Origin of the sequence: Marinomonas phycocola (genome assembly GCF_047525455.1) — a bacterium.
Classification (GTDB): Bacteria; Pseudomonadota; Gammaproteobacteria; order Pseudomonadales; family Marinomonadaceae; genus Marinomonas.
The window spans coordinates 115,343-173,013 of the sequence record NZ_JBLIXL010000005.1 but is presented as its reverse complement, the minus strand read 5'-3'; the positions used below and the strand labels follow the sequence as shown (position 1 = coordinate 173,013).

The window sequence follows — 57,671 nt, the reverse complement described above, 5'->3', positions numbered from 1 at the left end:
GGCAGTCACCATCTACATAAACCAACAGAAATTAATCGAGGCAGTCCACATTGGCGCTAATAGCAGTGCCAAACGATTAGGTATCACTCTGTCTAGCCCACTTTGGAAAATGGACATAGACACAGCAAAGAAAGTCGTGGTCTCTGAGCTTGGTACAAACGAATTGGTTGCTGTTGATGTATTAGGCAGCGACAACAACACTCTTTTCGCTTTTGAACTAAACGATAAAACGGGTCAGATCATTGAAGAGCCGTTTAATGGTGAAAGTTATTTGACGAAAACCGAAACCATCTATTTTGAAATCAAAGGTGAGCGCTTTGAAGCTGGTAAATTAAACCTTTACTTTACCAAAGCCAATATTAACGACACTCTAAACAATGAGATTATCAACCGTCTCTTACAAGTGATTATCTTAATTTTGATCATGCTGATCATTCTGCCCCTCTTAATCAACAAAATTATTATCACACCATTGGATAATATGAAAAGTCGTGTTTTCAACATCGCTAAAGGCGAAGGGGATTTGACTCGGCGGGTGACGACAGACGGCAATGATGAGTTAAGTGAACTGGGGGAAGGCATTAACCTGTTTATTGATAACGTACATACTATTATTAGTGAACTAAGTGATGTTGTTCAAGTCATGGATAACAGCACAAAACAAGGAAAAGACACCACACTTCAACTGAATCAATCCGTTGACTTACTTAGTGACGAAGTCAAACAAATCGCCGACTCAATGAATGAAATTAGCCATACATCACGAGATGTCTCATCACAAACCAGTGAATTAGCAGGAACGCTTGGCGAAACGAACCAAGTGGCGGTTGATGGCAGCGCATTCATCGACTCCGCAGCAGATATGACAGGGTCATTATCTGAGTCTGTGAAGAACTCCAGTGTACAAATGGCGGAGTTGGATACCCACACTCAAGAAATTGGCTCTGTCGTAACCGTCATAGAAAGCATCGCACAACAAACTAATCTACTCGCATTAAATGCCGCAATCGAAGCCGCACGGGCGGGTGAACACGGCCGTGGTTTTGCCGTTGTGTCCGATGAAGTAAGGTCATTAGCGCAGAAAACTCAGAACTCGGTTAGTGAGATTATTAGCATTGTCGACCATCTACAACAATTGTCCAAAGTTACCTACTCTGCAATGGACAACAGCTTACAAAAAGCGGAATCCAGCGTGCAATCGGTGAAAAGTGCTGGCGAGTCGTTTGGCCATATATGTCAATCGGTTCAAAAGAATCTTACACGTTCCGATATGATTGCCACCGCAGCCGAAGAACAATCCGAAACACTGCATATGATCGAAAAGAACATTCAAGAAATTATTCGTATTAATGATGAAACTCAACGAATATCCTCTGATAACGCTCAATTAAATGAAGACATCGTAGACTCCAGCCAAAAACTTGCAACTTTGGTGTCCAAATTTAAAATTTAAATCAGAGAATACTCACGAATAAAGCATCAAGATAAAGGGCCTTTCTGATTCTCATATGAATCAAACAAGCGCCCTTTTTTGTGCTTCAAAATCAAGACATACACGACGGGCCTCATTTGACTGCGTAAACCATGTAAAAAATTTTCTTTCCTTCATCTGCTATGATGAAACACCGTTTATCACTTTTAGAAAAATCACGCCTAGAGGCTAAGTGATGAGTCCAAGAGCCAACAACTGCTGTCGTTATATTACGTTATGCACTACATAGTATTAGCATTCAATCGCATTTACAGCTAAACCGCCGCGCGATGTTTCTTTGTATTTGTCTTGCATATCCATGCCAGTGTCCCACATGGTTTTGATCACTTTATCCAATGAAATAAAGTGGTCTCCATCACCACGCAACGACATTTGAGTCGCATTAATCGCTTTCATTGCAGCAATCGCATTTCGTTCAATACAGGGGACTTGAACTAAGCCACCAACAGGGTCACAAGTGAGACCTAAGTTATGCTCTAAGCCGATTTCAGCTGCATTCTCTACCTGCTCTGGCGTACCGCCCAATATTTCGCAAAGCCCTGCTGCCGCCATAGCACAAGCCGATCCGACTTCGCCTTGGCAACCTACCTCAGCACCAGAAATGGACGCATTTTTCTTACATAACGCCCCAATTGCCGCTGCCGCTAATAAGAAATCCACCACATTCTCTTCTTGTGGATTTGGTATAAACTCCATGTAATACATTAACACGGCAGGAATAATACCCGCTGCGCCATTCGTCGGAGCAGTAACAATGGACCCTCCGCCTGCATTTTCTTCGTTCACTGCAAGAGCGTATAAATTTACCCAATCCATCGCACCTAATGTCGAGCTAATCACATTGGGATTGCGAGAGTGTACCAAAGATTGATGTAACTGCTTAGAACGTCGCCTAACATTTAACCCTCCTGGTAAAATGCCTTCTTTCTCAATACCTTTGGCAATACAGGCTTTCATAGTGTCCCAAATAGCACGTAGGCCATCTCTAACCTCCGCTTCGGAACGCCATACTTTCTCATTTTCCATCATCAATTGGCTGATGGTTAAATTATGTGTTTTGCATAGGTCAAGTAATTCAACCGCATTGTTGAAGTCATAAGGCAACTCTACCTGAGGAACCAGATGCACATCTTCTACGGCTTCACCTTCATCAATAACAAAACCACCGCCGATAGAATAGTAGGTATTTTTAAACAAGAGAATGTCATTTGAATCATAAGCAAAGAGCGTCATTGCATTAGGATGAAAATCTAAATTTTCTTCCACAAAGTTCATGTCTCTCTGCCATATGAATTCAATAGGAAACCGCTCCAATAACAACAAAGAGTTGTTTTCTTTTAGTTCATTTACCACGGGGATAATTGTTTCTGGATCAATGCTCTGTGGACGCTTTCCCATCAAACCAACAATAACGGACATGTCCGTTCCATGCCCTACACCGGTTGCACTTAACGAGCCATAAAGATCGACTTTTATCCGTGTTACATCCTGAGCAATGGCTTGTTTATCTAATGATTCCACAAACTGGGCGGCAGCAATCATTGGCCCGACGGTGTGAGAACTGGAAGGTCCCACACCAATTTTAAAAAGATCGAAAACAGAAATCGACATACACACCCCATGGCGTTAATGACGCCATAATAAAAATTAGCTACTAAAAACCACTGTACGACTACCGTTTAAAAAGACCCGTTTTTCAATGTGATAACGGATGGCATTAAACAACGTTATACGCTCAACATCTTGCCCTTTGGATATTAAATCTTCTGGGTAAAACGCATGGTCAACTGTTTGAATGCCTTGAGTAATAATCGGCCCTTCATCAAGATCATTATTGACATAATGTGCAGTTGCCCCCACCATTTTGACGCCTTTTTCCCATGCTTGATGGTAAGGACGCGCACCTTTAAAGCCCGGCAGTAAAGAGTGATGAATATTGATGGCTTTGCCGTTGAGCTGCTCGCACATCCAAGGGGACAGCACTTGCATGTAACGCGCTAATACCACCAATTCTGTATCGTATTCTTCCAACAGCTTAATAATTTGAGCTTCTTGTTCTGACTTCGTTTCTGCCGTAATAGGCAAATGGTAATACGGAATCCCATGCCACTCTGCCAACGATTTTAAATCAGGATGATTTGAAATAATGACGGGCACTTCAATATTCAACTGGCCTGTACGATGGCGATACAATAAATCATTTAAACAATGATCGTATTTGGATACCAAAATCGCGACACGTGGGCGATGCTCAGGTTCAGTCAACTCCCATGTCATCTCAAATGCTTCAGCACGAGGCGAAAATTCCTTATCAAACTGAATCGCATTAAACTTGTCGTCTTGAGGTTGGAACTCAATGCGAATAACAAATCGTTTTGATACGTGGTCATCAAAAGAGTGGATCTCATCCACGTAATTGCCCGCTTCAGCCATAAAACGAGTGACCACATCCACCGTCCCCAATCGGCTTGGGCAATTTGCGGTAAATATCCAAGGTTTCTTAATATGAACCATATTATTACTCCGAATAAGATGCGCAATTCATTAACACGTATGAAAAATGATACGCTAAAACGAGGCGCGACCCGCCCTGAATTAGAACGAGCCGCATTCATAGACAGAATTTAGGCTTCAATAACTAAACCAAACTCACGGCTAGCATCTTGTATCCATAACCAAATGTAATCAGAAAAGCTTCGACGAATAATCAATTCAAAACGTAAGTCACCTGTACGTCGCATAATCACCGTACTTTTCGCAAACAACGTTGAAACCACTTTTCCGACTGGAAATTCTGATTGATGCAAATCGACAGAAACGGATTTTTTCAACATTTCCACCACATTATCACCAGAAACTTCCAGTACCGTTGAACCACCACTGCTGTTGACTAAAGAGTAATGTCCTGGCATTTCTGCACGAAATTTGGTCTCTACATCAAAAGCGTCTAAACCTGGAACCAAAATCAGCCACTCATCTGGAGACAACCAACGAATTGAGTAATTTTCTGACTCAACTGAGGTTAATGGAGACAATGGCAACGCAAGGCCCAAAACTTTTTCTACAGCCGCTTTTTGCGCTTCATCATTCTGATTACAACGTAACGTTAAATGACCTAACAACTTGTGTTCACGTAAATGAACACCACCTTGTTTTGGCCCTTTTGACGCTAATGTGGCAAGGTCAGCATGATGTAACGGAGACTGCCCTTGTATCTCAGAAGAAGGCAATTGATTCATAACCTCCGCTTTAACCAGTACGGCTTTTTCTTCCTTTGGTGTTGTTTTAATCTCAGACATTTTGACGCTCCCCTTTTGGATCTAGGAAGATTGGGCTACAGATTTCCGCTTCGATTACAGAACCGTCAACCAATGGATAGAAGACACTTTCTCCCATTTTACTTAAGCCATCTTTCACAAAGCCCATCGCAATACTGTGGCCCAAATTTTCACTCCAATAGCTGGACGTGACGTGACCAACCATAGGCATAGGAATGGGTGCATTTGGATCCAATACTCCTTGAGAACCTTCAGGTATAACTTTTTTAGGATCTTTCGTTTTTAGGCCAACCATTTGTTTGCGTCCATCACGAATGCAATCTTGCCGAGCCATACCACGCTTACCAATGTAGCTAAACGGTTTCTTATTAGAGACACACCAGCTCATGCCTAAGTCATGAGGATGTACTGAACCATCCGTATCTTGACCGGCAATGATAAAACCTTTTTCCGCACGCAATACGTGCATGGTTTCTGTTCCATAAGGCGTTAAATTGTATTTTTCACCGGCTTCAAACAGTTTTTCCCAAACATGCATACCGTAATTGGCTTGTACGTTAATCTCGAATGATAACTCTCCTGTGAAAGAGATACGAAACACACGAGCCGGTACACCAGCGACCGTTATCTGCTTCCAATCCATATAAGAGAAATTGTCGTTCGTCACATCGTAATCAACCAACTCTGATAGCAACTTACGACTGTTCGGTCCAGAAATCGTCAAGGTTGACCAATGATCCGTCACGGTGTTGAAATACACATTCATCTCAGGCCATTCCGTTTGATGATAAAGCTCAAGCCATTCCAACACTCTGGCAGCACCGCCCGTTGTCGTAGTCATCAAGAAGTGTTGATCACCTAAACATGCAGTAACACCGTCATCAAATACCATGCCGTCTTCGCCACACATCAGACCGTAACGACACTTACCAACTGCCAATTTAGCCCATGCATTCGAATACACACGGCCAAGGAATTCACGTGCATCTTTACCTTGGATGTCAATTTTACCCAAAGTAGACGCATCCAAAATACCAACACTTTTACGAACAGCCACACACTCTCTGTTCAATGTTTCTTGCATCGTCTCAGCACCTTGAGGGAAGTACCATGGGCGCTTCCATTGACCCACATCCTCAAATTTCGCACCACGCTTAAGATGCCATTTATGCATCGCTGAATAACGTTTTGGATCAAATAACTCACCACAATGACGACCAACAATCGCACCAAATGTAATCGGCGTATAATTTGGGCGGAAAATAGTTGTTCCAGTTTCTGGTATGGTTTTATCCAATGCTTTCGCAGCAATAGCCATACCATTGATGTTGCCCAATTTACCCTGATCCGTACCAAAGCCCATTGCAGTATAGCGTTTCACATGCTCTATTGATTCAAAACCTTCACGACACGCCAACTCAATACCCGCCGCCGTGACATCGTTTTGATAATCAACAAACTGTTTTGGTGCTTTTGACGTCGATTTTACATGAGGAATGTGGAACAAAGACATTGGTGCATCTGGCGTTAAGTCCTCGGTCGTTGGCACGTCCACTTTTGCTGCTGTCATACCAAGTTCACTCAATGCTTTTTGCCCTGCTGATAGGCCTTCACTTAATGCATCAGCAAGATCATATTGACCATTAATACCACCCGCTGTAAGTTGCTTTTGAGCCGTTTTACCCGGCAAAAAACCAACAACCTCATCGCTCCAGATAGGACGGCTGCCAGTATGACAAGACAAGTGAATAACAGGGCTCCAACCGCCCGTCGTTGCAACCGTATCCGCACTTAATACTCTTACGGCACCCGTCAGTTTATTGCCATTTTGACTCAATGGCGCAATCGAAACGCCCGTGACACGTTTGCCACCCTGAACGTCGATCACCGCTGAACCAAGAATAATATTTAACCCACGGTCACGAGCCACTTGAGCACGTGCACCGTTCGACGCAGGACGAGTATCAACAATCGCTGCCACTCGTTGGCCAGCATCATGCCAATCCAACGCGGCCTGATAGCCATAATCGTTGGTTGTCATTAACACCAATTCTTTACCTGGAACCACACCGTAACGATTAATGTAGGTTGATACGGCACTTGCAACCATACAACCGGGAACATCATTATTACCGTATACTAATGGGCGATCATGTGCTCCCGTCGCCAATACAACCCATTTCGCACGTACTTTGTGTATACGTTGACGAACTTGCAGTACTGGCGCGATGTCCGCTAGATGGTCAGTACAACGTTCGTGAATGGTGACAAAGTTATGATCGTGATACCCATTCACGGTAGAGCGTGGTAATAGCATCACGTTGTCTAACGTTGATAGCTCTTCCACAACCACACTTACCCATTCAGTTGCCGGTTTACCATTAAACAATTCTCTCGTGTTTAACAGACAACCACCGAACTCATTATGCTCATCCGCAATAATTACGCGAGCACCACCACGTGCCGCCGTTAAGGCCGCCATTAAGCCCGCTGGACCAGCACCAACAACTAACACATCACAATGCTGGTTGATGTTGTCGTATGTATCGGGATCATTTTTTAACGGAGAACGACCAAGGCCAGCGGCTTTACGGATCACAGTTTCATAGTTATGCCACAAGGACTGAGGGAACATGAACGTTTTATAATAAAAACCTGGTGGCATTAGGTTTCCACCTAATTTACCGACCATCCCCATCAAATCAGTATCAACACTTGGCCAGCCATTTGTCGATGCAGACACCAAACCATTAAACAGCTCTTGTTGCGTTGCTCTAACATTAGGCACTTGCGTCGCTTCGGTTGCGCCTAATTGCAAGATAGCATTTGGCTCTTCTGCACCCGCAGCCACAATGCCACGAGGTCGGCTGTATTTGAAACTACGACCAACGACGTCAATACCATTCGCCAGCATTGCAGAAGCCAATGTATCCCCATGAAAACCTTGATATTCTTTTCCATTATAGAAAAAAGTGAGGGGCTGAGAGCGGTCGATTCGGCCCCCATTTTGAAGGCGGTTTTGCTGTGTCATGATTCCGCTCCTACTTTTCAGCGACGATAGATGGCTGTTCGCCGATCTTGTAAACTTCTTTAATTTCATACGTTTGGGTATCGCGTGTCATATTGAAAAATTTACGACACCCAGCTGCATGAACCCATAACTCATGATGAATACCACGTGGGTTTTTACGGAAGAAAAGATACGTGCCCCACTCTTCATCAGTGCAAGCATCAGGGTCAAGAGGACGAGGAAGATGCGCCTGACCTGCTGCATGAAACTCTTCTTCTTCACGGTATTCCGCGCAATGCGGACAATAGATATGAAACATATTTATCAGCTCCTATTAATGCGCTACGCCAGCGGCACCATGTTCATCGATCAAGGCACCATCATAGAAACGGAACATAGAGAAAGGTTCCGCCATTGGGTGCATTTCACCTTTCGCCAGAGACGCCGCAAAAACGTTGCCCGAGCCAGGGGTTGCTTTAAAGCCACCCGTTCCCCAACCGCAGTTAAAGAACAAATTTTTCACTGGAGACTTACTAATAATCGGGCAGGCATCTGGGCATGTGTCCACGATTCCACCCCATTGGCGGTTCATACGAACACGACTGAATATTGGGAATAACTCAACAATGGCTTGTACCGTATGCTCAACCGTTGGATACGACCCGCGTTGACCATAACCGTTATAGCCATCGATACCAGCGCCAATCACCAAATCGCCTTTGTCTGATTGACTGACATATCCATGCACATGGTTAGACATCACTACCGTATCTAAAATCGGTTTGATTGGCTCAGATACCAAAGCTTGTAATGGATGCGATTCTAATGGCAATTCAAAACCTGCCATTTTAGCAATCACACTGGAGTTACCCGCGACAACAGACCCAACGCGGTCTGCCATAATGTCACCATAACGATTGGTTTTTACACCCGTAATCGTGCCATCTTCAATAATCAGATCCGTCACTTCCGTTTGTTGAATCAAATCAACACCCAAAGAGTCTGCACCCCGAGCAAATCCCCAAGCAACGGCATCATGGCGAGCAACGCCCCCACGCGGCTGCCATGATGCACCCATTATTGGGTATCGTGTATTTTGCGAACAATCCATGTGCGGCACGATTTCTTTGATTTGCTGAGGGTCCAGAACTTCACCGTCGATGCCGTTTAAACGATTGGCATTTACGCGACGTTCAATATCTCGCATGTCTTGTAAGGTATGACCTAAATTCAATACGCCTCGCTGAGAAAACATGACATTATAGTTCAAGTCTTGCGACAACCCTTCCCATAGTTTCATTGCATGCTCATATAAGTGAGCGGATTCATCCCATAAGTAGTTTGATCGAACAATGGTTGTATTACGGGCTGTATTACCACCGCCTAAATAACCTTTTTCGATAACGGCTACGTTTGTTACGCCATGCTCTTTCGCAAGGTAGTATGCGGTCGCTAAACCATGACCGCCGCCGCCAATGACAATCACATCGTATTTTTTCTTAGGCGTAGGATTACGCCATGTACGCTGCCAATTTTCATGGTGTGTAAAACTGTGTTTTAGTAACCCAAACCCTGAATAACGCTGCATATCGTCAGCTCCTGTTTTAGCCGCCACTTATACCCATTAAAGCGGCTTCTGTTCTTATACAAATTAGCGATGCTGTTTAGCGATACACGGAGTAATCGGCATACAACGCTTTTACACGTTTTTACTTTTAAGGGAGTTTTATCAACCTGAGACAATAAAAAGACGCTCTGGGAAGCTCATTGTATTTTAAATAGTCATTTAGCAAGTTTGATCTAATATAGCGCTTACACCTTTCTTATCTATGCTTGCACACGACTCCCTATTGCGTAGACACGACATACAAGGACTTTTTAGCAGAAAAAAAAGTTGCGTATGAAGCGACTGAAGAGGGAATTTTTTTCTACGAAAATGGATTTTATGTATTAGAAGAAACATGACCTATCCACGTTTTTTCTTCCTGTATAATATCTAAAAACCATTTCTTAAACACACAAAAAGCTTCATGCTCTTGCTTACTTTCTGAGTACGTTAAATAATGCAACTTTTCTTTATAAACAGACTCAACCTCTCCAACGCGAACTAACCATCCTTGCTTTATCATAGGTACGACTAAGTGGTTCCAACCAAGGCTGACCCCTTGATGATTTAACACCATTTGAATCAACATGGTGTAATCATTCGCATTGAATAGATGGCGATCTCTATTTAGACGAATTTCACCTCCACCCGCTTGGCTATCTAACCAAACTTCCCAATCCACATGTTCTGCTACTTGAGAGCGCCCATATGGCGTTAAGTTTAATAAGGTCGCATTGGTCAATCCCTCTAATGTCGCGATATCTGGATTTTGTTTTAAATACAGAGGCGAACAAACCGGATAAATTGAATCATAAAACAATGGAATTGAATGGTACCCTTCCCGAGGGTCGCTGACTTTATTGATGAAAATATCAGGGTAAACACCAGGTTCCATTTGCAAGAAGTTGCTGGTTGTTACCACATTCACGTCAATGTAAGGGTTCTCAGCAAAAAAACTAGGCAACCGCGTCGACAACCAAAAAGCCGAAAAAGCGGGGGAACAACAAATGACCAACTCTTGTTTGCCCTTTTTATTATTTTGAATACGCTGAGATACTTGAGCAATGTTAACAAAGGATAAATAGGCTGCATTATAAAAAGTAACCCCTGCCTCAGTTAATTCTACTGCCCTACCTGATCGTTTAAATAACTCAACATCAAGAAAAGATTCTAACTCTCTAATCTGCCTACTTATGGCCGCTTGAGTGACACAAAGCGCTTCTGCTGCTCGGGTAAAATTTTGATACTTGGCCGCTGCAACGAACGCTTTCACAGCTCGTAATGAAGGCATTTTAATTAAGATCTGATCGGGTTCAACATGCTTTACCATGGCTAAAACCCTCCTTTATTCTCAAAAGACTTGGTGAGTTTGGCCACGACTATTTGACAAAATAGACATGATCACCGATCTCATTAGTCGTTATTTAGTACTCGATTTTCATGTCACTTTGAATGCTGGTACAACAAGAAAGAATGTAACCGTCTTCGATCTCTTCGTCGCTAATGCCACCACTGTGCAACATGTCAAACTCTCCAGAAATGACTTTCACACGGCAGGCTCCACAAATGCCGATTCCACAGGCTTTTGAAATGTTCACCCCCGCACTGATCGCCGCTTCATTCAAATTCATCCCACGATCTACTTCAATGGTTTCGTCCGAATCGGCAAAGCTTAAGAAAACTAACTCTTTAGGCTGTTGATCTTGGATTTCAGCCATATTGGCGTGCTTCTCTGCCAAAGCAACGTCTTTTTCTGGCGTCGCATCAAATGACTCTTCATGATAGCGCTTCATATCAAAGCCGCTTTCCTCAAGCATTTTTTTAACCGCGGTCATATAGGGCACAGGGCCACAACAAAAGATTTCCCTGTCTTGATAATCCTCCGCGATCAGTTTTAACATGTGAATATCGAGATGGCCTCGATAACCATTCCACGCTTGCCCTATTTCGGTTTTTTCACAAATTAGATGCAACTTGAACGTATCAATACGAGTCGACATGTAAGCCAATTCATGGCTATAAATCACATCTTTTGGTGTGCGGGCACTGTGTGCAAAAACCATATCGACACTTGAATCAGTATCAAACCACCAACGTGCCATGGACATCATGGGCGTGATGCCAACGCCACCAGATAAAAGAAGTACTTTATCCGACGGAAAATCCATGCAATTAAATCGTCCCACAGGCCCATGGATCGCAATTTGATCACCTGACCGCAAGTTATCGTGCAACCAATTTGAAACATATCCTCCAGGAGCACGCTTTACTGTAATAGAAAAGCTATAAGGTATCGATGGAGAGCTAGATATCGTGTAAGAGCGCATCACCCTTTCGCCATCTATTTCAAGCTCTAATGTGACAAATTGTCCAGGCTTATATAAAAATAGCACTGGGTGATTCATGTTAAATGTAAACGTCGTCACATCGTGTGTTTCAGCAATGACTTTTAAACATCGCACTAAATGACGCCCATTTATCCATCGCTGGAATACCATAGGGTCTAAAAAGTCAGTGGTATTTAATTCGCTCATATTTGTTCCTATTTAACTCACAATCGATATCAATCTATGCTCTACCACATCGACTGAGCTAGAAGTCTCCAAGTTAAAGTTCAATACCAGATTGCCATTCTTTCCAACGTATAGTGAGGTTGGCCCCTAGGGATAAAAATGGTTCTGGAGGCAATGTCTTCGGAGCTTGATAATCTAAAAACTCATTCAGCAAGCTAGACGTTCCCAGAACAGCTAATTCCGCAGCCATCATCCCAGATAAGGTCCCCTTCACTGTTCCTAATCCGTTTTGGCAACAGGCAGACCACACTCGTGTCTCCACCTCTCCAAAAGCCGGCATGGAATTCCACGACAAGCATAATCGCCCACCCCAGCGGTGCTCCATCTTGACCTCATCAAGCATAGGGAAGCGAGCTGCAAAAGAGCGCTCTTGCAATAGGGCTGCGCGTTTCATACTTTTGTCATTGACTTCAATCGATTGGTTCAACGTGGCGTGGTTCCGAACAACGATTCGATCACCACTGCCCTTATAATTAGAGAAACGTCGAACAGTGGTGCCCATTGGATCCGCAGGCAGTACGCCCCAATCTGGGCGTCCTCCTAATTTATGTACTTCGTTTTCTGTTAAGTCTCTTGTCATAGATGCATAAGTAAAGACATGCAATAACTGACGAGGGAAGAAACCAAATGATTGAATATGGCCATTCACAGCCAGAATAACGTTTTTCGCTCGCACACTTCCACGAGGTGTTGTTAATGTGTGCACATCGCCTAATCCCATGGAAACAACAGGACTGGCTTCAAAAAAAGACACTCTATCGCTCAAACCATTCGCTACAGAGCGTATAAATGCGGCAGGTTGAATCATAACGGAGTGCGGTGTAAACAGCCCCTCACGATAAAATTCACTGCCAGTCCAATCTTTCATCTCAGAGGCATTTTTTAATTCATAATGCTCACCAAGGGCATCCAAATGCTCTCGGTAACTGCGAATATGAGCTATGCCTTTCTCTGATGCCGCCGCTGTAATTTTTCCACATGCATCAAAGACGGCTTTTTCCATGACGTACTCTTCAGCCATTTCACGCGAAAACTCAATTGCAGCACGATTCAGACGGATTTGTCGTCGATCCTTATCATGTGTTCCAACATAGGTTTCCGAATTTAATTCATGAGGCAAGTCAATCATAAAGCCGCTGTTTCTACCAGCTGGCCCGTCTGCAATGCATTTTGCTTCAAGTACGACTATTTTTTCTTTATTGCCAACTAATTGGCTCAGCCTTCGAGCCGCTGACAAACCAGCAAAACCACCGCCAACGATGGCCCAATCAACATCTATATTTTCTGTTAGTTCAGGATAACGAGACGCTTCCTTAACTAGAGTATTCCATGCCGCGGGGCCGGGATCTTTCGGCAGCTTAGTGACATTAATTGTTTTATTAGCCATATTGTTTTCTCAGCTAGATCCGGTAACACCTTAAAAAGAGCCACACCCTCAAGGCAATTTACCCCTATCCGGTATGGTGTCTTTATCGTTTTGCGCAATCAACAGCGCCTCAACTAGTCTGTGTAACCATCTACAGCATCGTCACTTAGATCGACCCAAATTGTTTTCAATTCGGTGTATTGATCGTGTGCATGAATGGAGTTATCACGCCCTCCAAAGCCCGATTGCTTATAACCTCCAAATGGTGTGGTTATATCGCCTTCACCAAAGCAATTCACCGTTACTGTACCCGCACGAATCGCTTGCGCTGCACGCAGTGCTTTTTTACCGTTTGCTGTGAACACTGACGCGGCTAACCCATACTCGGAATCGTTTGCAATTCGAATTGCTTCCTCATAGCTTTCCACTGTGATAACAGACAGAACTGGACCAAATATTTCTTCTTGAGCCATTTTGTCGCTGTTTAAAACACCATCAAACACAGTTGGTTGAATAAATACACCATCACGAGTTTCACCACCTAACACCAATCCATAACCGGCTTCTTTACCTTCCTCTAAGTAGCTTGCCACTTTAGAGAAGTGTCCCCTGTCAATCATCGCGCCAAGCTGGTTACTTGGATCTAGAGGGTCGCCTACTTTCCATTCTCTTGAATGCACTTTAATACGTTCTAATAGAGCGTCCTTAATGCCGCTTTGAACAATTAAACGTGATCCTGCTGAACAGTTTTCCCCCATATTCCAGAATGCTGCTGCACACACTTGTGAGGCCACTTTATCAAGCTCTTCCGCATCATCTAAGACAATACAAGGGTTCTTTCCACCCAATTCAAGAACCACAGTCTTCAAGTTAGAATCCGCTGAATAGCGCAAGAAACGACGCCCTGTTGTGGTTGATCCTGTGAATGCCACCATGTCGACATCCATATGTTTCCCAAGTGGCTCACCCACTTCAGAACCAGAACCCGTCACAATGTTTAAAACACCACGAGGCAAGCCCGCATCAGATGCCAATTCAGCAATACGTAACGCAGTTAAAGACGTTTGCATGGCCGGTTTTATCACCATAGAGCAACCTGCTGCTAGCGCAGGCGCCATTTTCCAAGCCAGCATAAGTAATGGGAAATTCCACGGTAATACCGCACCCACGACCCCTACAGGTTCACGTACAACCATGCCAATCGCATCGCTGCCAACAGGCGCTGTTTGGTCATAAATTTTATCAGCTAACTCAGCATGCCAAGTCAATGTATGAATGAATTCAGGAATGTCGATGGATTCACAATCCACAATAGGCTTTCCTGAGTCCAAGCTTTCCAATACAGCTAACTCGCGACTATTGCGTTTTACCAACGTACATAACTTACGTAAAACCACTTTACGTTCAGTTGGGTGCAGTTTGCTCCAACGGCCGTCTTCAAAAGCATCACGGGCTTTGCTAACCGCAAAGTCCACATCATCCGAGTTGCAAGACGCCACATGGGCTAATACATCCCCTGTGGCAGGGTTCACTGATTCAAAGGTGTTACCGCTTACAGAAGGGCGAAAGGAGCCATCTATAAAGCTCATTGAAGGTGGGGCTAAATCCGCAGCAATGGCTTTATATTCTTCAAGAGTTAATAAATCTGACATGGCTTATTCTCCCGCCTTAGTTTGTAAGTTAGTCACACTTTCTTTCACGTTATTAAGCAGTGGTTCCGGTACTCCTGCGTCGATACTAGCAATGGCTGTTTTAAGTGTTTTTACCACTTGATCCATGGCGCGTTTTTCTTCCTGATTTAACCCTCGTAGAGGTTTTCGCATTTCACCAGAAACACGACCATCTAAGGTAACGCCGTACTTAACACTTTGAATAAACTTGCCACCTTGCTCCAACACTCGCATTAACGGCATCATCGATGACATGATACGTCGACCTTTTTGGAAATCGTTTTCAAGTACCGTGGCCTGATAAAGTGCTAAATGTTCTTTTGGTAAGAAGTTAGAACCTGCACAAACCCAACTACGCGCACCCCAAGCAAAAAACTCCAATGCTTGATCATCCATACCACAGGCGATTTGAATATGAGGATAATCACGTGCCAAAAGATGCAGGCGGTTAATATCGCCAGAGCTTTCTTTAATACCGCAAAAGTTTGCAGAACGACCGACTCGATTAAGAAACTCTTCTTCCATATTAACGCCCATACGATCTGGATAGTTATAAAGCATCACAGGTAAGTTCGCTGCGCGATCGACATCAAGAGCATGCAATGCAAGCTCTTTTTGAGTTGGCAATGAATAAGGAGGAGTCGCGACTACAATGACATCGGCCTCATATTTAGCCGCATCTTCTGCTAACTTAATTGACGCATTGGGATCAAGAGAGCCTGTACCAAAAATAATCTGCAGCTTATTACCGCAAATTTGACGAGCTATTTTCAATAGCTCAACTCGTTCTGCATGGCTTTCAACATAATATTCCCCCGTTGTTCCACCGATCATTAACCCTTGAACACCCGAATCCAAAAGATATTTCACATGGATTGCATACGCGTCATAATCAATTGAATAGTCACTCTTGAACGGAGTAATTAACGGTGTATAGATACCTTCGAAGTTCATAGAAATTACCCTCGCCATCGTTGTTATTTTGAACGAAAAAAAAACATTAAATGTGCCATCCAAATTTCATAAAATAGTAACGATCCCAAAGAGCCTTTCACAATCAACTTTTTCAAAGGAATAAACATAACTTCAAGTTATCAATAATGTTGAAATATTTCTCAAAAATCACATGAAAAAAACAAAAAAACAAACATTTATTTTTTTATCCATTTAAAAACAAAAACTTAAAAAGACAAAAGCCTTATAAAAAATGCTTAACATCAGCCTATAATTAAATATATCGCCTTATATTTTGAAAAATCATGGTAATTTAAAGCATTGGTTTTCGATAAAATATAATGCATATTAATATTCTGTTATTTGAAAATAATTAAAAAATAGCGTGTTTATATTATAAAAAACCAATGTTATGTTTTAAAAAAGCATAATTTTTTCTTGTATAAAATATTATTAGAGGAAAAAACATGTCTACAAATGAACCGTTTACGGATATTGATATACCCGTTGAAAAAACAGGCTTTTATAAAGGGTACAGTTTACCCATTGCTTTACTCAGTAAAGTATTTATAACGCTTTTAGTATTATGGACTCTTATTTGGCCTGCATCTGCAGACAGTCAATTAGGCTCTTGGAAATGGTCAATTTTAGGAGGCTTCAATTCCTTTTACATCGTGGCTGTCGGTGCATTTGCTATCTTCCTATTTATGTTGGCGATATTACCAAGTACCGGAAATAAAGTTTTAGGGCCTGTGGGTGAAAAACCCGAGTTCTCCAACTTCTCATGGTTCTCTATGATGTTCGGTGCCGGGTTAGGTGTAGGTCTAATGGTTTATGCAACCGCTGAACCACTTAGCTTATGGGGATCAAACCCTGAAATTGTCTCTCGTGCAGTCACTGGCAGTGCGTCAGAAACCATCGAATCGGCGTTTCGTTTTACTTTTTTACATTATGGTTTCCATGCATGGGCAATTTATGTTGTTACTGGGCTAAGTCTAGCGTATTACGCCTACACTAAAGACATGCCGTTAACGATACGCTCCGCTCTGACACCTATCCTGGGTCGTTTTGCTAATGGCCCACTTGGTCATCTGATTGATGTATTAGGCGTGATCGCGACGATCCTTGGTGTCGCCGTAACCATCGGTTTTGGTATTAGTCAATTTGTTGAAGGCGTCTACTCCATTACAGGCATAGAATGGTTAATGAATGGCAAGACAGAAGCACCGGCTCCTTCGACAGTAGGGATGGTTTCGGCTCTTATTCTTATTATGGGTATGTCAATTTTGTCCGCTGTTTCTGGTGTCGGTCGTGGCGTCAAATACCTTTCTAACCTTAATCTAGTACTCTCTCTTGTTTTGCTATTGACCTTTGTTATTTTTGGCTCCTTTCTGTTTGCTATGACAACGTACGCGACCGCGTTTGTTGATTACATCATGCATTTCCTATCCATAGGGTTTAATGCTTATAACCCTCAAAGTGAAGCAGCATTTGCCGCCGCTCTTCCTGAAGCAGCAGCCCCTTTTGTTTCAGAGCTTTACAGTGGCGCGACCAATGCGTGGGGTTCTTTTGATTCATTCAAAGGCGCACTCCCTGCTGCTGCGACACTTGATGAAGCAACACTTTCTGCAGCATACGATGCTGGCGAGGACGGTCGTTTATTTGGTTGGCAGTCAGGTTGGACGACCTTCTATTGGGCTTGGTGGATTGCTTTTTCACCTTTTGTGGGTCTATTTCTAGCTCGCATATCAAAGGGTCGTTCTGTTCGAGAATTCATCCTTGGTGCCGTAATCGCCCCATCGCTCGTTTGTTTTGTATGGATGACGTTATTAGGCGGAACCGCCATTGACTTGGAATTAAATGGCGTTGCTGAAGGCTCTATCGTCGGCGCATCATTAACAGCCAAACTGTTTGTTACCTTAGAGTATATGATTTCCGGTGGTTTATTATCAGTGATCTCAATAATGTGTGTTGTGTTGATTATGACATTCTTAGTCACCTCTGCTGACTCAGGTATTTTGGTAATGAATACTATTATGTCTGGTGGTGCTCAAGAGACAGGGGTTCTACATAGAATCATCTGGGGGATTTTGCTGACGCTGGTGATTGCAACATTGCTCATCGCCGGTGGCGGTGGTCTAGAAGCCATTAAAAGTGCGATGATCATAGGCGCATTACCGTTCACGTTTGTTATGGTTCTTATGTGTATTTCTCTTGCAAAAGCAATGTTCTACGACATAAAAAATGGCTCATAATGGATGATTAAAAACACATGTGACCTTCCAGTTGCATGTGTTTTTATCTCTTATAAACTAGCTTGCGTTAGCTACTCAACCCTACCCAGGTTTGTTCTTTCTGAGCTTCATCCAACAACCAATCTTTAAAAGCACAAAACGCATCGTTGTCTTGCTTACTTTCTTCATACGTTAAGAAATGCTTCTTTTCCTTAAAGGTTGTTTCAAGCGAACCAACCTTGACCAAAAGCCCTTGCTCAATCATAGGTGAAATTAAGTGATGCCATCCAAGGCTTACCCCTTGATGATTGAGAGCCATCTGTATCAACATGCTGTAATCATTGGCATTAAATACATGGCTTTCGCTTTCAAAATCAAAATCGAGTTCTGAATCTTGAATGTTAAACCAGATACGCCAATCAATATGCTCCGCAATTTGAGATCGTCCATAAGGGCTTAAATTCAACAAGGTTGTGTGCAATAACCCAGATAACCTATTGATCTCAGGGTGTTGTTCCAAGTAGAGAGGTGAACAAACAGGGTATATCAAATCAAAGAAAAGAGGCTCTGAATGGTAACCTTCCTTGGGATCGCTAACCTTATTAATAAAAATATCTGGACGGACGCCTGTTTCCATTTGTAAGAAATTGTTGGTTGTAACGACGTTAACATTAATATCTGGATGCTCTGAAAAAAACCGCCACAGTCGATTTGCTAACCAAAATGCAGAAAATGCAGGCGAGCAACAAATCACCAACTCATGCTTCTGCTCTCCGCCGTTTCGGATTCTTTGTGCCGCTTGAGCAATGTTCACAAAGGAAAGGTGCGCTGCATCATAAAAGATAATACCCGCTTCTGTTAACTCAACCGCCCTACCCGTACGTTTAAACAGTGTCACGCCAAGGTGCGACTCCAACTCTCTTATTTGGCGACTGATTGCCGCTTGGGTGACACACAGTGCTTCCGCAGCGCGCGTAAAATTTTGATATTTTGCGGCCGCCACAAAGGATTTTACAGCCCTTAACGACGGCATTCTCACTAAAATTTGATCGGGTTCTACATGTTTCGCCATAACTGCAAGTACTCAATTTCCCGAATAAAAAGTCGCTTTACCCATTTTGTCCCTATCAATACACTGGATTACTAATGGAAAAGGCATATATTAAATACACTTATTTAACTCCATATGCTTTGTTCAACACTATCAAAAATCCATTCTTCATCGATATTTGTCAAAACACTAATAACGTTTGTGAAGCCATAATAATGAAAGCCTATCACAGTGTAGAGTCATGGGAGTGCAATACAATGACAAGCAGAACCAAAACGTTGGATTTGATCCACTTACGTAAACCCCGTCACGCATTAACACGAGAACTGTATCGCGATGAAGGTGTGTATCAACAAGACCTTGAACAAATATGGCACAAAGAGTGGATTTTTTCAGGTCACAGCTTTGAACTGGTGAAGTCAGGCGGATACATGACATTGCAAGTGGGTGATTATCCTGTTGTGATCATCCGTGATGACAAAGGAGACATCCGAGCTTTTCACAATGCTTGTCGTCACCGTGGCTCACGCTTATGCAGTAAACCTAAAGGAAAGTCGGCGAAATTGGTTTGCCCTTACCATAAGTGGACGTTTGGCCTTGATGGGAAGTTATTGTTTGCAGGCAACATGGGGGACAATTTCATTGCGTCCGACCACAACCTAATGCCTGTTCATTGTGAAGTGGTCAATACCTTTATCTATGTTTGTGTTGCCGAAGAAGCGCCAGACTTCACAAATTTCCGTAACGATGTTTCGCCTTTCATCGCACCCCATAATTTAGAAGATTGCAAAGTCGCACACGAAGCCGATTTACTTGAAAAAGGTAACTGGAAGCTGGTTTTCGAAAACAACCGCGAGTGCTATCACTGCGACAGCAATCATCCAGAGCTACTTAACTCTTTTGTAGAAAACTTATCGGTTGCGGGAGTTGGAGGTGACGACGACCCTGAGCTTGTTGCGCATTGGGATAAATGTGAAGCAGCAGGTTTACCGAGCCGCCTCGTTATGGATGAAGGCGGCCAATATCGTATGACTCGTATCCCATTGTCGGCAAAAGCAGTTAGTTACACCATGTCAGGTAAACCAGCGGTAACTCGCCGTTTAGATAACTCTGAAGTTGAAGACATTGGTGCACTCTTGTATTTCCATTACCCGTCAACATGGAATCATTTCTTAGGTGATTATGCACTCAGCTTCAGAGTACTTCCTTTAAGTTCAGGTGAAACACTGGTCACCACCAAATGGTTAGTTCATAAAGACGCAGTTGAAGGCGTCGACTACGACATCGAAACACTCACAAAAGTGTGGGTAGATACCAACAACCAAGACAGAGAATTGGTGGAAGAAACCTTTAAAGGTGTCAGCTCGCCGTCTTACATCCCAGGCCCTTTTTCCGAAATCGCTGAGAATGGCGTTTGCCAATTTGTTGATTGGTACTGTGATACCTTGAAAAAGAAACTGAGCTAATTATGGAAATGTAATGTATACAGCCTGATATTCTCTCGTATTAGGCTGCACTTTCTATTTTTACTTCCATCAAAATCAGAGCTATCCGCTCGAACTGTGATAGAAAACCCTCCTCAACACACACTTCTCTTGATGGCATCATTCATTTGAATGATAAGAAAAACATTCTTGACTAAAATGTCAGCTTTAATGAAAATACTCATACCTTATGCGTTGGTATCAATGCTTCACATAAGAATGAATCACACTTCTGCATTTATAGGCATCATTATGAGCCCTCTGTTCTTTTCCTCGCTTACTACGGGCATTTTATCGGCTCTGATTGTTTGGCTATCGGGTCTACTTGATATTGAAAGTTGGGTTGTTTTTTTAGGCGCAACCAGTTACTTCGCATCTCAAGATAAGGGGCTAAAAGCCCTCTCTTACGTTTGGCTAACCAATGCATCTGGCGCGTTATGGGCCATCGCTATTATTTTGTTATCGGGTGTTTTCAGAGAAGGTATAGGTGCGTATTTAACCACTGGCATTATTGCTTTTATGATGTGTATTCAAGCCAAACTGCCCATTTTCAAATTCATTCCGGGTACTTTCCTTGGCGCGGCGGCCATTTTTGCGACCGATCATGCTTGGCCCGTGGCATTTATGTCACTATTTTTTGGTGCTATTTTTGGTTTCATGATGTTGCACGGTGGCGATCTATTGCATAAACACGCGAATAGAAATAAAGCGCCTGTATCCGCTTAGTTTAAAAAAAAGAGCGAAACACTAAGCTCTCGTTTGCTTCGCTCTTCTTGTTTCCTGTTAAAACCAAATCCAAAACGCAAGAATCGGCACAACAAGATACAATTCCAGCCCTCTTTCCATACACCCATTCAAAAGATAGGAATAATGGCAATTATCAATCAATTGATATGTTAATTGAGAAAATTTATTACGCTTATGGCCTTGGTGCTTCCAGTGCTCTAGAAATTGTATCAATGAATCAATATTACTTTTAACTTGTTGCATAGTAGGTTCTCCTCATAAGATACTTTCTATAGAATAGACTGATCCAAAAAAATTAAAATAAGGTAAATGATAAATTAGATACGCTAATTGAGAAGAACTGTGGCACTATGAAAACAAACAACAATTCCGAAAACGAGCATAAATACATTGCCAAATTACCTGACCAAAGTGAATTACTGCCACTTTGTGGACAAGAAGGCAGCTCTGTCAATTATTCCAGAACCCTCGCAAATACAACAAGTTGGATTGGATGTGGTTACATGACCAAGTCCTATAATTACCTCACTCATGAACGTGTTTGCTTTCCTTTTTATTCACTGGTTGTGGTGGTAGAGGGCAAAGGTGAGTTCATAGACGACAAAGGTAATGTGTTTCCTTTACACTCAGGCTCTGTATTTCAGCGTCGTCCAGATGAAGTGCATTCTTCCCATGTGATATCAGGTTCAGGATGGAGGGAGTATTACATCGATTGCAATACCGAGCTTTATCAATATTTACGCTCTATGAACATCATTAATAATAGCCAACCTGTTTTTTCGATTGCACTTAATGAGACGCTTTTGAACGATATCGAAAAGCTCATGACAGCCTTGTCTACTGCCTCACATCAAGCTCTGCCAGATGTGTATTTGCAGTACCAGTTGTTGCTCCGGTCCTTATTTGATCCAGAAAACACACAAGAGGCGCACCACCTTAGCGAGGACAACATGGTCAACACAGCTTGTCAGCATTTTGAAAATCGCTATAACGAGCGCTTTGATTTACGCGAATATTGTCAGGAAAATGGTTGGGGATATGACTCTTTTAGAAAACGCTTCAAAGCAAAAATGGGATTATCTCCACGGGAATATCTTGTTCGCAAACGCATGGAAGTGGCTTGCCAACTTTTACGCTCAAGCTCTAAGCAAATTTCTTACATCGCGATAGAACTTGGTTATGCATCACCTTATGAGTTTTCTAATCAATTCCATAAGCACTATGGCGTTTCACCAAAACACTTTAGAGATGGTTTATAGCCGCGGCACGAATCATTACTTCGCCTCATCCCATGTTTTTGTCGGTGAGGCAGGGGTTAATACAAAATCGTATTGTCAGTCATCAGCAGGTCGACTTCCTGACGCCAGTAAAGATCAACAAACAATGGACAATCATTACCCAAGTATTTCAAATCATCGAAAGATAAGGACATTTTTAGACTATAAAAAAGACTTTGGTCGCTGCATACTCAGCATCAAAGACTTTGTTATTTCCATTATCAACCCTGAAAAAGCGTTATTTTTATCTGAACACTTTTTCTTCGACCAGTAGATTCAAGATTTCTTGAGCTTTCTCTTGATCACTTTCTTTGATCAACACTTTTCCAGACTCACCTTGCGGTTTGGCCGTTGCCGCTTTAAAGCGTTCAGCCGCCGTTTTAGCTTTAATAATTTTAAGACGTTTTGGTCGTTTACGAGCCGGAGCTTCTGCCCACTTCACAGCAACATCATCGGTTTCTACCGCACATATTTGTGTCGTTAATGCCGCTCTCGAAGCAGGGCCAAATGCACTTTGTCTTGCTTCAGGGGCCGCCGTGTCGACGCTAGCAATAAATGGCAATGCCACTTTAATGACTCGACGCTGCCCTCTTGGTAACGCTTGCAACACTTCTGCCATTCCATCATTGATGGATACGATGTCTGCAATACGAGGCACCATTGGCCAACCCAGTTTTTCAGCTAACAGATACGGCACCATTCCTGAAGATTCACCACTTTCGGCTCTCACACCCGTTAAAATAATAGTAGGGGCGTGCTCTTGCATATAATCGGTTAACGGAATCAACGCATCCGCTTGGGATGGTGCTTCTAACACTTGAATTTCATCCAACCCCATACCCGCATACTGGCGTAAAGCCGCCTGCTCTGCGTCGCCCACATGCAAAACAGTCAAACGGTCTTTGGATAATGCCAAGCCCAATTCAACGGCACGCGCATCTTGATCCGCTCGGCGTTCACGGCCTGACTGAGGATGTTTACCAATGGAAATGAGTGACACAATACGCAATGACTCATTAGAATTAAGCGGCATGCTGACTCTCCTCTCCATCCGTTCCTTGCTCATTTTTAAACGCACGAATTAAGACAAGCAACTCAGCTAAAATCGCTTCGCTGTCTCCAATGGTGCTTAGTGCGGCTCGTTTCACCATGTCGCACCCTGCGTCCGTATTGATGGCAATCACCTTGTCACATTGCCCAATACCTTGCATATGTTGGATAGCACCTGAAATCCCAACGGCAATGTACACTCGTGCAGTCACCCACGTTCCGGTTGCGCCAACTTGCCTGAAACGTGGCATAAAACCATCGTCTACCGCCACACGGCTCGCGCCTTCTGTTGCACCCAGCTCTTGTGCGACTAAATGGAATTGATCCCAGTTATGAATGCCGTTGCCCGCAGAGAAGATAAACTCCGCTTCAGCTAACGGTATGGCATTTGGATCCACATCTACTCGACCTTCATCGTGCAACTGTTGGGTAACAATATCCACCGTGTTCAATGCAATTGGTAGGGCTTCATGACGTGTTTCATCAATCTGATTGGCACACTCTTCAGCAAGCAATAACAGTCTCGGGGTAGTACGCGTAATATCCACACTGCCACCAGCGCCACGACTGGTCGTCGAATTGATATCAACCGTCCATGCTTGCACCGCTGGTCGTTCTCCTAGACGTGCGGCCAAGCGTGATCCAAGATCTGCGCCACCATGTACACTGTCTGGAAACAACCAATATTCAGGACGATACTCTTGCTCAACTTGTTCTAATGCGGCTATTTGCTGTTCTGGACAATAACCATGATATTCACTGCTGTCCAAAATTAAGAGTCTGTCCGCGCCAGCCTGTTCAAATGTTGTGTCTTTTATTTCACCAAAACACACCAATAACACCGCACCTTTTGACTCTGGTTTAGCCGCTTCAGTTTCTCGTGCCAATTTGTGGCCCTGACCAATCACATCTTTATCGTGACTGGTTAAACGCCCACCAACCATGTCGGCCACTACAACCACATAAAAGTCAGGTTTGACCACTTGATGTAGTGGTAATTGTGCCGCTTTTGTCGCACCGACTTTAGCAGTACGGCCTTTGGCTTGCATGCCATTGCCTTTCAATCGATCAATACGCTTGATGCCATTTGGGCCAATGAAGCCAATCTTATGCAGATTTTTACGCACTAGCCCTGACGGACCACGAACGTCGGTTTCTTGTGTTGTACTAAAGGCATCATGTAATGGATGCAAACGGTTTCTGGCAATCCACTGCGCACGTGGATCACGTCTTACGATAGAGAAATCATCCTGTTCCGACATTAATGCACCTCCTCAACCAATTGATTGACTAAAATCTCAGCAATGTCTTTTATTTCTGGTCTCGGTTCAACAACACCTTCCAGCATCGCTGTACATTGTTGGCAACCCACAGCGATGAGATCAGCGCTTGTGGCTTTTGCATCTTCGACACGCATATCCGCAATTCGGCGTTCGCCCGGAATGTCTGTAATCGGTGCACCACCACCACCGCCACAACAGCGAGATCGAGAGCCAGAACGTTCCATTTCAGCGATTTCAATACCAAGAGAACGTAACAATTCACGCGGTGCTTCATATTCCCCATTATATCGACCTAGATAACAAGGGTCGTGATACGTCACCGTGCCACCTTTGAAAGGATCAAGCGTAAAGCGACCTTGTTGAACCAACTCATTTAAATAGGTTGTGTGATGCAATACCTCGACATCGTTTAATACATCGTAACCGAGATCGTTGTATTCATTTTTCAAACAATGAAACGCATGAGGATCCGTAGTGACTATGCGTTTAAATTGGTATTTTGATAGGGTTTCAAGATTGCGCTTCGCCAAACTTTGAAACGTTGCATCATCCCCTAAACGGCGAGCAACATCCCCGCAATCCAGCTCTTCGCCACCCAATACGGCAAACTCAACCTTGGCTGTTTTTAACAAGGTAACAAAGGAACGTAAGATGCGTTGGCTGCGCATATCAAACGCACCATCGGATACCCAAAACAATATGTCCGTTTCTTTGCAATCGCTTAACAAGGTCAAATTTTGATCCGCTGCCCAGTTCATACGATTCGTAGGCGCGTAACCATTTGGATTATCCGTTGCGATCATGTTATCCAGAGTCTCAGCACCTTTATTCGGTGTATTGCCTTTTTCCATTGTCAAATAACGACGCATGTCAACAATCGCGTCCACATGTTCTATCATCATCGGACATTCTTCAACACACGCACGGCAAGTCGTGCAAGACCACAGAGTATCCGCGTCTAATAACCCTTCGGTCATGATATGGTTTGCGCCACCTTTGGCATTACCCACATCACGGCCCGGATAAGGGCTACCTGCATAGTTTTCATCTGTGCCGCCCGCAAATCCCACGACCATATCTTGAATAAGTTTCTTAGGGTTCAACGGCTGACCTGCGGCAAAAGCAGGGCAAACCGCTTCACAACGACCACATTGAACACACGCATCAAAACCTAATAATTGATTCCATTTAAAGTCGGTTGGTTTCGCAACGCCCAGAGTATGGCCCGCGTCTCCAGAGTGAGACAAATCAACCGCCTTTAACCCTGTTGAGCGGCCTCCACCAAAGCGTTCAGAACGACGATGAAACGCCAAATGCAAAGCACCAGCAAACGCATGCTTCATTGGGCCGCCCCATGTCATGCCAAACAACATTTCCGACAAACTCATGACAACTAACACAGACAAAACAAGACTGAGCAACCACCCACCCGTGCCATCAGGCAAGACACCCGCAGCAGGTAAAGTAAGCACAAAGAAGGTAACCGAAAACATCAGTAAACTTTTAGGCAGTCGCATCCATGGCCCTTTAGATAAGCGACTTGGTGGATTAATACGACGACGAAAAACAAACACAGCACCGACAAACATTACCACCAAAGACAACAATAATGCCCATGCTAAAAGCTGGCTATCGGTGCCAAATAGATGAACCGCGAGTATCATAATAATGGATAGAACAAACCCGCCACCTGTAGCAGCATGCGTGTTTGACATGTACTTATCACGCGCCACCACGTCGTGCAAATCGTGTAAATAACGCTTTGGCATCGCCAATAAGCCCGCCACAATATCCACTTGATCCGATTGACCTGCACGCCACAAGTTTACTCGACGAACCGCTCCAATAATTGCCAAAATTAAGAGGATCGCAATCAGGATAGGATGTAACCATTCAAAAGACATAATTTCCCCTGAGTCAGGAGTCAGAGCAACACTTTGCTACCCTTTAGGTTTACTACTCTGTTGATTAACAGACCAAAAACGGATGCAATGCCTTCTCTTCACCCTGCATTTTGCAATACGAGACGAAGGCATTTCTTTGAACTTATAGATCTTTACAAAGACGCAATGCATCATAAATAGCGGCATGAGTATTACGTTGAGAAACGCAATCACCCAAACGCCATAAGATCATTTCGTTTTGTTCGCCTTTTTCAGCTAACGCCAACACGGGCTGAGCCTCCGAGTTAAACAGCGTTTCATTATCAATTTGCCCTTTGTTGCAGGACTCTTGTTTGAGCTCGTAATACAACGCTTCACTTGGGCGAATGCCATTTTCAATAACAACCTGATCCACCACACGCTCTTCACGCTGTCCGGTGTATTCATTTTCCAAAACAGCCACAAGGTTCTCACCTTCTTTGTAGACTTTTTCAAGAATCATATCAGACGTCATAATGACTTCTTTTTCGTACAAATTACGATAGTACGTTGGGAACGTCGTACCACCAATACCAACACCCGGCTTGATATCGTCGGTAACCAATTCAACTAAGGACCCTTTTGACGCAAGATAATCCGCGGCCGACATGCCCGAGAATTCACAAATTGTATCGTAAATTAACACGTTCTTGCCCGGCTCCACCTTGCCATTCAAAATATCCCAAGACGAGACACTTAATCCTTCTTTCGCCCCCCAACCTGCTTCTTGATCAACAAAAGGAAGGCCGCCTGTGGCTAAAATGCACACATCGGGTTTCAGTTCACGTACCATATCTGCACTGGCCGCTGTACCTAGGCGAATGTCCACACCTAAGCGTTCCAATTCCATCGCCAACCAACGAGTAATGCCCGCCATTTGGTCTCTTTGAGGGGCTTTCGCAGCAATGGTAATTTGTCCGCCAAGAACCTCTTCTTTTTCCAATAGTGTCACATCATGCCCACGCTCAGCCGCAACACGTGCCGCTTCCAGCCCTCCTGGGCCACCGCCCACAACCACCACTTTGCGTTTCACCCCTTGGGTTTTCTCAATCACATGAGGCATACCCTTATATTCACGAGACGTTGCTGCGTTTTGAATACACAACACATCCAAGCCCATGTACTGACGGTCAATGCAATAGTTCGCACCAACACATTGGCGAATTTGGTCTACTTGATCCATTTTTACTTTTGCAATGAAATGTGGGTCAGCAATGTGTGCTCTTGTCATGCCAACAAAATCCACATAGCCCGCTTCAATAATACGTTTTGCTTGGTTCGGATCTTTGATGTTTTGCGCATGAATAACAGGTACGTCCACCACTTCTTTAATGCCTGCCGCCAAATGTAGAAATGGCTCAGGTGGATAGCTCATGTTCGGAATAACGTTAGCTAATGTATTGTGAGTGTCGCAGCCCGACCCCACTACACCAAAGAAGTCCAATAAACCTGTATCGTTATAGTATTTTGCAATTTGTTTCAAATCGTCGTGATTCAAGCCGTCTGGATGAAATTCATCACCACACATACGTAAGCCAACAACAAAGTCGCGACCAACTTCGGCACGTACTGCTTTCAGGACTTCCATACCAAAACGCATACGATTTTCTAAGCTACCGCCCCATTGATCCGTACGCTTGTTAACACGCGGAGACCAGAACTGATCGATCATATGTTGATGTACCGCCGACAACTCAACACCGTCTAAGCCGCCTTCTTTCGCACGACGAGCTGCCTGAGCAAAATCGCCAATGACGCGCCAGATGTCTTCTTCTTCAATGGTTTTACACGTGGCGCGGTGGACAGGCTCACGAATACCGGATGGAGACATTAGGTTTGGCCATTCACCACCATCCCAACGAGAACGGCGTCCCATATGGGTGATTTGAATCATGATTTTTCCGCCGTGCTTGTGCACTGCATCGGCCAAATTTTGAAAGTGTGGAATGATTCGGTCTGTCGATAAATTGACCGAACTCCACCAGCTTTGTGGGCTATCAATTGACACCACACTTGAACCACCACAAATGGCTAAACCACAGCCGCCTTTGGCTTTTTCTTCGTAATATTTCACATAGCGTTCGGTTGTCATGCCACCATCAGTTGCATACACTTCGGCATGAGCCGTGCTGACAATGCGATTACGAATCGTCAAATTATTGATTTTTAGGGGTTCGAATAAAACATCAAACTGGGACATAGGAGGACTCCACGCGCTCCGTCGCTAATCCGTGTTTAAATAGGTTAAGTTCACCCATTAGCGATCAGAACTTGTTGTAAATTATACGTATATTGATCAAGCGTGATTAACTAAACTAAACAAACAGTTAGCGTGGTTTTACTTCAAAATAACCCACGTCACACCCATCTTCAGCGGCACATTGAGTTTGTTCCGCAACCGTTAAAACAGAATGGCCAAGATTTTTTGCGACCATATCTAAAGCACCAGCAAACCAACCCGTGAACATGTAGTCCACTTTGCGATTCACCTTGCCGTACTGATAAACAAACGCCGAATGCTCTAAACGAATTTTTGCGGTGCCCGCTGGGACATCAATTTCTTCTGTAATGAAGAATCCCCAACCGCGTTGAGACAGACGCTTCATGTAATGGTGCCAAATTTCTTCACCTTGTAGACCGTGCTCTTCGGCTTCTTTTTCACACCAGTAATAAGCCGATTTATAACCCGCTTTATAAAGAATATCCGCATAGCGTTCAGCACCAATTTCTTCTTCGATCCCCATGTGGTTATTCACAAAGAAATGGCGCGGCACATACAGCATAGGCAGTGCATCAGTTGTCCAAACACCGGTTTCATCATTTACTTCAATTGGCATTTCTGGGGCATGTACTGTCATTTTTTTACCTTAAAAAGTGTGTAATTCTTTAACGAGCGTTAAGCGCCCCAAACGTCTTTTAACAGATCAACCCAGTTTTCGCCCATAATTTTACGAACTTGTCTTTCTGTGAACCCTTTGCGTAATAGCGCATCGGTAATGTTTGGAAATTCGCCTACAGTGCGGATACCAAGAGGATTAATAATCTCGCCAAAACGCGTTAAACGTCTTGCGTAGCCTTTATCATGAGTAAGATATTCGAAGAATTCATTAGTATGACCTTGAGTAAAGTCTGTACCAATGCCAATGGCATCTTCACCAACGATGTTGTAGATGTAGTAAAGAGCATCCACATAGTCATCAATCGTTGCATTCACACCCGCTGCAAGGAAAGGCGTAAACATAGTGACACCAACAAAGCCGCCTTTATCAGCGATGTATTTCAGCTCTTCATCGGTGCGATTACGAGGATGTTCTTTTAGACCACTTGGTAAGCAATGGGAATACGCAACACGCTGCTTCGATGCATCAATGACTTCTTTAGAGGTAGTAGAGCCAACATGGGACAAATCACACAACAGGCCAACACGATTCATTTCCGCGACGATTTCATGACCAAAGCCAGACAAGCCTCCATCACGCTCGTAACATCCCGTACCCACTAGGTTTTGCGTGTTGTAACACATTTGCACAATGCCAACACCAAGGTCTTTAAACACTTGGACATAACCGACTTGATCTTCAAAAGCGTGAGCGTTTTGAAAGCCCATCATAATGCCCGTTTTGCCTTCGCGTTTCGCACGGTAGATGTCTTCAGTCGTACGTACTTTTAATAGCAGGTCATCACTTGCTTCAATCAGGCCGTTCATCTCAACAATATTGCGTACGGTTTCTTCAAAATTATCCCAAAAAGACAAGGTGCAATTTGCCGCCGTTAAGCCGCCTTTTGCCATGTCTTCAAATAAAGCACGGTCCCATTTTGAACAAATCAAACCATCAATAACGATGGAGTCATTATGAAGTTCTGTCGCATTCATTGTTTTATCCCTCTCAGATCACTTATCAGGTGGTTGTGCTTTTGATTGAACTCAACTCGTTATTTCAATCAAAAGTACAACATTAAAATAAGTCTAATTTTTCAATGAAAAGGGAGGCGTCTGAAAGCGACTTGACAAGTAACAAAAGCGACGTGACTTAAAGCATTTCTAAAAAAAGTCTAAGAGAAGATGCAGAATGGGGATTATCAGACCACGAAACACAAGGAAAAAAGAAGAATATCAAAAAAACGACGACACACCACTTAAGGTGTTCAAGGCATGTTTTAGCAGATAAGAGACCTCGCGCCTCCTATTTCATTGCAACAAGGAGCGAGCATTGGTTTCTTTATTGTTTAGAAAAACCAAGCCATTAATATTTCCTTCATCCATTCGCTGTCTCCCAACATTCAGCTCTTATTCACCCAAGTGAATCTCCGTTGTGTTTTTTACGGTGCGCAGTGAAACGGACGTTTGGAATTTGCGAATGTTGGCGTCGGTGTGCAGTACTCGCTCAACAAATCGCTCGAAAGCTTGAATGTCGGCCACCGTGACAATCATCATAAAATCGTAGTTGCCTGTGGTTTGATAGCAGTGCGTTACTTCTGGGGCCTTGCTAGCGACACGTCTAAACGCGTCGTACATTTCCTTGCGATCTCGCTCCATTTCGACTGAAACCAATAGAGTCAGTTTGTTACCCGTTAATTCCGGATTGATAATGGAGACATCGCCAACAATGACGTTTTCGTCTCTTAATCGTTTAACTCGTTTATGGCAAGCCGGTGGCGATAGGCCCACTTCTTCAGCAAGTTCCACGTTCGCGATGCGGTTCGTCCGTTGTAAAATAGTTAAGATTTTTCGATCAATATTGTCCAATTCCATATATTTCTTCCACTGACATTTTTCTACTTATTTATTTCTTAAATAAGTCATTATTAGAGATAATACCCTCATTTTACTATCAAACTGAGCGACATATTTCTTGCTGTGTATATAGAATTTACCCCTTATTTTATGGAGTAACAACGGTGAATACACAAGTGCCTTTTTTATCAGGATTATGGAAAGAGATTTTCGGAGTGACGTGGACACTTTATAAAATCATGATTCCCATCATTATTATGATCAAAATCGTAGAAGAACTCGGTGGTATCGTATTGCTTAGCCAATGGTTAAGCCCAGTTATGGCGTTGGTCGGGCTGCCCAGTGAAATGGGCTTGGTTTGGGCCGCAACCATCGTCACTAATCTATACGCGGGATTGGTGGTGTTTATGAGCATTGATGCGGAGCTCACCGTGGCACAAGTTTCGGTGCTTGGAACGTTGTTGTTGCTCGCTCATTCTTTGCCTTTGGAAACGGCCGTCGCAAAAAAAGCAGGGGTGGGCATTGTTATAACATTGATGGTTCGCCTTGGAGGAAGCTTATTAATGGCTTGGGCACTTCACCAAATTTATCAAGAAGGTGACCTATTAAACTACCCTGCTGAAGCCATTTGGCAACACGTGCCTACCCATGACCCAAGCTATATAACATGGGCCGTCGATCAACTTAAGAGCCTTGCCATGATCTTTGTGGTGATTGCAGTCTTAATTACCTTCCTTCGCCTATTAAAATGGTTGGGGATCGAAAAGCTGATGGCCATCGTGTTGAAACCCATTTTGTCGATACTAGGCATCAGCCGCGACGCTACTAACTTAACCATCATAGGGATTACGTTAGGACTTTCTTTTGGCGGGGGGTTGCTTATTAATGAAGCGAAGCGAGGGCACATTTCACCCAGAGATATTTTTGTCTCCATGATGTTGCTAAGCCTGCTTCATAGCTTAATTGAAGACACCTTACTTATTCTGTTAATTGGTGCCAATTTCACAACCATTTTTTGGGGGCGGATTGTCTTTTCACTATTGGTGGTTAGCCTTTTAGTCTTGGTTATTAAGCGAATAGATGAATGTGTTTGCCTGAAATATTTTTACAAAAAGATCAGTGAGTAAATCCATACCCTAAAACATCGTCTGTTCTGGTTAACTATCACCTCATCAAACGGTGTTTTAGGGAGAGTAGAACTGCCAGTCCCTACGCCTTAATGTTCAAATAACGTTTTTGCAATTGAAAGGTTATCAGACCAGCTAAAATCACGGCACTCGCTTGATATAAAAGCCCCATCATGTCTGAATGATCCCCATGGGCCAGTTGCATTTTCCATTGAAAGGTTTCAAATAAATAGTCTAATAACAATCCAGCACTGACGGCACTGATGACGATGGCAATCAAGTAAATCACCAGTTCACGTGTGCCCAATTCATTCTTAATCACAATCAGTGTAGCTATGTTGGTTGCCGGGCCTGTGAGCATAAAGACCAGTGCCGCACCGGGCGTAATACCAGATAATAATAAGCCGACAGCCAATGGTGTTGAGGCGGTAGCGCAGATGTACATGGGCACTGAAATCAGCACGATGACCAACATGGCAAACACACCTTGGCCGTATTGCGTTAGAAAGCCTTCTGGTACAAAGGTGGTGACCAAGGCCGCAAAGAAAATACCGATAAGAAACCACACCATAAAATCACGTAACAATTTCCCATAACCGAAGACAAATGCAGCTTTTAACTTAGCCAATGTACTAACAGGTTGAGTGGCGCCTTTATGGCAACAGCTCTTTTTAATAGGCTCATCGGCAGCCTCATCAAGAGGGCGGTCCGCTGACCCAAACACCGCAATCAAAGACCCTGCAATGATAGCAGAAACAATGGCCGCAATAGGACGAGCGATCGTCATAACAGGCCCCATTAATGCGTATGTTACTCCAATAGAATCCACCCCTGTTTCAGGCGTAGAGACTAAGAAACTCGCGGTACTGGCTTTGCTTGCGCCACTTCGCCTAATGCCCATTGCAACAGGGATAACCGAACAGGAACACAAAGGAAGAGGCGCGCCAATGAAAGCCGCTGTGACAACCGAGTTACGTTTCCCCAGTGTGGATTCAATCCATTTTTTAGGCACCAATTGATGAATGACACCCGCTATCAACATCCCAGCTAATAGAAACGGTGCCGACTCAATAAACAAAGCCGCAAAGTTTGCCATTAATTCCATATTATTCTCCTGTGGCGTCGTTGCCATTTTCCAACGCATCAATAATGGTACAAAACTCAGCACTCTCTTCCCCACCACAGCAATATTTTTCTAATTGCGTTAAGGTTTTTTGCATCTGTTTTAAACGCTGAATTTGTACTTCAATTTCTTTCACCTTGGTACTGGTAATGTGTTTTGCTTCGGCACACACGTGATGGCTTTTATCATTTTTAATGGCGAGCAAGGATGACGTTTCCGCCAAACTAAAACCACAGGCTTTGCTGCGCTTTATAAACTTCGCAGTAATCAGATCATCATGAGAATAATGTCGGTAATTATTCTCGCCTCGTTGGGACGGTTTCAATAGGCCTTCTTTTTCATAATATCGCAGTGTGTGAGCACGAATGCCTGACTGTTTTTCCAAATCACCAATCTTCATAAAACTACCTACTGTTCGCTCAATAAGCTTATGATAGACCTTAGAGTATGGTTTAAGGTCAAGCGTTTTGTTTTCGTTCACAACTTAATCATTATGCACGGTCGATGGTCTAAATTTCTTCTTTTAATTGCGTTAAGAATGCACGCATAAACGCTTCTCTCTTTCTGCCTTCTAACCGCGCCGCAGACGTATTAAGCGTGTCCGTGATATTAAAAAGCTTATTATAAAAATGGTCTATCGTGTAGTGCGCATCATTGGGTGAACGCGTTTCACAGAAAGGATCGTCAGATGAGTAAAGAGGGCGATTTAATGCGCCACTTACCTGCATACAACGCGCCACGCCAACTGCACCTAACGCATCTAAGCGATCTGCATCTTGAACAATTTTGGCTTCTAACGTGCGCGGAGCAACATTCGCACTGAAGCTGTGAGCCGTAATCGCATGATGGATGCCCTCGAAATAGACGGGTGGATACTCTATGCTTTCAAGGAATGAAATGGCTTTGCCGCCAGCTAACTTGGAGGCGTGCGCTCGATTTGGGTGGTTTTTGGGCAACGATACACAGTCATGCAACCACGCAGCAGGAATCACAACCGCAAGCTCGGCCTGTTCTTCAATTGCAAGTTGTGTCGCGGCTTTTACCACTCTCAGTATGTGGTTCACATCATGCGCGGCATCCGCATGACCCTCTGCGTTTAAAAAAGAGAGAAAGGACGGTTCGTATTGCTTCACATCGTCAAGATTCATAAGGCGAGCTTCTTTTTCATCAAAAGGTATAAGAGACAAGGCGTTTCTATGGAATAGGCGTCTCTATTAATTTTAACGTAAAAGTGACAAAGAATGCGCTCACCAAGAAAGATCAATCTAAAAAAGACTCGAAGGCTCGTGAAACCTATTTGCCCAATATTTGCTTATGGGTAGACTTAGATAGACAATAAGAATAGACAATGAAGCATTCGTCAGTATGAAGTAAGGCCATTAAATTTTGCCTAAAGAAGAGACCTAAATGAGCTCAATTATCCCAGATGTGCAATTCAAAAATTCGGAGCTTTCTCGGCTCGGGTTTGAAGTGGTCTGCCTTGATAATGTGTATGCTCAATTTGAAGCAAAAGAAATCAAATACATTGATAAGCCTCATCGGATTCACTTCTACAATATCATCATAATTACCGATGGGCAGGGAGTGCATTCGATCGATTTCAATCAATTTCAAATTGAAAAAGGCCGTGTGCTTATGATCAATAAAGGGCAGATTCACGCCTTTGATTTAGTCCATAAGCCGAAGGGTAAACTGATTATTTTCACGGATACGTTTATCGATAAGGTCGCCACGGCCATTAATCTGCAAATTTTTTCTCCTACATACTTCATTTCTTCCAATTTACAAGGGTTTACCCTCTCTACTCGTCAAGAATCGACCTTGTTGGAATTGATCAGTCTGCTCAATATTGAACTGGAAATAGACACACCCAATATCGAGTTTCTACAAACCTTATTTACCTCTATGCTGTTGAAAATCACCGAAGCCAGACCCAATATTTACCGCAATCCTATGAACCCGTTACAAACTCGCTGCTTCGAACGTTTTATCGGCACCCTGAATGAGACCTTCACCCAAACACGTGATGCGCACTATTACGCCCATTTATTAGGCATCACTTACAAAACCCTCAATAAGATTTGTAAACTCGCCACAAACCGGACCGCAAAACAATTAATTGATGCTCATACGATCTTAGAAGCAAAACGTCGGTTATCCATTGATAACTATCAAATTCAACAACTTGCAGAATATTTGGGGTTTGACGAACCCAGCAACTTTGTAAAATACTTCAAAAAACACACATTAATGACACCCAGCCAATTTAAAAAATCTCGATAGGGTTCGATATTTACCATTTTTAATCTCACATTGACCTGCCTCTCTTCTCTCCTGATCACTAAACTGTCTGTAAATTAACTCATCAGGTGAATCAATATGAAAGCAAAAATTGCAGCCGTTCTAGTCGCAGGTTCTTTAGCCGCTTGCTCTAATTTACATTCAGAGGAAACTATGACCCTTAGCCATAAAGAAAAAGCCGTTGCCCTGTTAAACGCGATCGAAACAGGCGATAGCAAAGCCATCAGTTATGTCAATCCAACAAACTACACGCAACATAATTTAGAAGTTGGCGATGGCCTAGCTGCATTCGGTGAAGTGCTTCAAGCATTGCCAAAAGGCAGCGCTAAAGTAAACGTTGTCCGCGCATTCCAAGACGGTGATTACACATTCACACATACTGAATACAATTTCTTTGGCCATAAAGCAGGCTTCGACGTATTCCGTTTTGAAGAAGGCAAAATCGTTGAACATTGGGACAACTTACAAGAAGTTGCGCCAGCGAACCCAAGCGGTCGTACTCAATTTGATGGTGCAACCGAGCTGACTGACCTAGACAAGACAGATGAAAACAAAGCCATTGTGACGGATTTTGTTAACTCCATCTTGATCAAAGGTGAATTGAACAAATTAACGAACTTTATTTCTCCTGCTGAAGGTGGATATATCCAGCATAACCCAAGTGTGGCGGATGATTTAAGCGGTCTAGGTGCGGCTCTTGGCGCATTAGCCGAACAGGGCATGCCAACGATTTACACAGCAAATCACAAGATTCTAGGCGAAGGTAACTTTGTGCTAGCTATCAGCGAAGGTGAGTTCTTGAAAAAGCACGTTGCTTTCTATGACCTGTTCCGTTTAGAAAACGGCATGATCGTAGAGCATTGGGACACTATCGAAGCCATTCCCACTAAATCTGAATGGAAAAACAATAACGGTAAATTTAACTTCTAAGTCGTTAACACCGATTTAGTCAATATACCGAAAAAAGGGTGCTAAGCAATTAGCACCCTTTTTAAATAAAAGCCCATATCTAAAGACATATAAAGTAAAACAACCCAATACCATCACACCACCTCAATAAACCACTTTGGTTCCATGGCGTCAAAATCCGTTCTCTTATTCAAGGCTAAATAACTGGCAGAGTCCAATTCAAACGCATCTCCACCCACGCGTTTAAATACAATCCAGTGCCAAAAATGTTTACCTTTTTCTTGATGATATTTAATCGACAATAAAGCCGTGTTGGGCAAACTCGACCAAGAAACAACAGGTGTTTCACCTTTGGTCGTTTCCACCCCCGCTTCCATCAACAGCTTTCTGACATACTGAGGATCTGACCAAAGCGATGTATCGGAGGCGTAAATACCCATCCATCCCATTGGCACGCTCTTTCATTTCAGAATAGGTTTTACCCACAATATTGGCGACGGATGCGATTCCACACCCTGTCGCTTCTTCTTGAATAACAGGCTTAAATTCACACAACTCCTTTTACGTCATAATGTTCCGTTTTTACTTGAATTCAAGAGAGGTTGTAAGTCATGTAAGTGACGTCAAAAGGCAAATGATCAAAGTGTCGAATGCCACTTTTTACGAAACCAAGCCTTTCATACCACTGTTGTAACCAAGTATGTTGAGCGATCACGCCAATGCTGATGATGTCCAAGTAATCAGATTGAGCCAGTGTAATAACATGCTCGACAAGTTGAGAGCCTATGCCTTTATTTTGCTCTTCAGGCAAGACAGATAATCGATTCAAATACGCTTTACGAGTCGCACCATTGTTATTGGGTATTTCATACGCCACACACGCCAGTGGTTGATCATTTTCAGTCAACAAAAAGTAGCGTTCTCCTCTTTGAAAATCCGCTTCTACCCAACTGTTTTCACAAAATGATGGATGCTTAGGACAGTTAGTTTGATTAATACCAAACTCGACCGCAACCGTTGCATTCGCCTCTCGGATTAAACAAGCAATAACGTCTGAACTCTCTATGAATACTTCTTCTATCTTAACCATAACACGTTCCTGCTACTTTATTCGTTCTAGAATTAGGCGTTCTTAAAGAGAGAAAATGAAAACGTCCATGCAAACTTAACCGCGCAAACAGCAAGTAAAATCATCACAACGCCCAGACCTTGCCACACACTGATCTGTGTCGAAAAAGCGATAAAATCGACAAAAAGAGCCGTAACTGGATAAATAAATGACAACAAGGCAATCAAACTGGTCGGCAATCTTTGAAAGCTGTCGTACATGATAATGTACATAAATCCTGTTAACACGGCACCTAAGACCAATATATCGATCCATTGGCGAGTGTGTGTTGGCAAGTTGGTGAAATCCACAAAAGGCAACAGCATTACAATACCGATTGAAACTTGCACTAAAGCAACAAACTGAGAAGGCACCCTACTGACTTTCTTTGCCACCAGCGTCGCCACGGTATATAGCACCGCCGCACCTAACGCCAATAACAGCCCTATCAAAGCCGTTACATCGCCTTGATCATCGTTAAACAGTGACGCTATTTCATTAACATCCAATTCGACAATCAAAAACAGACCGATAAACGCCATGCCTAGCCAGAAAACCAAACTGCCTGATAATCTGTCTTTAGTCAGAACAGCACCCGCCAATACCAAGAATAATGGCTGCATGTGATACGCCATGGTCGCGATGGAAAAAGGAATATACTGAAAAGACGCAAACAACAAAATCCAATTCGCCACAAGCGCAATGCCACCAATAACAATAAAAACAAACACTCGGCGTGCAAAAAACTCAGACTTAATCATGCCAGTAAAATACGCGTACCCACCTAGCGTAATCGCGCCGATTACACAGCGAAAAAACACCACATTCCATAGGGGTTGTTCAGAGCTAATCACGAAATAGCCAATGGTTCCTGACAGTATCATAGCGATCACAAGTTCAATTGTGCCTATGCTGGTTGTTGAACGATTCATGGTTTATCTCCTTGAGACCTTTGCGCGACTATTACGCTTGCTAATACTTTGTTAAAAACAGACTCAAATATGCGCATTTATAGCTTATAAACTCCGCTTTTTCTCCTGTTTTTGCCTCGTCTTATCATCGCTCATGACGTCGTGCAAATCTCTCCTTAGGGTTGATTTATAGGAAAGAAATACTTTATGGTGAATAGAGTAAAGGTTAATACCTGTCTTTTACAGATGAAAAAAAAGGCAAATAAAACCAACCACCCTGTGTATTTGAGGCAAAAATGCGAAGTAACCTTCGAAACCAAGAAATTCAGCTAGATGGCACCGATTCGAAGCTAATTGAGCTTCTGTATGAGAATGCAAGGACGCCAATCGCCGAACTCGCTCGTGCTGTAGGAATGACCGCACCGAGTGTCAACGAACGCTTAAAACGACTCGAAGACAATGGTGTTATTGACGGCTATCGAATCGACATTAATCCAGTCGCTTTGGGTTATAGCCTGATGTCGATTGTGCGCATGCGTCAACATCCGGGCAAACATAAACAACTTGAGTCACTGATTAAAGCGATTCCTGAGTTTGTTGAATGTGACAAAGTAACGGGAGACGACTGTTACATAGCCCGTCTGTATTTAAAAGACATCAGCGATTTAGACCCTATCCTTGATCGTGTTGCAGAAATCGCCGACACCAGCACCGCTATTGTGAAATCCACACCCATCAAGCGACGTTTGTTGGTCTAACGACATAATCGATTATTGTGAATGATCATAACAGCCACGTCGAAAGCCCGACTTATGGCAAAATACAGTCTTAATTCTGAGATTCAATCTCTGAAACAAGACTTTCTACTTTCTGATAGCCTTGCTGCATATGTTCAGTTATATGGTCCAACATTGCAGGTAAATCATCACCTAGAGCCAGCTTAACGTATTTATCATGAGCATTTATGTATGGCCCTGTTCTATTATGCGCTTTCTGATGCAAGGTAAAATAAAGGTGTAAGCGACCTCGTAATCGTTGCCACGTGTCTTGTAAAAGCGCATGCCCACAATGTTTATAAACAACATTATGTAACTCTAGCTCTTCAAATATTGTCGCAATATGATCATCACTTTTGATCGCTAACGAAAGCTTTTCAAGCTGTAATATAAGCTCATCATGAAAGGCATCATCTCTTTGCTCCCACACTAGTTTAAACGCAAACTGTTCCAGCTCTGTTCTAAACGAGTACAGCTCTCGAATCGCCTGTACTGTGATATTAGCAACGTATGTTCCTGTGTAGGGAATATTATCAATCAACCCTTGTTCAGCGAGCTGTCTTATTGCTTCTCGTAGAGGCCCTCGGCTAACGCCTAACAATGATGAGAGCTGTGATTCTACCAGCTTTGTACCTGGAGGTAAGTCTCCACTAATAATTGCGTCTTTAAGTTTCTCAACCACATCTGCTCTTAAAGTACGATTTTTAAGGATCGGTTTTAGGTTTAATACTGTCATAAATGCCTGTTTGTAATAAATAAGTCCCACTAGTAGTCATCAAACAAGAGTAGCAAATTTGTGAATGCAGAGAAATACTATATTAGCAACAGTATGATTGTTAACAATCATACTGTTGACAAAGTTTCTTTTCAGATTTACCCTAAATTCATCACATCTCTCTTAGAAAGAGTAAATTCATCACCCGTTATTTGGAGTAAAGCATGTCATCCCATTCATTTAGTGCCCATACCGCTGAAGAAGACAGTCGTAACGAATCGATACAAATTTATGTAAATGGCGAACTACTACCTAAGCGTGAAGCCGTCGTTTCGGTTTACGACAGTGGGTTTATGCTAGGTGACGGCATTTGGGAAGGGTTACGTGTTTACAATGGAAAAATCGCTTTTCTAGACGATCATTTAGACCGTTTGTATGCTTCAGCAAAAGTGCTAGATTTTGATATCGGCTTGAGTCGTGAAGACATGGTTAAAGCGCTTTACAACACTTTAGACGTAAATGGTATGACTCACGATGCACACCTCAGACTTATGGTCAGTCGAGGTACAAAGAAAAAGCCTTTCCAAGACCCTCGTTTAAGCATATATGGCGCAACAACCGTCATTATTGCCGAGCACAGCAAACCCAGTGGAAAGGTAAAAAGTGAAGGCATGAGTTTGTTTACCGTTCATGTCGTTCGAGGCCTGCCCAACAGCCAAGACCCTAAGCTCAACTCTCACAGTAAACTCAACTGCATCACTGCCTTGATCCAAGCACAAAAAGCCGGTGCCGATGAAGCGCTTATGCTTGACCCTCATGGTTTTGTTGCAACCTGTAACTCCACCAATTTCTTCATTGTTCGCAAAGGTGAAGTTTGGACCTCTAGCACTAAATACTGCATGAACGGTATTACTCGTCAAAAAGTAATCGATCTCTGTAAAGCAAATGGAATCACAGTACATGAAACTGATTTCTCGCTTTTCGAAGTGTATGGGGCAGATGAAGCGTTTGTCACAGGCACATTTGCCGGGCAAACCCCTGTTGTCAATATCGATGGTCGCGTTGTTGGGAATGGAAAACCGGGGCCAGTATTTGAACGTATTAGTGCTTTATACAAACAATTAGCTTCATCTTAATACATTAAAACACGGTCATGAACATTCGCCAGTGGAGAATAATTAAATGACATCACTTGAGAACAATGTAGAAAACAAAATCCTTGTTGTAGGCGGTGGAAGAATGGGAGCCGCAATCATAAACGGTTGGCTAGCGAAAGGCATTGCCCCCGAGTCTATTTTTTTGATTGATCAAAATCAGAGTGTTTTGGATAGCTATAAAGAGCAAGGTGTAAACACCTTCATCAATGTCGAGAATGTCCCTATTAGCGAGTCTTTCTCAGTCTTTCTTTTAGCTCTTAAGCCACAGATTATTCTTAAAAGTATCAATGAATTTAATCGTTTAATTAATCTAAACAGCTGTCTAATTTCCGTTGCTGCTGGCATTACCGTATCGACATTAAGATCCTTAATGCCGAATGCTCAACACGTAGTCAGAGTCATGCCAAATACCCCAGCAATGATCGGAAAAGGTGTTTTAGTTGGTTATATAGAAGAACAAAAGTCCGCTTTTATCGATTTGATTGAGGGATTATTCAGCTCCCTAGGAAAATTCTATTGGGTCACAAATGAGGAGCATATGCACAGCGTGACTGCTATCAGTGGAAGTGGCCCTGCTTATGCTTTCTATTTCACTCAATGCTTTATTGAATCCGCCAAGAAACTAGGGCTGCCTGAGCCTCTTGCACAGCATTTAGCGTTGGAAACCATTATCGGTTCGTCCGCATTATTGGATCAGAGTGACGAGGATGTCATGCAGTTACGTGAAAATGTAACCAGCCCTAATGGCACAACTCAAGCGGGGTTAGAAACGTTGATGTCCGATAATATTTTTATGAATCAGCTCTTGGCCTGCTGTGAAGCAGCTAAAGAACGTAGCATTCAATTGTCGTAATTTAATTCAAAATACGCACAAAAATAAGCTGTCACTGTAAATGAACGGCTGTTCATGAAGTAATTAAGTGCACTAAAGCAATAAAAAACATTTTTAAAATGTCACAAAAGAAACGAGGTAATGTCCCAATGAGTATTATAAAAATCAATCTTAAGCAGACATCTACGATCGCATTATTAGTTGGAGGACTGGGAACGACGCACAGTTATGCTGGTGATATTGAACATTTCTCTGTGGGTACTGCTGGGCAAACAGGTGTTTACTATGTTGTAGGACAATCCATTTGTAAGATGGTGAATCGTCAAACAGAAGATCATAATTTACGTTGCTCCGCACCATCCACTGGTGGCTCTATTGCAAATATAAACTCCATTCGTTCTGGAGGATTGGATTTCGGTACTGTTCAATCAGATTGGCAATACCATGCATCAAAAGGCACTTCAAATTTTGAAGAAGCAGGACCTTATGAAGAGTTAAGATCCGTCTTTTCTTTGCATTCTGATATTTTTACTTTAGTCACCCGTGCCGATGCAAACATTACAACGTTTGAAGGTCTAAAAAATAAACGTGTGAATATTGGCAACCCCGGTTCAGGCCAACGCGCGACAATGTTAACTCTAATGAAAGAAAAAGGTATGTCACTTTCCGATTTCAAACTGGCGGGTGAGCTAAAATCTTCAGAGCAATCTCAAGCCTTGTGCGATAATAAAGTCGACGCATTTGTTATGGTTGCAGGCCACCCTGTTGCGAACGTTAAAGAAGCAACAAGTACTTGTTCTACTCATATCATTGACGTGACAGGCCCTGCTATCGATAACTTGGTTGAGAGATTTCCTTATTACAGTACAGCTCAAATCCCCGGCGGGATGTATGAAGGCACACCGGAAGACGTCAATACATACGGTCTGAAAGCCACGTTAGTCTCGTCTACTGACACATCCAAAAAAGTGGTTTATAACTTAGTAAAAGCTGTATTTGAGAACTTTGAACGATTCAAACGACTGCATCCTGCTTTTGCGCAACTTGACCCTAAAGAAATGATATCTGCAGGTCTTTCTGCACCATTGCACGAAGGAGCTGTGATGTATTACAAAGAACGTGGCTGGATTAAATAACCTCGTTACTTAGCAGATTACAAACCGAGCTCACGTAGCTCGGTTTTTTTAAAGTCACTCTACTGAGGTTAAAACATGAGTCTATTAAAGAAGAGCGCAAGTTCAATAGACGTAGATAATTTGGTTACTTCAAATGATATGGGTGGACGCCAATCGAGTGGAATTCAACTTAAAATCATTCTTTTTTTTGCATTTTCATGGGCGTCATTCCAAATATGGATAGCCTCTCCTTTTCCCTACATGATGGATTCAGACCTATTCCGCTGGAACAGTAATCAGGCTAGATCAATACATCTCGCTTTTGCTATCTTTCTTGTCTTTTTAAGTTTTCCTTTCAATTCAAAATCGCCCCTTAAAAAGGTGCCTTTAATTGATTGGCTACTGGCGATTACTGCAAGCCTTTCGGCGCTTTACTATTTAATCGAGTATGACAACATTGCCACTCGTGTTGGAGCACCGATAGTTCAAGACATCGTCATCGCTTGTATCGGCATTCCGCTTTTATTTGAAGCTGCACGACGCAGCTTAGGTATAACACTACCCTTGATTGCCGCCGTTTTTCTAGCCTATAACTTCTTTGGTAATTATATGCCAGAGATGATCGCCCACAAAGGGTTTGGTTTACAAGAAGTTGTTAATCATCAATGGATTACCACCGAAGGCGTTTTTGGTATTGCTCTGGGTGTTTCTACCGATTTTGTTTTCTTATTTGTTCTATTTGGTTCTTTACTCGACAAAGCGGGTGCTGGTAATTACTTCATTAAGCTTGCTTTCTCATGCCTTGGTCATTTTCGTGGTGGTCCAGCAAAAGCCGCTGTTGTTGCATCGGGATTAACCGGCCTAATATCAGGCTCGTCCATTGCCAACGTAGTGACTACTGGTACCTTCACTATTCCAATGATGAAAAAAGTGGGGTTCTCATCAGAAAAAGCCGGAGCGGTAGAAGTTGCCGCGTCCGTAAACGGACAGATCATGCCGCCAGTAATGGGTGCCGCTGCTTTTTTGATGGTTGAGTATGTTGGAATCAGTTATCTCGATGTCATTAAGCACGCTTTTTTACCCGCGCTTATTTCTTATATTGGTTTGGTTTACATTGTGCATTTGGAAGCGCTTAAAGCGAACATGCAAGGTTTACCTAGAACAGTTAGAGAAGGCAGTCCACTTACCCAAATAACAGGTTTTTTGTTTGGCTTCTTAATACTCTGCTTTATTTCTGCTGCTGTTTATTATGGACTCGGTTGGATCAAACAAATCTTAGGTGATCATTCTATTTATGCGATTACCACTTTGGTAATTTTAGCTTTTATCGGTTTACTGTATAGCGGTTGTAAGCTACCCAAGCTATCGGATGATATAGACCAAGATTTAGGAACACTTCCACCACCTGGTGAAATTTTCCGCTCTGGTATCTACTACTTATTGCCCGTTGTTGTACTCGTTTGGTGTTTGATGATTGAACGATTAAGCCCTGGGTTGAGTGCATTTTGGGCCGCTGTTCTAACCATGTTTATAATAGTCACTAAACCCATCTTGGAAACCTTATTTAGAGATGACACATCACTGCCAATATTTACCGGACTGCAAAACCTCATCGACGGAATGGTGAGTGGAGCGAGAAACATGGCGAGCATATCTATTGCTACCGCGACTGCGGGTGTCATTGTGGGTGTGGTATCACAAACCAGTGTGGGTGCTGTATTAGCCGATGTCGTAGAAGTTTTATCATTTGGGAATATTACTCTAATGTTATTACTCGTCGCTGTCCTGTGTATGATTCTAGGAATGGGACTCCCTACAACCGCAAACTACATTGTGGTGTCCTCTCTCATGGCGAATGTTATTGTTGAAGTGGGCGCATCAAATGGCTTAGTTGTGCCACTTATCGCAGTACATTTATTTGTTTTCTACTTCGGATTAATGGCAGATGTAACACCTCCTGTTGGATTAGCATCTTTTGCAGCCGCCGCTGTATCGGGCGGTAAACCGATCCAAACAGGTGTAATCGCATTCAAATACGCATTAAGAACAGCGGTTCTACCTTTCTTATTTATTTTCAATCCTGACTTATTACTTATTAATGTTACCTTTTTGCAGGGTGTTTTTATCTTTGTGATTGCAACTTTGGCTATGCTCATTTTTACAGCAGCAACGCAAGGCTATTTCTTCGATCGTTGTAAACTGTGGGAAAGAGCGCTTCTATTATTGATCGCTTTTAGTATTTTTAGACCTGATTTCTGGGTGAATCAAATGGTTGAACCTCATCGTTATATGGCTTTGAGTGAATACTTAGAAGAAGACGCTCAAATCAGTATAGGCACACCATTAAGAATCCATGTAGAAGAAGATAACTACTCAGGGGGAAAGGACGCTTCGATTCATATGTTAATCGCCAGAGAGAAAGGGCTCGCTAAAGACATCATAGAAGGGTCTGGGCTGAATCTTTATCAATCAGATACCGTGATTGAAGTCGATAGTGTCGACATTGGCAGTGATGCTTATGAAGCAGGGTTCGAAGCTTTCCAAGTTCTAACAGGAATAGACGTAGCCAATAAACAACCATCATCCGTATTTGTTTATTTACCGTGTATGGCGCTCATAACATTGATCGCTTTGATTCAAGTCAGACGCAAAAAATTGACACCATAAAGACAATGCCCATAATGGAGGCTCCCATTTGGTTGCCTCCTTTTCCCTCTATCAAGCCACACTATGCCGCGTTTATGCGTACTCTTTCGCCAGTATCGCTACCGCTTGGGCAGCCATGTGATTCAAGTTATTATCCGCCGTTTTGCTGTAATCAATGATTTGTTGCTTCATTGAACGAGCCCAAAAGCGCTTTAAATGCGATGCGACAAAGTCTGCAACAACGGTTTCGTCGCCTTGGTGTCCATTATTGTCAGCAATTTGGTTTGCCATACTAACTAACTGATCCAGCTGTGAATGACTCATGACTCTGCTCTCCTGAACCTGATGTCTCTCTTTAATTTTTCGTGGTAAAAATGACTGGAGCATCAGATGCCCAATACTCCAGCCAAAAGGGTTTACTCGGTTACTTATTCGTTATTCACAAATTTACGCATCAACCTGACGGCCATTTTTAGGCTCTTTTAGGTAATGTTGCTGCTTCTTATCGAACTGAACAAAGTCACGTTGCCATTGAGACGGTTGGCTGACTTTTTCCACCTGCACCGCTGTTACCTTGTATTCAGGGCAATTGGTCGCCCAATCAGAGTTGTCTGTTGTAATGACGTTTGCGCCACTGCCCGGATGATGGAAAGTAGTATAAACAACGCCTGCTTGCATACGCTCACTGATAACAGCACGCAATACAGTTTGACCTGCACGGCTGCTGATGCCTAACCAATCTCCGTCTTTCACGCCGCGCTCTTCTGCGTCGTGCGGATGCAGTTCAAGTACGTCTTCATCGTGCCATACTTGGTTGTCCGTTCGACGAGTTTGCGCCCCTACATTGTACTGAGACAAGATGCGCCCTGTAGTCAGTAATAATGGGAAGCGACGGCTGGCACGTTCTTCCGTTGCCACGTATTCCGTAACAGCAAAGTTACCTTTACCAATAGGGAAGTCCACTTCGTGCATGATGGGCGTACCAAGTGGATGCGCTTCATTACAAGGCCATTGGATACTGCCCTGCTCTTCTAATAGTGGATAACTGACACCCGTAAACGATGGCGTAAGTTGTGCAATTTCATCCATAATTTCAGACGGATGCTGATAATCCATTGGGTAGCCCAGCGCATTAGATAACGCAACAGTGACTTCCCAATCTTCTTTCCCGGCTAATGGCGGCATGACTTTACGCACACGGTTAATACGACGTTCTGCGTTGGTAAAGGTGCCATTTTTTTCTAAGAAGGTAGAGCCAGGTAGCAAGACATGGGCAAATTTTGCCGTCTCATTCAAGAAGATATCTTGTACGATCAAGCACTCTAGAGATTTCAGTGCGGCTTCAACATGGTGGGTATTTGGATCAGACTGAGCAATGTCTTCCCCTTGTACATACAGACCTTTAAAGCTGCCAGCAATGGCCGAATCAAACATGTTCGGAATACGTAGCCCCGGTTCATTGTCTAATTTAACGCCCCAAACGGATTCAAAGTTACCACGAGCCACATCATCCGAAACGTGTTGATAACCCGGTAATTCATGAGGGAAAGATCCCATATCGCATGAACCTTGCACGTTGTTTTGTCCGCGTAGCGGGTTCACGCCCACTCCTTCACGACCTATGTTACCTGTCGCTAATGCAAGGTTGGCAATCCCCATGACCATGGTCGAACCTTGACTGTGCTCTGTCACACCAAGACCATAGAAAATCGCACCGTTATTACCTTCTGCATAAACACGCGCCGCATGGCGAACGTCTTTTGCAGACACGCCCGTTACTGACTCCATAGACTCTGGAGAGTTAACGGGTTTGCTGATGAAAGCGCGCCATTTTTGGTACGCCTCATCTTCACAACGATCATTAATGAAGTTTGTATCTTCTAGACCTTCTTCAATAATGACGTACGCCATTGAGTTCACCAACGCCACGTTGGTGCCCGGTCGAAGAGGAAGATGTAACGCGCCTTTTAGATGCGGTGTTTTCAACAAATCGATCTTACGTGGGTCAGCTACGATCAATTTAGCGCCTTCACGTAATCGACGACGCATCATAGAACCAAATACTGGATGAGCGTCCGTTGGATTCGCGCCAATCACCAACATCACATCCGTATAACGAATCGAGTCAAACGTCTGTGTACCCGCTGATTCACCTAAGGTTGTTTTTAAACCGTAACCCGTTGGGCTGTGGCAAACACGCGCACAAGTATCGGTGTTGTTATTACCAAATGCGGCTCGAATCAGTTTTTGTACTAAATACGTTTCTTCATTAGTACAACGAGACGATGTAATACCACCAATGCTTTCACGGCCGTACTTTTCTTGAACTTCTTTTAAACGTTTGGCAGAGAATGACAACGCCTCTTCCCAACTTACTGCACGCCATGATTCATCAATACTGTCACGAATCATCGGTTCTTTAATGCGGTCTTTATGCGTCGCATAACCAAAGGCAAAACGCCCTTTCACACAAGAGTGACCTTGGTTAGCGTCTCCACCTTTAAACGGCACCATGCGTACTACCTGGTCACCTTTCATTTCCGCTTTGAATGAACAACCCACGCCACAGTAAGCACACGTTGTGACCACACTGTGTTCTGGTTGGCCCATATCAATGATGGTGTTTTCCATCAAAGTAGACGTTGGGCACGCTTGAACACAGGCACCGCAAGACACACAATCTGACTCTAGGAAACCTTCGCCCTGACCGGCCGTCACTTTGGAATCAAAGCCACGTCCCTCTATGGTAAGCGCAAACGTTCCTTGGACTTCTTCACAGGCACGTACGCAACGAGAGCAGACAATGCATTTGCTGGGATCGAACGTGAAATATGGGTTGGACGTATCTTTTTCAGCATCAAGATGATTGTGGCCTTCAAAACCGTAACGCACTTCACGTAAACCCACCGCGCCAGCCATATCTTGCAACTCACAATCCCCATTTGCCGGGCAGGTCAAGCAGTCCAATGGGTGATCGGAAATGTACAATTCCATCACATTACGACGCAGTTTAGCGATTTTTTCGTTTTGCGTAATGACTTTCATGCCTGCATTTACCGGTGTCGTACAAGATGCAGGAAAACCGCGTCGGCCTTCAATTTGCACCGTACACAAACGACAAGAGCCAAAGGCTTCAAGGTTATCGCTGGCGCACAGTTTCGGAATATTAATGTCGGCTAATGATGCCGCTCGCATCACCGATGTGCCTTCGGGTACGGTGACTTCCACTCCGTCAATTTCTAATGTGATAAGGGTGGTCGAGGGACTTGCTGCGGTACCGTAATCTTTACTTGGATCGCTTTTTTGGGGTTCGTAATAGTGCAACATATTAATGTACCTCGGCTGACGTAGACTTCGTGATCGCAAGATCAATGTCTTCTGGGAAGTATTTAAAGGCACTCTGTACAGGGAAAGGCGTCATACCGCCCATGGCACAAAGAGAGCCGTGAATCATGGTGTCACACAGATCGTCCAATAAGGTTAGGTTGGCATCCACATTGACACCCGAACGAATTTTATCAATGACTTCAACGCCACGGGTGGAGCCAATACGACAAGGCGTACATTTGCCACAGGATTCTTCTAAACAAAATTCCATAGAGAAACGCGCTTGTTCTGTCATGTCCACCGTATCATCAAAAATAACAATACCGCCGTGACCTAATACCGCTTCAACCGCTGCGAACGCCTCATAATCTAACGGGGTATCCCACTGACTTTCTGGTAAATAGGCCCCTAATGGCCCACCAACTTGTATCGCTCTCATGGGTCTGCCAGAAGCAGTTCCACCGCCAAAATCATCAATCAATTGACGTAATGTTGGGCCAAACGCCAATTCGATCAAACCGCCTTGTTGTATATTACCCGCCAACTGGAAAGGTAAAGTGCCACGGGAGCGCCCCATGCCGTAATCCGCATAAGCTTGACCACCTTCTGCCAAAATATAAGGTACAGCCGCTAACGACAGTACGTTATTTACTATCGTTGGTTTGCCAAATAGCCCTTCGATTGCAGGTAACGGTGGTTTAAAACGCACCAAACCCCGTTTGCCTTCCAGACTTTCCAGCAAGGACGTTTCTTCACCGCAAATATACGCTGCTGCGCCTAAGCGAACTTCTAAATCAAATGCCTTGTTGCTGCCTAAAATAGTCTGACCTAAGTAGCCCGCATTGTAGGCTTTCGAAATGGCTTCATTCAGAATGTCATGAGCAACTGGGTATTCTGATCGTAGATAGATATAACCCTGAGTTGCGCCAACCGCTAAGCCAGCAATGATCATACCCTCAATCAACATGAAAGGGTCGGCTTCCATCACCATACGGTCGGCAAATGTTCCAGAGTCCCCTTCATCTGCGTTGCAGACAATGTATTTTTGATCCGGTGGGCAATCATGTACTGTTTGCCATTTAATGCCTGTCGGGAACGCCGCACCACCACGGCCACGCAGACCCGAGGTTTTGACTTCATCAACAATGGCTTGACCACTCAACTGTAAACTTTTTTCTAACCCTTTAAAGCCATCTAACGCTTTGTAATCTTCAATCGAAACAGGATCGATAATGCCCGCGCGCGAAAACGTCAAACGTTGTTGTTTTTTAAGATAAGGTAACTCTTCTGGCTTACCTAAAGACAAAGCATGCGCGTCACTTCCTGCTAATAAACCGGCATCAAATAAACCAGCAACATCACGAGGCTCAACAGGGCCATAAGCCACACGACCTTGATCGGTTTCTACTTCAACCATAGGCTCTAACCAAAATACACCACGAGATCCATTACGTATGAGCTGGATCGCTTCACCACGTAACTCCGCTTCTTTAACAATAGCAGCGGCCACTTTATCACCGCCTAAAGACAGGGTGGTTGTATCACGGGGTACATACACTTTAATACTCATGACTGGCTCTCCAATGCGGTGCTGCCTAACGAAACAATGCCTAGCTCAACGGTGGTGAGTTCATCTACTAACTGGTCAAATTTCTCATTTGTTACACGACCAACAATCTCATCATTGACACGAATAGAAGGGCCACAAGCACAGTTGCCTAAACAGTAGACAGGCTCAAGGGTAAATTCTTGATCCAATGTGGTGGTATGGTAATCCACTTGAAGCTTGGCTTTTACATGCTCTTCAAGCGTACGAGAACCCCGTGCCTGACAGGCTTCCGCTCGACAAATTTGCAGTATATTTTGGCCTGATGGAAAAGTGCGAAAATGATGATAAAAAGAAATCACACCATGGATTTCAGCAGAGGTTTGGTTCAGGGCATCCGCAATCATTGGCACAGCGTCTGGCGGTACAAAGCCTTGCGTATCCTGAATGCCATGTAAAATCGGAAGCAATGCCCCGGGCGTGTCTTGAAGTGAAGCAATGACTTGCTCGACCTGTTCTGAATTCCATTGTGCGCGGTTTGTCATTTTTATTACCTATTCAACACTCGACATGAGATGAAGGGTTAGTCTTATCGAACTAAGTTACCACTACTCCTGCTTTCTCGAAATATGAAAATGAGTGCATATTTAACCATAAACAGCTTAAGAACCTATTTTTATTGAATAAACGGCTCTATTCTATTTTATATATGCACTCAATTACCTATTTATAAGAATTTAAGAAGCCTCTAAAAATGCCACTAAAACGTATTCACATTGATCCTAATTGGCTGTTTCGAGATGAAGCAGGCAATACGCTTGACCCGCAGCTTTTTCGGCTGTTAGAAGAAATCTATCATCATAAGAAACTTACCGCTGCAACCAAGTCGATGGGCATCTCCTATCGCCACGGTTGGAATTTATTGGGTAAATGGGCGGATTTTTTTGGCACGCCTTTGGTGATGTTAGAAAAAGGCCGTGGTGCGAATTTAACCCCATTAGGCGAAAAACTGCTGTGGGCAGAACAACGAGTCATCGCACGATTTCAGCCCCAAATGGCCAGTTTGGCATCCGAACTCAACATTGAGCTGCAAAAAGCTTTGGTCAATTTAACCCCGCTACTGCGCATCCAAGCCAGCCATGGTTATGCCGTTGCCCTCTTGCCTGACGCCTGTTCCAACCTGCAATTGGATTTGCAGTACAGCAGCCCTTTAGAGGCACTTTCTGCACTCAATCGAGACAGCTGTGATCTTGCTGGATTTCATGTACCCAGAGGCGTGGTGATCAACACTTTGCTCAAACAATATCAACAATTCTTAAAACCACGAGCGCATAAGATCATTCGATTTATTACTCGGCAGCAAGGTTTGATGGTTCGAAAAGACGGTTCATTAGACATCAATCGCTTAGAGGATTTAACACAAGACAAGGTACGCTTTATCAATAGGCAAGAGGATTCCGGCACCCGCGCCTTGTTCGATCAATTATTAATGAATCATGATCTTTCACCCAACGACATCATTGGCTACAACAACAAAGAGTTTACCCATTCCGCCGTAGCCGCTTACGTCGCCTCCAATATGGCGGACGCGGGTTTTGGCGTTGAACAAGCCGCCCATCAATTTGACTTACGATTTATCCCTATTTGTACCGAAGATTACGTCTTTGTATGCCATCAGAAAAACCTCAACAAAGCCGCGATTACCGAGTTTATCCATTCGATAGAAAGCACCGAGTTCCAGGAAAAAATCCATGTTCTGGCAGGCTACAAAGGTGACAAACTGGGCGTAATAGAAGATTTGTCCCACTTTATGCCGAGTTAGAACATAAAAAAGCGGGTAAACCAGAACGCCGTTTACCCGCTAAGTCAACATCTTATAAAGCCGCAATCACATCAATACTTAACATTGAATTTAATGGTAAAGCAGACACTTCCACTGTCGATCTGGCTGGTTTATGGTCACCAAATGCAACGCCATAAATTGCGTTAATTTTAGCAAAATCCTGCATGTTTTTAACAAAAACCGTCGTTCTTAATACTTTCCCTAATGACGACCCTGCCTCTTCGAGAACATGCTTTAAATTGCTCAGTACTTGCTCTGTTTGACCTTCCACAGAGTCGCTTTCAATAACTCCCTTCTGGTTCATAGCGACTTGACCAGTACAAAACACAAGACCATTAAATACAACTGCTTGAGAATAAGGCCCGATTGCTTGAGGGGCCAAGGGTGAATTAATGTAGTTCATAATGATGTCCTAATAATGGGTTACAAAAACAGTAAATATGATATGGCTAGTTATCATTCAAGCTAAGTTCAACACTGCGCTTAGCCGCTGACCCAATCGCATCACTAAGTAAACGCTCTAAAGCTCCATCTTGCATCAACACGCCCAAAGCCGCAGCCGTAGTTCCATTAGGGCTGGTCACTTCTTCTCTTAATTTGCTAACATCTCGATCGTCTTGTTCAACTAATTTCGCCGCACCAACGACCGTATTTTTAGTCAATATTAGGGCAAGATCATTCGTCAATCCGGCGTCTTTCGCTGCCTGAAACATACACTCAACAAAGTGAAATAAGTAAGCTGGCCCACTGCCACTAACCGCCGTAACAGCATGCATAGCATGTTCATCATCCACCCAGTCAAAGCTGCCTAAATTAGAAAACAAAGATTCACAAAATGTTTTTTGAGATGACGAAACGCAGTTATTTGAACATCCAACCATAACACCGCTATTAATGAGCGCTGGGGTATTTGGCATTACTCGAATTACTGGCTGTCCATTAAACAACAATTGTTCAATTGTGCTGTGGGTGACGCCTGCGGCAATTGAGATAACCAGCGTTTCCTGAGTCAATAAAGGCTGATAAAGAGGCAATACAACGTCAAATACCTGAGGTTTCAACGCCACCAATATACAGCTATAAGACTGATTAGCAGGCATTGCATCAATGTTCGTAAAGGTATTAATACCCTGAGATTTGAATGGCACTAATGCAGCTTCGTTTGGATCTATTATTGATATGGTTTGAGGCTTTATACCCATTTTAATCCAACCATTAACAATAGCACCGCCCATGCGCCCACCACCAATAACCAAAATGGACTCTGAATGATTGTCTAACTTATTATTCATTATTTGACCTACTTGCTCTACGTTCAGAAGAGACACCGTTTTCATCCAGCACCTCCTTACTCATACAATGTTATGAAGCGATGTGACTTGGTTCATTTACTTAATCGCTCGTTAATCTGCTCAGTGCTACTTAACGTTTTACGCTTAAGTTGCACCAACACCACCAAAAACAAGGCAAACAAAGCCGGTAGATAGAACCATTCCTTTGCCATTCTTTCATTGGGGACTTGTAGCTCAACCACTTGCCACCCATAGTCCATTCCTGAAAGCTGGGCAGGGCTATCGTATTTAATATCGTCAACCAAAACTTGACCTTCATTTTGCTCTATATTAAATCCCACATTGTTATACAATCTGTCTTCTCCTGTTTGTCCTTCTAACTGCGGTCCAAGCGAAAATACCACCACTTTATCAATGATGTCTCCACTGAAGTTTTCTCCTTTGACAAGCAATCTCACACTGCTATCAGTAGGCTCTTCTTGTACAATTTTGACAATATTGATGGGGTTAATACGTTGATAAGGCTCTTCAATTTGGTTTAACCAATAACCCGGTCGAATTAACGTAAAAGCAACTAATAACAGCGCAGCACTTTCCCACTTTCTAGACAAACAGAAAAAGAACCCTTTTGTCGCTGCACAAAACGCCAACATAGCAATAATGGCTGTTATCGCCACCATCACATACTCCCACCAGTAGTCCATGCCAATTAACAATAAACCGGGGTTAAAGATAAAAATGAAAGGCAGAATAGACGTTCTAATGTCATAGAAAAAAGAGTTGATTGCCGTTTTCATGGGATCGGCCCTTGCAACCGCAGCGCCAGCATACGCATCCACCGCAACGGGAGGCGTGGTTCCTGAAATCAGACCGAAATAGAAAACAAACAAATGCACCGCAATCAAAGGAACAACAATGCCATGCTGAGAAGCCAATGTCACAAAAGGCTGCGCCATGACAGACGCCACAACAATGTAGTTCGCTGTGGTCGGTAACCCCATGCCCAATACCATGCACATTACGGCGGTTAACAACAACATTAAAATAACACTGCCCCCCGCAATGGAGTCGATAACTTCTGTCATTATTAATCCGACCCCAGTTAACGAAACGACACCAACAATGATCCCCGCTGAACCCATAGCCAGCGCAATACCAACCATATTTTTCGAACCTGAAATGGTGCCTTCAAATACTTCATAAACCCCTTTTATCGTTTCGGCTTTCAAACTCTTATTGGTTTTTCTAAACAGGCTAATCAAAGGATGCTGAGTGAGCATAATAATAACCAATGTGAGAATCGCCCAAATAACAGCGTGCCCAGGAGAAAAACGCTCAATCATTAGGCCCCAAATCAACACACCAATGGGGATAGCAAAATACAAACCCGCCATTAATATTGGCAATGTATCGGGGATTTTTAATAAAGGCGCATTGGGATCATCGACTTCAATTTCAGGATATTGTGCGGCTTTCCAAAGCAGTATCAAGTAGCTTACAAATAGAATCACCGCGCATACATAGGATGTCAGTTCACCAAACAGCGTTTTAACGAAACCCACTCCGACGTACACAACACCACTTAGCAGTACGATTAAACAAATGCTTAGCGACATGTTCATTAATCTTTGAATCACACTAGATTTATGCAGCTTCTCTAAAATTGGCAAATTCATTTTAGCCGACTCTAAATGCACAATGTAAAACAACCCGATATAAGAAATAATGGCAGGTAAGAAAGCATGGGTAATAACCTCAAAGTAGCTAATCCCAACAAACTCTGTCATTAAGAAGGCCGCTGCCCCCATAACAGGAGGCATAATTTGCCCATTAATCGAAGCCGATACCTCAATAGAAGCAGCTTTCTCTGATGAAAACCCAATCCTTTTCATCAATGGAATGGTAAACGTACCTGTCGTAGCCACATTCGCAATCGCTGATCCTGAAATAAGCCCTGTAAGCCCTGATGCAACCACCGCCGCTTTTGCTGGACCGCCGCGCAAATGACCAAGTAAAGAAAAGGAAAGCTGAATAAAGAAGTTGCCTGCACCTGCTTTTTCAAGCAAAGCACCAAATAAAACAAATAGAAAAACAAAACTGCTGGAAACACCAAGAGGTAAACCAAACACCCCTTCTGTTGTTAACCATAAATGATCCAACAAACGATTTAGGCTTGCGCCCCTATGAGAAATAAGATCAGGCATGTAAGGACCAAACAACGCATAGCCAATGAATATCACAGCAATAATCACAAGAGGCCAACCTAATGCCCTTCGAGAAATTTCCAGAACGAGCAGTAACCCCGTGATAGAAAGCGCAATTTCTTCGAACGTTCGGCTTCCCCCCGCTCTGGATGATACTTCTTCGTAAAATACAACAATAAATAGAGTGCTGACTAACGCTCCAATCGCTAAGAGCCAATCGCCCATAGGGACGTGTGTTCGAGACGACGTTTTAAACGCAGGGTACAAAGAAAAGCCTAGAAATAACGCAAAACCTAAGTGAATAACTCGTTGTTCTGTGTCATCAAAAAAGCCAAACTCTAAAATAAAAGGTAGAGATGAGGCAACATACAGTTGGAACATGGCCCAACTAAACGCCACAAATGCTAAGAGCTTATTAATTGACCCCGTAGGACTTCTCGCACCAACTTCTTCTGCTATTAGCTCATTCAGTCTCTCATCAGCCACTCGTGCCGCCGAGGGAGTTTCTTTATTTGCTATCATAACCATCGTTCCCAGTTAGATAAAAAGGAAGGGGTAAACAACACGGTGTCATCTACCCTATTAAGGAAATTTATTTAATTAAACCCACTTCCTTAAAGTACCTTTCTGCACCGGGGTGAAACGGCGTTGATTTACCATTTTTCACCGCATCTTCACGACTTAGGCCTCTATATAGCTTTGACTGCTTTTTAAAATCTTCAAAATTATCAAAGACCGATTTCACAAGTTGGTACACAACCTCTTCGTTTGCATTCGCTGATGCAACCAAGGTCGCAGGCATTCCCCAAGAGTAAGCATCCTCAGTTTGTCCTTTGTAAGAATTGGCTGGGATCGTAGTGGAGCCAAGGTAAGAATATTTTTCAATTAAGCTAACAATTTCTGGGTCCATCCAGTTAAGAATAGACACATCACAAGAGTTGGAAGCTTCGGTAATACTGGACGACCCTATGCCTGTTGTATAAAAATACGCATCTATTTTACCGTCA

At 43.3% G+C, this 57,671-nt stretch carries 51 protein-coding genes (2 of these 51 running past the window's edge); 16 read left to right on the top strand and 35 right to left on the bottom strand.

Annotated elements, in window-relative coordinates; all coding sequences use genetic code 11:
- Positions 1-1,453: the 3' portion of a methyl-accepting chemotaxis protein gene (locus ACMUMJ_RS05920; RefSeq protein ID WP_414677872.1), read on the top strand. The gene continues 68 nt to the left of window position 1, outside the view; only the last 1,453 of its 1,521 coding nucleotides appear in the window; its start codon lies beyond the left edge, outside the window; its stop codon occupies positions 1,451-1,453.
- A gap of 270 nt (positions 1,454-1,723) precedes the next feature.
- On the opposite strand, the gene ACMUMJ_RS05915 is transcribed toward ACMUMJ_RS05920, so the two are convergent.
- Complete coding sequence (locus tag ACMUMJ_RS05915; RefSeq protein ID WP_414677870.1) at positions 1,724-3,103, bottom strand: L-serine ammonia-lyase; 1,380 nt, start codon at positions 3,101-3,103, stop codon at positions 1,724-1,726.
- Positions 3,104-3,139: 36 nt separating this feature from the next.
- Entirely contained in the window at positions 3,140-4,006 is an 867-nt protein-coding gene (gene purU, locus ACMUMJ_RS05910) for a formyltetrahydrofolate deformylase (protein ID WP_414677868.1), read from the bottom strand.
- Here purU and ACMUMJ_RS05905 point away from each other — a divergent pair.
- The gene (locus tag ACMUMJ_RS05905) at positions 3,998-4,120 is read left to right on the top strand and encodes a hypothetical protein (protein ID WP_414677867.1); all 123 of its coding nucleotides are present in this window, start codon (positions 3,998-4,000) and stop codon (positions 4,118-4,120) included. The genes purU and ACMUMJ_RS05905 overlap by 9 nt on opposite strands.
- On the opposite strand, the gene ACMUMJ_RS05900 is transcribed toward ACMUMJ_RS05905, so the two are convergent.
- From ACMUMJ_RS05900 to ACMUMJ_RS05860, 9 genes are all read right to left on the bottom strand, one after another.
- A complete protein-coding gene (locus tag ACMUMJ_RS05900) occupies positions 4,117-4,791 on the bottom strand; it encodes a sarcosine oxidase subunit gamma (protein WP_414677866.1) in 675 nt (224 codons plus the stop codon). The two genes, ACMUMJ_RS05905 and ACMUMJ_RS05900, sit on opposite strands and share 4 nt — an antisense overlap.
- The gene (locus ACMUMJ_RS05895; RefSeq protein ID WP_414677865.1) at positions 4,784-7,801 is read right to left on the bottom strand and encodes a sarcosine oxidase subunit alpha; all 3,018 of its coding nucleotides are present in this window, start codon (positions 7,799-7,801) and stop codon (positions 4,784-4,786) included. Before ACMUMJ_RS05895 ends, ACMUMJ_RS05900 begins: the two co-directional genes overlap by 8 nt.
- Positions 7,802-7,811: 10 nt before the next feature.
- Positions 7,812-8,099, bottom strand: coding sequence for a sarcosine oxidase subunit delta (locus ACMUMJ_RS05890; protein ID WP_414677864.1), 288 nt, complete (start codon positions 8,097-8,099; stop codon positions 7,812-7,814).
- A 15-nt stretch (positions 8,100-8,114) separates the two neighbouring features.
- A complete protein-coding gene (locus ACMUMJ_RS05885) occupies positions 8,115-9,368 on the bottom strand; it encodes a sarcosine oxidase subunit beta family protein (RefSeq protein ID WP_414677863.1) in 1,254 nt (417 codons plus the stop codon).
- Between the two features lie 355 nt (positions 9,369-9,723).
- Positions 9,724-10,716, bottom strand: a complete 993-nt coding sequence (locus ACMUMJ_RS05880; RefSeq protein ID WP_414677862.1) for a LysR family transcriptional regulator — start codon at positions 10,714-10,716, stop codon at positions 9,724-9,726.
- A gap of 94 nt (positions 10,717-10,810) precedes the next feature.
- On the bottom strand, positions 10,811-11,920 hold the full coding sequence (gene gbcB / locus ACMUMJ_RS05875; RefSeq protein ID WP_414677861.1) for a glycine betaine monooxygenase reductase subunit: 1,110 nt from the start codon (positions 11,918-11,920) through the stop codon (positions 10,811-10,813).
- A 73-nt stretch (positions 11,921-11,993) separates the two neighbouring features.
- Complete coding sequence (locus ACMUMJ_RS05870) at positions 11,994-13,346, bottom strand: NAD(P)/FAD-dependent oxidoreductase (protein ID WP_414677859.1); 1,353 nt, start codon at positions 13,344-13,346, stop codon at positions 11,994-11,996.
- Positions 13,347-13,459: 113 nt separating this feature from the next.
- The gene (locus ACMUMJ_RS05865) at positions 13,460-14,977 is read right to left on the bottom strand and encodes an aldehyde dehydrogenase (protein WP_414677858.1); all 1,518 of its coding nucleotides are present in this window, start codon (positions 14,975-14,977) and stop codon (positions 13,460-13,462) included.
- 3 nt (positions 14,978-14,980) lie between these two features.
- On the bottom strand, positions 14,981-15,949 hold the full coding sequence (locus tag ACMUMJ_RS05860; protein ID WP_414677857.1) for a dihydrodipicolinate synthase family protein: 969 nt from the start codon (positions 15,947-15,949) through the stop codon (positions 14,981-14,983).
- A gap of 467 nt (positions 15,950-16,416) precedes the next feature.
- Here ACMUMJ_RS05860 and ACMUMJ_RS05855 point away from each other — a divergent pair, with 467 nt between their 5' ends.
- A complete protein-coding gene (locus ACMUMJ_RS05855) occupies positions 16,417-18,204 on the top strand; it encodes a BCCT family transporter (protein ID WP_414677856.1) in 1,788 nt (595 codons plus the stop codon).
- A gap of 67 nt (positions 18,205-18,271) precedes the next feature.
- On the opposite strand, the gene ACMUMJ_RS05850 is transcribed toward ACMUMJ_RS05855, so the two are convergent.
- The gene (locus ACMUMJ_RS05850) at positions 18,272-19,255 is read right to left on the bottom strand and encodes a LysR family transcriptional regulator (protein ID WP_414677855.1); all 984 of its coding nucleotides are present in this window, start codon (positions 19,253-19,255) and stop codon (positions 18,272-18,274) included.
- 236 nt (positions 19,256-19,491) lie between these two features.
- Here ACMUMJ_RS05850 and ACMUMJ_RS05845 point away from each other — a divergent pair, with 236 nt between their 5' ends.
- Together ACMUMJ_RS05845 and ACMUMJ_RS05840 are read left to right on the top strand one after the other, a co-directional pair.
- The gene (locus ACMUMJ_RS05845; RefSeq protein WP_414677854.1) at positions 19,492-20,700 is read left to right on the top strand and encodes an aromatic ring-hydroxylating oxygenase subunit alpha; all 1,209 of its coding nucleotides are present in this window, start codon (positions 19,492-19,494) and stop codon (positions 20,698-20,700) included.
- Between the two features lie 177 nt (positions 20,701-20,877).
- The gene (locus ACMUMJ_RS05840; RefSeq protein WP_414677897.1) at positions 20,878-21,444 is read left to right on the top strand and encodes a DUF1097 domain-containing protein; all 567 of its coding nucleotides are present in this window, start codon (positions 20,878-20,880) and stop codon (positions 21,442-21,444) included.
- 57 nt (positions 21,445-21,501) lie between these two features.
- Here the strand turns inward: ACMUMJ_RS05840 and ACMUMJ_RS05835 are convergent, their stop codons facing one another.
- Entirely contained in the window at positions 21,502-21,708 is a 207-nt protein-coding gene (locus ACMUMJ_RS05835; protein ID WP_414677853.1) for a hypothetical protein, read from the bottom strand.
- 107 nt (positions 21,709-21,815) lie between these two features.
- On the opposite strand from ACMUMJ_RS05835, the gene ACMUMJ_RS05830 reads away from it, so the two are divergent.
- Both ACMUMJ_RS05830 and ACMUMJ_RS05825 read left to right on the top strand, forming a co-directional pair.
- Positions 21,816-22,724 (top strand): AraC family transcriptional regulator, encoded by a 909-nt coding sequence (locus tag ACMUMJ_RS05830; RefSeq protein WP_414677852.1) that lies wholly within the window; start codon positions 21,816-21,818, stop codon positions 22,722-22,724.
- Positions 22,714-23,016 carry a hypothetical protein gene (locus ACMUMJ_RS05825; RefSeq protein ID WP_414677851.1) on the top strand — a complete coding sequence of 101 codons (303 nt, stop codon included), beginning with the start codon at positions 22,714-22,716 and terminating at the stop codon, positions 23,014-23,016. The genes ACMUMJ_RS05830 and ACMUMJ_RS05825 overlap by 11 nt, the downstream gene beginning before the upstream one ends.
- Here ACMUMJ_RS05825 and etfB read toward each other — a convergent pair.
- The 7 genes from etfB to ACMUMJ_RS05790 all read right to left on the bottom strand — a co-directional run bounded on the left by etfB (position 22,987) and on the right by ACMUMJ_RS05790 (position 31,750).
- The gene (etfB, locus tag ACMUMJ_RS05820; protein ID WP_414677850.1) at positions 22,987-23,775 is read right to left on the bottom strand and encodes an electron transfer flavoprotein subunit beta; all 789 of its coding nucleotides are present in this window, start codon (positions 23,773-23,775) and stop codon (positions 22,987-22,989) included. The genes ACMUMJ_RS05825 and etfB overlap by 30 nt on opposite strands.
- Positions 23,765-25,054 (bottom strand): electron transfer flavoprotein subunit alpha, encoded by a 1,290-nt coding sequence (gene etfA, locus ACMUMJ_RS05815; protein ID WP_414677849.1) that lies wholly within the window; start codon positions 25,052-25,054, stop codon positions 23,765-23,767. The genes etfB and etfA overlap by 11 nt, the downstream gene beginning before the upstream one ends.
- The gene (locus ACMUMJ_RS05810) at positions 25,054-26,979 is read right to left on the bottom strand and encodes a (Fe-S)-binding protein (protein WP_414677848.1); all 1,926 of its coding nucleotides are present in this window, start codon (positions 26,977-26,979) and stop codon (positions 25,054-25,056) included. Before ACMUMJ_RS05810 ends, etfA begins: the two co-directional genes overlap by 1 nt.
- Positions 26,980-27,121: 142 nt before the next feature.
- A complete protein-coding gene (gene dgcA, locus ACMUMJ_RS05805) occupies positions 27,122-29,197 on the bottom strand; it encodes a dimethylglycine demethylation protein DgcA (protein ID WP_414677847.1) in 2,076 nt (691 codons plus the stop codon).
- 127 nt (positions 29,198-29,324) lie between these two features.
- A complete protein-coding gene (locus ACMUMJ_RS05800; RefSeq protein WP_414677846.1) occupies positions 29,325-29,855 on the bottom strand; it encodes a DUF5943 domain-containing protein in 531 nt (176 codons plus the stop codon).
- A gap of 38 nt (positions 29,856-29,893) precedes the next feature.
- Entirely contained in the window at positions 29,894-30,871 is a 978-nt protein-coding gene (locus ACMUMJ_RS05795) for a dipeptidase (protein WP_414677845.1), read from the bottom strand.
- Between the two features lie 414 nt (positions 30,872-31,285).
- On the bottom strand, positions 31,286-31,750 hold the full coding sequence (locus ACMUMJ_RS05790; RefSeq protein ID WP_414677844.1) for an Lrp/AsnC family transcriptional regulator: 465 nt from the start codon (positions 31,748-31,750) through the stop codon (positions 31,286-31,288).
- A gap of 146 nt (positions 31,751-31,896) precedes the next feature.
- Here ACMUMJ_RS05790 and ACMUMJ_RS05785 point away from each other — a divergent pair, with 146 nt between their 5' ends.
- On the top strand, positions 31,897-32,859 hold the full coding sequence (locus ACMUMJ_RS05785) for a hypothetical protein (protein WP_414677843.1): 963 nt from the start codon (positions 31,897-31,899) through the stop codon (positions 32,857-32,859).
- 82 nt (positions 32,860-32,941) lie between these two features.
- Here ACMUMJ_RS05785 and ACMUMJ_RS05780 read toward each other — a convergent pair whose 3' ends face one another.
- The 3 genes from ACMUMJ_RS05780 to ACMUMJ_RS05770 all read right to left on the bottom strand — a co-directional run bounded on the left by ACMUMJ_RS05780 (position 32,942) and on the right by ACMUMJ_RS05770 (position 35,130).
- Complete coding sequence (locus ACMUMJ_RS05780; protein ID WP_414677842.1) at positions 32,942-33,964, bottom strand: SO_0444 family Cu/Zn efflux transporter; 1,023 nt, start codon at positions 33,962-33,964, stop codon at positions 32,942-32,944.
- 1 nt (position 33,965) lies between these two features.
- Complete coding sequence (zntR, locus tag ACMUMJ_RS05775; RefSeq protein ID WP_414677841.1) at positions 33,966-34,382, bottom strand: Zn(2+)-responsive transcriptional regulator; 417 nt, start codon at positions 34,380-34,382, stop codon at positions 33,966-33,968.
- Between the two features lie 109 nt (positions 34,383-34,491).
- Positions 34,492-35,130 (bottom strand): HD domain-containing protein, encoded by a 639-nt coding sequence (locus tag ACMUMJ_RS05770; RefSeq protein WP_414677840.1) that lies wholly within the window; start codon positions 35,128-35,130, stop codon positions 34,492-34,494.
- Between the two features lie 259 nt (positions 35,131-35,389).
- Between ACMUMJ_RS05770 and ACMUMJ_RS05765 the strand changes: the two genes are divergently transcribed.
- Positions 35,390-36,265 carry a helix-turn-helix transcriptional regulator gene (locus ACMUMJ_RS05765; protein ID WP_414677839.1) on the top strand — a complete coding sequence of 292 codons (876 nt, stop codon included), beginning with the start codon at positions 35,390-35,392 and terminating at the stop codon, positions 36,263-36,265.
- Between the two features lie 96 nt (positions 36,266-36,361).
- Complete coding sequence (locus tag ACMUMJ_RS05760) at positions 36,362-37,213, top strand: nuclear transport factor 2 family protein (RefSeq protein ID WP_414677838.1); 852 nt, start codon at positions 36,362-36,364, stop codon at positions 37,211-37,213.
- Between the two features lie 113 nt (positions 37,214-37,326).
- On the opposite strand, the gene ACMUMJ_RS05755 is transcribed toward ACMUMJ_RS05760, so the two are convergent.
- The 3 genes from ACMUMJ_RS05755 to ACMUMJ_RS05745 form a co-directional block, all read right to left on the bottom strand.
- Positions 37,327-37,641: a hypothetical protein gene (locus ACMUMJ_RS05755; RefSeq protein ID WP_414677837.1), complete on the bottom strand. Its 315-nt coding sequence runs from the start codon at positions 37,639-37,641 to the stop codon at positions 37,327-37,329.
- A 143-nt stretch (positions 37,642-37,784) separates the two neighbouring features.
- Positions 37,785-38,282 carry a GNAT family N-acetyltransferase gene (locus ACMUMJ_RS05750; RefSeq protein WP_414677836.1) on the bottom strand — a complete coding sequence of 166 codons (498 nt, stop codon included), beginning with the start codon at positions 38,280-38,282 and terminating at the stop codon, positions 37,785-37,787.
- Between the two features lie 32 nt (positions 38,283-38,314).
- A complete protein-coding gene (locus tag ACMUMJ_RS05745; RefSeq protein ID WP_414677835.1) occupies positions 38,315-39,232 on the bottom strand; it encodes a DMT family transporter in 918 nt (305 codons plus the stop codon).
- Positions 39,233-39,507: 275 nt separating this feature from the next.
- On the opposite strand from ACMUMJ_RS05745, the gene ACMUMJ_RS05740 reads away from it, so the two are divergent.
- Entirely contained in the window at positions 39,508-39,969 is a 462-nt protein-coding gene (locus ACMUMJ_RS05740) for an Lrp/AsnC family transcriptional regulator (RefSeq protein WP_414677834.1), read from the top strand.
- 70 nt (positions 39,970-40,039) lie between these two features.
- Here the strand turns inward: ACMUMJ_RS05740 and ACMUMJ_RS05735 are convergent, their stop codons facing one another.
- Positions 40,040-40,723 carry a GntR family transcriptional regulator gene (locus tag ACMUMJ_RS05735; protein ID WP_414677833.1) on the bottom strand — a complete coding sequence of 228 codons (684 nt, stop codon included), beginning with the start codon at positions 40,721-40,723 and terminating at the stop codon, positions 40,040-40,042.
- A 203-nt stretch (positions 40,724-40,926) separates the two neighbouring features.
- Here ACMUMJ_RS05735 and ACMUMJ_RS05730 point away from each other — a divergent pair, with 203 nt between their 5' ends.
- The 4 genes from ACMUMJ_RS05730 (at position 40,927) to ACMUMJ_RS05715 (ending at position 46,473) form a co-directional block, all read left to right on the top strand.
- The gene (locus ACMUMJ_RS05730) at positions 40,927-41,838 is read left to right on the top strand and encodes a D-amino acid aminotransferase (protein ID WP_414677832.1); all 912 of its coding nucleotides are present in this window, start codon (positions 40,927-40,929) and stop codon (positions 41,836-41,838) included.
- A gap of 46 nt (positions 41,839-41,884) precedes the next feature.
- Positions 41,885-42,712, top strand: a complete 828-nt coding sequence (gene proC / locus ACMUMJ_RS05725) for a pyrroline-5-carboxylate reductase (protein ID WP_414677831.1) — start codon at positions 41,885-41,887, stop codon at positions 42,710-42,712.
- A gap of 128 nt (positions 42,713-42,840) precedes the next feature.
- Complete coding sequence (locus ACMUMJ_RS05720) at positions 42,841-43,827, top strand: TAXI family TRAP transporter solute-binding subunit (protein ID WP_414677830.1); 987 nt, start codon at positions 42,841-42,843, stop codon at positions 43,825-43,827.
- 75 nt (positions 43,828-43,902) lie between these two features.
- Positions 43,903-46,473, top strand: coding sequence for a TRAP transporter permease (locus ACMUMJ_RS05715; RefSeq protein ID WP_414677829.1), 2,571 nt, complete (start codon positions 43,903-43,905; stop codon positions 46,471-46,473).
- A 72-nt stretch (positions 46,474-46,545) separates the two neighbouring features.
- Here ACMUMJ_RS05715 and ACMUMJ_RS05710 read toward each other — a convergent pair whose 3' ends face one another.
- The 4 genes from ACMUMJ_RS05710 to ACMUMJ_RS05695 form a co-directional block, all read right to left on the bottom strand.
- Positions 46,546-46,776: a formate dehydrogenase subunit delta gene (locus ACMUMJ_RS05710; RefSeq protein WP_414677828.1), complete on the bottom strand. Its 231-nt coding sequence runs from the start codon at positions 46,774-46,776 to the stop codon at positions 46,546-46,548.
- A 123-nt stretch (positions 46,777-46,899) separates the two neighbouring features.
- The gene (gene fdhF, locus ACMUMJ_RS05705) at positions 46,900-49,779 is read right to left on the bottom strand and encodes a formate dehydrogenase subunit alpha (RefSeq protein ID WP_414677827.1); all 2,880 of its coding nucleotides are present in this window, start codon (positions 49,777-49,779) and stop codon (positions 46,900-46,902) included.
- Position 49,780: 1 nt separating this feature from the next.
- Entirely contained in the window at positions 49,781-51,349 is a 1,569-nt protein-coding gene (locus ACMUMJ_RS05700) for a formate dehydrogenase beta subunit (RefSeq protein WP_414677826.1), read from the bottom strand.
- Positions 51,346-51,870 (bottom strand): formate dehydrogenase subunit gamma, encoded by a 525-nt coding sequence (locus tag ACMUMJ_RS05695; protein WP_414677825.1) that lies wholly within the window; start codon positions 51,868-51,870, stop codon positions 51,346-51,348. Before ACMUMJ_RS05695 ends, ACMUMJ_RS05700 begins: the two co-directional genes overlap by 4 nt.
- Before the next feature lie 209 nt (positions 51,871-52,079).
- On the opposite strand from ACMUMJ_RS05695, the gene ACMUMJ_RS05690 reads away from it, so the two are divergent.
- Positions 52,080-53,147, top strand: a complete 1,068-nt coding sequence (locus ACMUMJ_RS05690; protein ID WP_414677824.1) for a substrate-binding domain-containing protein — start codon at positions 52,080-52,082, stop codon at positions 53,145-53,147.
- Between the two features lie 52 nt (positions 53,148-53,199).
- Here ACMUMJ_RS05690 and ACMUMJ_RS05685 read toward each other — a convergent pair whose 3' ends face one another.
- The 4 genes from ACMUMJ_RS05685 to ACMUMJ_RS05670 all read right to left on the bottom strand — a co-directional run.
- Positions 53,200-53,571 (bottom strand): Rid family detoxifying hydrolase, encoded by a 372-nt coding sequence (locus ACMUMJ_RS05685; protein ID WP_414677823.1) that lies wholly within the window; start codon positions 53,569-53,571, stop codon positions 53,200-53,202.
- Between the two features lie 46 nt (positions 53,572-53,617).
- On the bottom strand, positions 53,618-54,505 hold the full coding sequence (gene proC / locus ACMUMJ_RS05680; RefSeq protein WP_414677822.1) for a pyrroline-5-carboxylate reductase: 888 nt from the start codon (positions 54,503-54,505) through the stop codon (positions 53,618-53,620).
- 47 nt (positions 54,506-54,552) lie between these two features.
- Positions 54,553-57,186: a TRAP transporter permease gene (locus ACMUMJ_RS05675; protein ID WP_414677821.1), complete on the bottom strand. Its 2,634-nt coding sequence runs from the start codon at positions 57,184-57,186 to the stop codon at positions 54,553-54,555.
- A gap of 70 nt (positions 57,187-57,256) precedes the next feature.
- Positions 57,257-57,671: the 3' portion of a TAXI family TRAP transporter solute-binding subunit gene (locus ACMUMJ_RS05670; RefSeq protein ID WP_414677820.1), read on the bottom strand. Its footprint extends 569 nt past the window's final position; only the last 415 of its 984 coding nucleotides appear in the window; its start codon lies off the right edge, out of view; it ends in the stop codon at positions 57,257-57,259.

Excerpts from the sequence above, each read along its gene's own strand:
- ACMUMJ_RS05880 (WP_414677862.1), bottom strand. The coding sequence starts at position 10,716 with ATGGTAAAGCATGTTGAACCCGATCAGATCTTAATTAAAATGCCTTCA.
- ACMUMJ_RS05865 (WP_414677858.1), bottom strand. The coding sequence starts at position 14,977 with ATGTCAGATTTATTAACTCTTGAAGAATATAAAGCCATTGCTGCGGAT.
- ACMUMJ_RS05830 (WP_414677852.1), top strand. The coding sequence starts at position 21,816 with ATGAAAACAAACAACAATTCCGAAAACGAGCATAAATACATTGCCAAA.
- etfB (WP_414677850.1), bottom strand. The coding sequence starts at position 23,775 with ATGCCGCTTAATTCTAATGAGTCATTGCGTATTGTGTCACTCATTTCC.
- ACMUMJ_RS05735 (WP_414677833.1), bottom strand. The coding sequence starts at position 40,723 with ATGACAGTATTAAACCTAAAACCGATCCTTAAAAATCGTACTTTAAGA.
- ACMUMJ_RS05915 (WP_414677870.1), bottom strand. The coding sequence starts at position 3,103 with ATGTCGATTTCTGTTTTCGATCTTTTTAAAATTGGTGTGGGACCTTCC.
- ACMUMJ_RS05800 (WP_414677846.1), bottom strand. The coding sequence starts at position 29,855 with ATGACAGTACATGCCCCAGAAATGCCAATTGAAGTAAATGATGAAACC.
- fdhF (WP_414677827.1), bottom strand. The coding sequence starts at position 49,779 with ATGTTGCACTATTACGAACCCCAAAAAAGCGATCCAAGTAAAGATTAC.
- ACMUMJ_RS05870 (WP_414677859.1), bottom strand. The coding sequence starts at position 13,346 with ATGGCTAATAAAACAATTAATGTCACTAAGCTGCCGAAAGATCCCGGC.
- ACMUMJ_RS05685 (WP_414677823.1), bottom strand. The coding sequence starts at position 53,571 with ATGAACTACATTAATTCACCCTTGGCCCCTCAAGCAATCGGGCCTTAT.
- ACMUMJ_RS05860 (WP_414677857.1), bottom strand. The coding sequence starts at position 15,949 with ATGAACTTCGAAGGTATCTATACACCGTTAATTACTCCGTTCAAGAGT.
- ACMUMJ_RS05890 (WP_414677864.1), bottom strand. The coding sequence starts at position 8,099 with ATGTTTCATATCTATTGTCCGCATTGCGCGGAATACCGTGAAGAAGAA.
- etfA (WP_414677849.1), bottom strand. The coding sequence starts at position 25,054 with ATGTCGGAACAGGATGATTTCTCTATCGTAAGACGTGATCCACGTGCG.
- ACMUMJ_RS05690 (WP_414677824.1), top strand. The coding sequence starts at position 52,080 with ATGCCACTAAAACGTATTCACATTGATCCTAATTGGCTGTTTCGAGAT.
- ACMUMJ_RS05695 (WP_414677825.1), bottom strand. The coding sequence starts at position 51,870 with ATGACAAACCGCGCACAATGGAATTCAGAACAGGTCGAGCAAGTCATT.
- purU (WP_414677868.1), bottom strand. The coding sequence starts at position 4,006 with ATGGTTCATATTAAGAAACCTTGGATATTTACCGCAAATTGCCCAAGC.
- ACMUMJ_RS05770 (WP_414677840.1), bottom strand. The coding sequence starts at position 35,130 with ATGAATCTTGACGATGTGAAGCAATACGAACCGTCCTTTCTCTCTTTT.
- ACMUMJ_RS05765 (WP_414677839.1), top strand. The coding sequence starts at position 35,390 with ATGAGCTCAATTATCCCAGATGTGCAATTCAAAAATTCGGAGCTTTCT.
- ACMUMJ_RS05790 (WP_414677844.1), bottom strand. The coding sequence starts at position 31,750 with ATGGAATTGGACAATATTGATCGAAAAATCTTAACTATTTTACAACGG.
- ACMUMJ_RS05900 (WP_414677866.1), bottom strand. The coding sequence starts at position 4,791 with ATGTCTGAGATTAAAACAACACCAAAGGAAGAAAAAGCCGTACTGGTT.
- ACMUMJ_RS05760 (WP_414677838.1), top strand. The coding sequence starts at position 36,362 with ATGAAAGCAAAAATTGCAGCCGTTCTAGTCGCAGGTTCTTTAGCCGCT.
- ACMUMJ_RS05905 (WP_414677867.1), top strand. The coding sequence starts at position 3,998 with ATGAACCATATTATTACTCCGAATAAGATGCGCAATTCATTAACACGT.
- ACMUMJ_RS05755 (WP_414677837.1), bottom strand. The coding sequence starts at position 37,641 with ATGGGATGGATGGGTATTTACGCCTCCGATACATCGCTTTGGTCAGAT.
- proC (WP_414677831.1), top strand. The coding sequence starts at position 41,885 with ATGACATCACTTGAGAACAATGTAGAAAACAAAATCCTTGTTGTAGGC.
- ACMUMJ_RS05675 (WP_414677821.1), bottom strand. The coding sequence starts at position 57,186 with ATGATAGCAAATAAAGAAACTCCCTCGGCGGCACGAGTGGCTGATGAG.
- ACMUMJ_RS05730 (WP_414677832.1), top strand. The coding sequence starts at position 40,927 with ATGTCATCCCATTCATTTAGTGCCCATACCGCTGAAGAAGACAGTCGT.
- ACMUMJ_RS05715 (WP_414677829.1), top strand. The coding sequence starts at position 43,903 with ATGAGTCTATTAAAGAAGAGCGCAAGTTCAATAGACGTAGATAATTTG.
- ACMUMJ_RS05885 (WP_414677863.1), bottom strand. The coding sequence starts at position 9,368 with ATGCAGCGTTATTCAGGGTTTGGGTTACTAAAACACAGTTTTACACAC.
- ACMUMJ_RS05840 (WP_414677897.1), top strand. The coding sequence starts at position 20,878 with ATGTCAGCTTTAATGAAAATACTCATACCTTATGCGTTGGTATCAATG.
- ACMUMJ_RS05835 (WP_414677853.1), bottom strand. The coding sequence starts at position 21,708 with ATGCAACAAGTTAAAAGTAATATTGATTCATTGATACAATTTCTAGAG.
- ACMUMJ_RS05810 (WP_414677848.1), bottom strand. The coding sequence starts at position 26,979 with ATGTCTTTTGAATGGTTACATCCTATCCTGATTGCGATCCTCTTAATT.
- ACMUMJ_RS05740 (WP_414677834.1), top strand. The coding sequence starts at position 39,508 with ATGCGAAGTAACCTTCGAAACCAAGAAATTCAGCTAGATGGCACCGAT.
- ACMUMJ_RS05795 (WP_414677845.1), bottom strand. The coding sequence starts at position 30,871 with ATGAATGCGACAGAACTTCATAATGACTCCATCGTTATTGATGGTTTG.
- ACMUMJ_RS05895 (WP_414677865.1), bottom strand. The coding sequence starts at position 7,801 with ATGACACAGCAAAACCGCCTTCAAAATGGGGGCCGAATCGACCGCTCT.
- ACMUMJ_RS05855 (WP_414677856.1), top strand. The coding sequence starts at position 16,417 with ATGTCTACAAATGAACCGTTTACGGATATTGATATACCCGTTGAAAAA.
- dgcA (WP_414677847.1), bottom strand. The coding sequence starts at position 29,197 with ATGTCCCAGTTTGATGTTTTATTCGAACCCCTAAAAATCAATAATTTG.
- ACMUMJ_RS05845 (WP_414677854.1), top strand. The coding sequence starts at position 19,492 with ATGACAAGCAGAACCAAAACGTTGGATTTGATCCACTTACGTAAACCC.
- ACMUMJ_RS05710 (WP_414677828.1), bottom strand. The coding sequence starts at position 46,776 with ATGAGTCATTCACAGCTGGATCAGTTAGTTAGTATGGCAAACCAAATT.
- ACMUMJ_RS05780 (WP_414677842.1), bottom strand. The coding sequence starts at position 33,964 with ATGGAATTAATGGCAAACTTTGCGGCTTTGTTTATTGAGTCGGCACCG.
- ACMUMJ_RS05720 (WP_414677830.1), top strand. The coding sequence starts at position 42,841 with ATGAGTATTATAAAAATCAATCTTAAGCAGACATCTACGATCGCATTA.
- ACMUMJ_RS05700 (WP_414677826.1), bottom strand. The coding sequence starts at position 51,349 with ATGAGTATTAAAGTGTATGTACCCCGTGATACAACCACCCTGTCTTTA.
- ACMUMJ_RS05745 (WP_414677835.1), bottom strand. The coding sequence starts at position 39,232 with ATGAATCGTTCAACAACCAGCATAGGCACAATTGAACTTGTGATCGCT.
- gbcB (WP_414677861.1), bottom strand. The coding sequence starts at position 11,920 with ATGAGCGAATTAAATACCACTGACTTTTTAGACCCTATGGTATTCCAG.
- ACMUMJ_RS05750 (WP_414677836.1), bottom strand. The coding sequence starts at position 38,282 with ATGGTTAAGATAGAAGAAGTATTCATAGAGAGTTCAGACGTTATTGCT.
- zntR (WP_414677841.1), bottom strand. The coding sequence starts at position 34,382 with ATGAAGATTGGTGATTTGGAAAAACAGTCAGGCATTCGTGCTCACACA.
- proC (WP_414677822.1), bottom strand. The coding sequence starts at position 54,505 with ATGAAAACGGTGTCTCTTCTGAACGTAGAGCAAGTAGGTCAAATAATG.
- ACMUMJ_RS05850 (WP_414677855.1), bottom strand. The coding sequence starts at position 19,255 with ATGGCGAAACATGTAGAACCCGATCAAATTTTAGTGAGAATGCCGTCG.
- ACMUMJ_RS05825 (WP_414677851.1), top strand. The coding sequence starts at position 22,714 with ATGGTTTATAGCCGCGGCACGAATCATTACTTCGCCTCATCCCATGTT.